Origin of the sequence: Pseudomonas sp. B10, from assembly GCF_900156235.1 — a bacterium.
Taxonomy (GTDB): Bacteria; Pseudomonadota; Gammaproteobacteria; order Pseudomonadales; family Pseudomonadaceae; genus Aquipseudomonas; species Aquipseudomonas siliginis.
This window is the reverse complement of the sequence record NZ_LT707063.1, coordinates 2,317,638-2,373,416: the sequence shown is the minus strand read 5'-3', so window position 1 is coordinate 2,373,416 and position 55,779 is coordinate 2,317,638. Positions and strand designations below refer to the sequence as shown.

At 59.6% G+C, this 55,779-nt stretch carries 58 protein-coding genes and 1 tRNA gene (2 of these 59 running past the window's edge); 37 read left to right on the top strand and 22 right to left on the bottom strand.

The features are described 5' to 3' along the window. From BXA01_RS10565 to lpxC, 4 genes are all read left to right on the top strand, one after another. Positions 1-810 carry the 3' portion of a cell division protein FtsQ/DivIB gene (locus BXA01_RS10565; RefSeq protein WP_039761388.1) on the top strand. Its footprint begins 57 nt before the window's first position, so only the last 810 of its 867 coding nucleotides appear in the window; the start codon falls outside the window, past its left edge; the stop codon is at positions 808-810. A gap of 15 nt (positions 811-825) precedes the next feature. Further along, entirely contained in the window at positions 826-2,085 is a 1,260-nt protein-coding gene (ftsA, locus tag BXA01_RS10560) for a cell division protein FtsA (RefSeq protein WP_016773282.1), read from the top strand. Between the two features lie 103 nt (positions 2,086-2,188). Further along, positions 2,189-3,385 carry a cell division protein FtsZ gene (gene ftsZ / locus BXA01_RS10555; RefSeq protein WP_016773283.1) on the top strand — a complete coding sequence of 399 codons (1,197 nt, stop codon included), beginning with the start codon at positions 2,189-2,191 and terminating at the stop codon, positions 3,383-3,385. Between the two features lie 112 nt (positions 3,386-3,497). Continuing rightward, entirely contained in the window at positions 3,498-4,409 is a 912-nt protein-coding gene (gene lpxC, locus BXA01_RS10550) for a UDP-3-O-acyl-N-acetylglucosamine deacetylase (RefSeq protein ID WP_007916984.1), read from the top strand. A 203-nt stretch (positions 4,410-4,612) separates the two neighbouring features. Here the strand turns inward: lpxC and BXA01_RS10545 are convergent, their stop codons facing one another. The 7 genes from BXA01_RS10545 to BXA01_RS10515 all read right to left on the bottom strand — a co-directional run bounded on the left by BXA01_RS10545 (position 4,613) and on the right by BXA01_RS10515 (position 14,649). Next, positions 4,613-6,121, bottom strand: a complete 1,509-nt coding sequence (locus BXA01_RS10545; RefSeq protein ID WP_076564068.1) for a sensor domain-containing diguanylate cyclase — start codon at positions 6,119-6,121, stop codon at positions 4,613-4,615. Between the two features lie 185 nt (positions 6,122-6,306). Then, positions 6,307-7,623, bottom strand: coding sequence for an OprD family porin (locus BXA01_RS10540; RefSeq protein ID WP_076564067.1), 1,317 nt, complete (start codon positions 7,621-7,623; stop codon positions 6,307-6,309). 194 nt (positions 7,624-7,817) lie between these two features. After that, positions 7,818-8,039 carry a hypothetical protein gene (locus tag BXA01_RS10535; protein WP_016773285.1) on the bottom strand — a complete coding sequence of 74 codons (222 nt, stop codon included), beginning with the start codon at positions 8,037-8,039 and terminating at the stop codon, positions 7,818-7,820. A 300-nt stretch (positions 8,040-8,339) separates the two neighbouring features. Beyond that, the gene (locus tag BXA01_RS10530; RefSeq protein ID WP_076564066.1) at positions 8,340-9,704 is read right to left on the bottom strand and encodes a heavy metal sensor histidine kinase; all 1,365 of its coding nucleotides are present in this window, start codon (positions 9,702-9,704) and stop codon (positions 8,340-8,342) included. Beyond that, on the bottom strand, positions 9,694-10,371 hold the full coding sequence (locus tag BXA01_RS10525; protein WP_016773287.1) for a heavy metal response regulator transcription factor: 678 nt from the start codon (positions 10,369-10,371) through the stop codon (positions 9,694-9,696). The genes BXA01_RS10530 and BXA01_RS10525 overlap by 11 nt, the downstream gene beginning before the upstream one ends. Positions 10,372-10,378: 7 nt before the next feature. Then, positions 10,379-13,492 (bottom strand): multidrug efflux RND transporter permease subunit, encoded by a 3,114-nt coding sequence (locus BXA01_RS10520; protein WP_076564065.1) that lies wholly within the window; start codon positions 13,490-13,492, stop codon positions 10,379-10,381. Then, positions 13,489-14,649: an efflux RND transporter periplasmic adaptor subunit gene (locus BXA01_RS10515; RefSeq protein WP_076564064.1), complete on the bottom strand. Its 1,161-nt coding sequence runs from the start codon at positions 14,647-14,649 to the stop codon at positions 13,489-13,491. The genes BXA01_RS10520 and BXA01_RS10515 overlap by 4 nt, the downstream gene beginning before the upstream one ends. A gap of 409 nt (positions 14,650-15,058) precedes the next feature. On the opposite strand from BXA01_RS10515, the gene BXA01_RS10510 reads away from it, so the two are divergent. Next, positions 15,059-15,298, top strand: a complete 240-nt coding sequence (locus BXA01_RS10510) for a hypothetical protein (protein ID WP_064364310.1) — start codon at positions 15,059-15,061, stop codon at positions 15,296-15,298. A 134-nt stretch (positions 15,299-15,432) separates the two neighbouring features. Here the strand turns inward: BXA01_RS10510 and BXA01_RS10505 are convergent, their stop codons facing one another. The 5 genes from BXA01_RS10505 to norR form a co-directional block, all read right to left on the bottom strand. Further along, positions 15,433-16,182, bottom strand: coding sequence for a YkgJ family cysteine cluster protein (locus BXA01_RS10505; RefSeq protein WP_076564063.1), 750 nt, complete (start codon positions 16,180-16,182; stop codon positions 15,433-15,435). 83 nt (positions 16,183-16,265) lie between these two features. After that, the gene (locus tag BXA01_RS10500) at positions 16,266-16,592 is read right to left on the bottom strand and encodes a hypothetical protein (protein ID WP_076564062.1); all 327 of its coding nucleotides are present in this window, start codon (positions 16,590-16,592) and stop codon (positions 16,266-16,268) included. Positions 16,593-16,737: 145 nt separating this feature from the next. Next, positions 16,738-17,220, bottom strand: coding sequence for a GNAT family N-acetyltransferase (locus BXA01_RS10495; RefSeq protein ID WP_076564061.1), 483 nt, complete (start codon positions 17,218-17,220; stop codon positions 16,738-16,740). 3 nt (positions 17,221-17,223) lie between these two features. Continuing rightward, positions 17,224-18,126, bottom strand: coding sequence for a chemotaxis protein CheV (locus BXA01_RS10490; RefSeq protein ID WP_016773296.1), 903 nt, complete (start codon positions 18,124-18,126; stop codon positions 17,224-17,226). A gap of 229 nt (positions 18,127-18,355) precedes the next feature. Beyond that, positions 18,356-19,915, bottom strand: a complete 1,560-nt coding sequence (gene norR, locus BXA01_RS10485; RefSeq protein ID WP_076564060.1) for a nitric oxide reductase transcriptional regulator NorR — start codon at positions 19,913-19,915, stop codon at positions 18,356-18,358. A gap of 163 nt (positions 19,916-20,078) precedes the next feature. On the opposite strand from norR, the gene hmpA reads away from it, so the two are divergent. From hmpA to BXA01_RS10440, 8 genes are all read left to right on the top strand, one after another. After that, positions 20,079-21,260, top strand: coding sequence for an NO-inducible flavohemoprotein (gene hmpA, locus BXA01_RS10480; protein WP_076564059.1), 1,182 nt, complete (start codon positions 20,079-20,081; stop codon positions 21,258-21,260). Between the two features lie 222 nt (positions 21,261-21,482). Continuing rightward, complete coding sequence (locus tag BXA01_RS10475) at positions 21,483-21,992, top strand: disulfide bond formation protein B (protein ID WP_041479949.1); 510 nt, start codon at positions 21,483-21,485, stop codon at positions 21,990-21,992. A gap of 827 nt (positions 21,993-22,819) precedes the next feature. After that, positions 22,820-23,761 carry a ubiquinol oxidase subunit II gene (gene cyoA, locus BXA01_RS10465; RefSeq protein WP_024014231.1) on the top strand — a complete coding sequence of 314 codons (942 nt, stop codon included), beginning with the start codon at positions 22,820-22,822 and terminating at the stop codon, positions 23,759-23,761. Positions 23,762-23,764: 3 nt separating this feature from the next. After that, positions 23,765-25,795 carry a cytochrome o ubiquinol oxidase subunit I gene (gene cyoB / locus BXA01_RS10460; RefSeq protein ID WP_041479948.1) on the top strand — a complete coding sequence of 677 codons (2,031 nt, stop codon included), beginning with the start codon at positions 23,765-23,767 and terminating at the stop codon, positions 25,793-25,795. 3 nt (positions 25,796-25,798) lie between these two features. Continuing rightward, a complete protein-coding gene (gene cyoC / locus BXA01_RS10455; protein ID WP_024014230.1) occupies positions 25,799-26,422 on the top strand; it encodes a cytochrome o ubiquinol oxidase subunit III in 624 nt (207 codons plus the stop codon). After that, positions 26,422-26,757 (top strand): cytochrome o ubiquinol oxidase subunit IV, encoded by a 336-nt coding sequence (cyoD, locus tag BXA01_RS10450; RefSeq protein WP_011335842.1) that lies wholly within the window; start codon positions 26,422-26,424, stop codon positions 26,755-26,757. Before cyoC ends, cyoD begins: the two co-directional genes overlap by 1 nt. A 10-nt stretch (positions 26,758-26,767) precedes the next feature. Further along, positions 26,768-27,655, top strand: coding sequence for a heme o synthase (gene cyoE / locus BXA01_RS10445; RefSeq protein ID WP_016773305.1), 888 nt, complete (start codon positions 26,768-26,770; stop codon positions 27,653-27,655). 235 nt (positions 27,656-27,890) lie between these two features. Beyond that, on the top strand, positions 27,891-28,382 hold the full coding sequence (locus BXA01_RS10440) for a RidA family protein (RefSeq protein ID WP_076564057.1): 492 nt from the start codon (positions 27,891-27,893) through the stop codon (positions 28,380-28,382). Between the two features lie 73 nt (positions 28,383-28,455). Here BXA01_RS10440 and BXA01_RS10435 read toward each other — a convergent pair whose 3' ends face one another. Together BXA01_RS10435 and BXA01_RS10430 are read right to left on the bottom strand one after the other, a co-directional pair. Next, complete coding sequence (locus tag BXA01_RS10435) at positions 28,456-29,157, bottom strand: hypothetical protein (protein WP_016773307.1); 702 nt, start codon at positions 29,155-29,157, stop codon at positions 28,456-28,458. A 136-nt stretch (positions 29,158-29,293) separates the two neighbouring features. Continuing rightward, entirely contained in the window at positions 29,294-30,220 is a 927-nt protein-coding gene (locus BXA01_RS10430) for a LysR family transcriptional regulator (RefSeq protein WP_076564056.1), read from the bottom strand. A 102-nt stretch (positions 30,221-30,322) separates the two neighbouring features. Here BXA01_RS10430 and BXA01_RS10425 point away from each other — a divergent pair, with 102 nt between their 5' ends. Next, positions 30,323-31,510, top strand: coding sequence for an aspartate aminotransferase family protein (locus BXA01_RS10425; RefSeq protein ID WP_076564055.1), 1,188 nt, complete (start codon positions 30,323-30,325; stop codon positions 31,508-31,510). On the opposite strand, the gene BXA01_RS10420 is transcribed toward BXA01_RS10425, so the two are convergent. The 5 genes from BXA01_RS10420 to BXA01_RS10400 form a co-directional block, all read right to left on the bottom strand. Beyond that, entirely contained in the window at positions 31,504-31,758 is a 255-nt protein-coding gene (locus BXA01_RS10420) for a Txe/YoeB family addiction module toxin (RefSeq protein ID WP_076564054.1), read from the bottom strand. The two genes, BXA01_RS10425 and BXA01_RS10420, sit on opposite strands and share 7 nt — an antisense overlap. Continuing rightward, positions 31,755-32,009, bottom strand: a complete 255-nt coding sequence (locus tag BXA01_RS10415) for a type II toxin-antitoxin system prevent-host-death family antitoxin (protein WP_042608352.1) — start codon at positions 32,007-32,009, stop codon at positions 31,755-31,757. The genes BXA01_RS10420 and BXA01_RS10415 overlap by 4 nt, the downstream gene beginning before the upstream one ends. 231 nt (positions 32,010-32,240) lie before the next feature. Next, entirely contained in the window at positions 32,241-34,160 is a 1,920-nt protein-coding gene (locus BXA01_RS10410) for an alkaline phosphatase D family protein (RefSeq protein ID WP_076564053.1), read from the bottom strand. Positions 34,161-34,231: 71 nt separating this feature from the next. Then, entirely contained in the window at positions 34,232-34,966 is a 735-nt protein-coding gene (locus BXA01_RS10405; RefSeq protein WP_076564052.1) for a hypothetical protein, read from the bottom strand. A gap of 100 nt (positions 34,967-35,066) precedes the next feature. Continuing rightward, positions 35,067-35,432 (bottom strand): hypothetical protein, encoded by a 366-nt coding sequence (locus tag BXA01_RS10400; RefSeq protein WP_041479936.1) that lies wholly within the window; start codon positions 35,430-35,432, stop codon positions 35,067-35,069. A 115-nt stretch (positions 35,433-35,547) separates the two neighbouring features. Between BXA01_RS10400 and BXA01_RS10395 the strand changes: the two genes are divergently transcribed. Beyond that, entirely contained in the window at positions 35,548-36,297 is a 750-nt protein-coding gene (locus BXA01_RS10395; protein WP_076564051.1) for a hypothetical protein, read from the top strand. Positions 36,298-36,332: 35 nt separating this feature from the next. Here BXA01_RS10395 and BXA01_RS10390 read toward each other — a convergent pair whose 3' ends face one another. After that, entirely contained in the window at positions 36,333-36,662 is a 330-nt protein-coding gene (locus BXA01_RS10390; RefSeq protein WP_076564050.1) for a hypothetical protein, read from the bottom strand. Between the two features lie 221 nt (positions 36,663-36,883). Between BXA01_RS10390 and BXA01_RS10385 the strand changes: the two genes are divergently transcribed. Then, a complete protein-coding gene (locus BXA01_RS10385; RefSeq protein ID WP_231991024.1) occupies positions 36,884-37,132 on the top strand; it encodes a DUF6429 family protein in 249 nt (82 codons plus the stop codon). A gap of 93 nt (positions 37,133-37,225) precedes the next feature. Here BXA01_RS10385 and BXA01_RS10380 read toward each other — a convergent pair. Next, positions 37,226-37,310, bottom strand: a tRNA-Leu gene (locus tag BXA01_RS10380). A 108-nt stretch (positions 37,311-37,418) separates the two neighbouring features. On the opposite strand from BXA01_RS10380, the gene queA reads away from it, so the two are divergent. The 6 genes from queA (at position 37,419) to BXA01_RS10350 (ending at position 43,523) form a co-directional block, all read left to right on the top strand. After that, a complete protein-coding gene (gene queA, locus BXA01_RS10375; RefSeq protein ID WP_016773315.1) occupies positions 37,419-38,483 on the top strand; it encodes a tRNA preQ1(34) S-adenosylmethionine ribosyltransferase-isomerase QueA in 1,065 nt (354 codons plus the stop codon). 14 nt (positions 38,484-38,497) lie between these two features. Beyond that, on the top strand, positions 38,498-39,613 hold the full coding sequence (tgt, locus tag BXA01_RS10370; protein ID WP_160768392.1) for a tRNA guanosine(34) transglycosylase Tgt: 1,116 nt from the start codon (positions 38,498-38,500) through the stop codon (positions 39,611-39,613). 43 nt (positions 39,614-39,656) lie between these two features. Then, positions 39,657-39,995, top strand: a complete 339-nt coding sequence (yajC, locus tag BXA01_RS10365; protein WP_016773317.1) for a preprotein translocase subunit YajC — start codon at positions 39,657-39,659, stop codon at positions 39,993-39,995. A gap of 65 nt (positions 39,996-40,060) precedes the next feature. Then, entirely contained in the window at positions 40,061-41,929 is a 1,869-nt protein-coding gene (secD, locus tag BXA01_RS10360; RefSeq protein WP_016773318.1) for a protein translocase subunit SecD, read from the top strand. A 9-nt stretch (positions 41,930-41,938) separates the two neighbouring features. Beyond that, a complete protein-coding gene (gene secF, locus BXA01_RS10355) occupies positions 41,939-42,853 on the top strand; it encodes a protein translocase subunit SecF (protein WP_016773319.1) in 915 nt (304 codons plus the stop codon). Between the two features lie 121 nt (positions 42,854-42,974). Beyond that, the gene (locus BXA01_RS10350) at positions 42,975-43,523 is read left to right on the top strand and encodes a glycine zipper 2TM domain-containing protein (RefSeq protein WP_007916907.1); all 549 of its coding nucleotides are present in this window, start codon (positions 42,975-42,977) and stop codon (positions 43,521-43,523) included. A gap of 242 nt (positions 43,524-43,765) precedes the next feature. On the opposite strand, the gene suhB is transcribed toward BXA01_RS10350, so the two are convergent. Next, complete coding sequence (gene suhB, locus BXA01_RS10345; RefSeq protein ID WP_016773320.1) at positions 43,766-44,584, bottom strand: type III secretion system regulator SuhB; 819 nt, start codon at positions 44,582-44,584, stop codon at positions 43,766-43,768. A gap of 145 nt (positions 44,585-44,729) precedes the next feature. Between suhB and trmJ the strand changes: the two genes are divergently transcribed. The 15 genes from trmJ to ispG all read left to right on the top strand — a co-directional run. Then, a complete protein-coding gene (gene trmJ / locus BXA01_RS10340) occupies positions 44,730-45,500 on the top strand; it encodes a tRNA (cytosine(32)/uridine(32)-2'-O)-methyltransferase TrmJ (protein WP_073473313.1) in 771 nt (256 codons plus the stop codon). A 3-nt stretch (positions 45,501-45,503) separates the two neighbouring features. Next, on the top strand, positions 45,504-46,280 hold the full coding sequence (gene cysE, locus BXA01_RS10335) for a serine O-acetyltransferase (protein WP_024014221.1): 777 nt from the start codon (positions 45,504-45,506) through the stop codon (positions 46,278-46,280). A gap of 240 nt (positions 46,281-46,520) precedes the next feature. Continuing rightward, positions 46,521-47,012 carry a Fe-S cluster assembly transcriptional regulator IscR gene (gene iscR, locus BXA01_RS10330; RefSeq protein ID WP_016773323.1) on the top strand — a complete coding sequence of 164 codons (492 nt, stop codon included), beginning with the start codon at positions 46,521-46,523 and terminating at the stop codon, positions 47,010-47,012. Positions 47,013-47,062: 50 nt separating this feature from the next. Next, entirely contained in the window at positions 47,063-48,277 is a 1,215-nt protein-coding gene (locus BXA01_RS10325) for an IscS subfamily cysteine desulfurase (protein ID WP_016773324.1), read from the top strand. Positions 48,278-48,378: 101 nt separating this feature from the next. Continuing rightward, a complete protein-coding gene (gene iscU, locus BXA01_RS10320; RefSeq protein ID WP_003227907.1) occupies positions 48,379-48,765 on the top strand; it encodes a Fe-S cluster assembly scaffold IscU in 387 nt (128 codons plus the stop codon). Positions 48,766-48,799: 34 nt separating this feature from the next. Next, positions 48,800-49,123, top strand: a complete 324-nt coding sequence (gene iscA, locus BXA01_RS10315; RefSeq protein WP_003227904.1) for an iron-sulfur cluster assembly protein IscA — start codon at positions 48,800-48,802, stop codon at positions 49,121-49,123. Positions 49,124-49,131: 8 nt separating this feature from the next. Then, entirely contained in the window at positions 49,132-49,653 is a 522-nt protein-coding gene (gene hscB / locus BXA01_RS10310; RefSeq protein WP_016773325.1) for a co-chaperone HscB, read from the top strand. Between the two features lie 50 nt (positions 49,654-49,703). Continuing rightward, positions 49,704-51,569, top strand: coding sequence for a Fe-S protein assembly chaperone HscA (hscA, locus tag BXA01_RS10305; protein ID WP_073473310.1), 1,866 nt, complete (start codon positions 49,704-49,706; stop codon positions 51,567-51,569). After that, the gene (gene fdx / locus BXA01_RS10300; protein ID WP_076564048.1) at positions 51,569-51,910 is read left to right on the top strand and encodes an ISC system 2Fe-2S type ferredoxin; all 342 of its coding nucleotides are present in this window, start codon (positions 51,569-51,571) and stop codon (positions 51,908-51,910) included. Before hscA ends, fdx begins: the two co-directional genes overlap by 1 nt. A 14-nt stretch (positions 51,911-51,924) precedes the next feature. Continuing rightward, complete coding sequence (gene iscX, locus BXA01_RS10295; protein ID WP_027619659.1) at positions 51,925-52,125, top strand: Fe-S cluster assembly protein IscX; 201 nt, start codon at positions 51,925-51,927, stop codon at positions 52,123-52,125. 88 nt (positions 52,126-52,213) lie between these two features. After that, positions 52,214-52,639 carry a nucleoside-diphosphate kinase gene (ndk, locus tag BXA01_RS10290; RefSeq protein WP_024014216.1) on the top strand — a complete coding sequence of 142 codons (426 nt, stop codon included), beginning with the start codon at positions 52,214-52,216 and terminating at the stop codon, positions 52,637-52,639. 28 nt (positions 52,640-52,667) lie between these two features. Beyond that, positions 52,668-53,816, top strand: coding sequence for a 23S rRNA (adenine(2503)-C(2))-methyltransferase RlmN (rlmN, locus tag BXA01_RS10285; protein WP_024014215.1), 1,149 nt, complete (start codon positions 52,668-52,670; stop codon positions 53,814-53,816). A gap of 12 nt (positions 53,817-53,828) precedes the next feature. Further along, positions 53,829-54,587 (top strand): type IV pilus biogenesis/stability protein PilW, encoded by a 759-nt coding sequence (gene pilW / locus BXA01_RS10280; protein ID WP_073473307.1) that lies wholly within the window; start codon positions 53,829-53,831, stop codon positions 54,585-54,587. After that, positions 54,587-55,606: a RodZ domain-containing protein gene (locus BXA01_RS10275; protein ID WP_076564047.1), complete on the top strand. Its 1,020-nt coding sequence runs from the start codon at positions 54,587-54,589 to the stop codon at positions 55,604-55,606. Before pilW ends, BXA01_RS10275 begins: the two co-directional genes overlap by 1 nt. Positions 55,607-55,609: 3 nt before the next feature. Then, on the top strand, positions 55,610-55,779 hold the 5' portion of the coding sequence (gene ispG / locus BXA01_RS10270) for a flavodoxin-dependent (E)-4-hydroxy-3-methylbut-2-enyl-diphosphate synthase (protein WP_016773332.1). It continues 940 nt past the right edge of the window; 170 of the gene's 1,110 nt are visible here — the first part of the coding sequence; the start codon lies at positions 55,610-55,612; the stop codon falls past the right edge of the window.

Here is a 55,779-nt window from a genome sequence, read left to right as displayed (position 1 = left end):
CGGGGTGCCAGCCGAATGGTGGCGAAAGAGCCGATGTCCGCGCGCCTGCCGAAAGCCAATTTCAGCTTTCTGAAAAGTCTGTTCTGGCCAGTGCTGCTGGTGGCGCTGGGCTTTGGCACCTACGAAGGTGCGCAGCGTCTGCTGCCGTACGCCGACCGGCCGATCAGCAAGATCGCGGTGCAGGGCGACTTGAGCTACATCAGCCAGCAGGCGGTGCAGCAGCGGATCGCGCCGTTCGTGGCGTCGAGCTTCTTCACCATCGACCTCGCCGGTATGCGTACCGAGCTCGAGCAGATGCCCTGGATCGCCCACGCCGAAGTGCGCCGGGTATGGCCGGATCAGGTAGTGATCCGCCTCGAAGAGCAATTGCCGGTGGCGCGTTGGGGCGACGAGTCGTTGCTCAACAACCAGGGCCAGGCGTTCACGCCCAAGGAACTGGCGAACTACGAACACCTGCCGCAGCTGTTCGGCCCACAACGGGCTCAGCAGCAGGTGATGCAGCAGTATCAGGTGCTGAGCCAGATGCTGCGGCCGCTGGGTTTTTCGATCGCACGCCTGGAATTGCGTGAACGCGGCAGCTGGTTCCTGACCACCGGTGCCGGCAGTTCCGGCCCCGGCATCGAGTTGCTGCTGGGACGCGGCAACCTGGTGGAAAAGATGCGCCGCTTTATCGCCATCTATGACAAGACGCTGAAAGAGCAGATTACGAACATTGCGCGCATCGATCTGCGCTACGCCAACGGCCTCGCTGTTGGCTGGCGGGAACCCGTAGCGCCGACGACAGCCCAACCCGCTGTCGCAAAGAATTAAGAAGAGGCAGGACCCATGGCAAACGTGCAAAGCGGCAAAATGATCGTCGGTCTGGATATCGGCACCTCCAAAGTGGTGGCGCTGGTAGGCGAGGTCGCGGACGACGGCCAGCTGGAAATCGTCGGGATCGGCACGCATCCGTCCCGCGGCCTGAAGAAGGGCGTGGTGGTCAACATCGAATCCACCGTGCAGTCGATCCAGCGCGCGATCGAAGAAGCCCAACTGATGGCCGGCTGCCGCATTCACTCGGCGTTCGTCGGCGTGGCCGGCAATCACATCCGCAGCCTGAACTCCCACGGCATCGTCGCGATCCGTGATCGCGAAGTCAGCTCGGCGGACCTTGAGCGTGTACTCGACGCCGCCCAGGCCGTGGCGATCCCGGCTGACCAGCGCGTGCTGCACACCCTGCCGCAGGATTACGTGATCGATAACCAGGAAGGCGTGCGCGAGCCGCTGGGCATGTCCGGCGTGCGTCTGGAAGCCAAGGTTCACGTGGTCACCTGCGCCGTCAACGCTGCTCAGAACATTGAAAAATGCGTGCGTCGCTGCGGTCTGGAAATCGACGACATCATTCTCGAGCAACTGGCCTCGGCCTACTCGGTGCTGACCGACGACGAGAAAGAACTGGGCGTGTGCCTGGTCGACATCGGCGGCGGCACCACCGACATCGCGATCTTCACCGAAGGCGCGATCCGTCACACCGCGGTGATCCCGATTGCCGGTGATCAAGTGACCAACGACATCGCCATGGCGTTGCGCACTCCGACCCAGTACGCCGAAGAGATCAAGATCCGTTACGCCTGCGCCCTGGCCAAACTGGCCGGTGCCGGTGAAACCATCAAGGTGCCGAGCGTTGGCGACCGTCCACCGCGTGAGCTGTCGCGTCAGGCCCTGGCCGAAGTGGTCGAGCCGCGTTACGACGAACTGTTCACCCTGATCCAGGCCGAGCTGCGTCGCAGCGGCTACGAAGACCTGATCCCGGCGGGCATCGTGCTCACCGGCGGTACGTCGAAAATGGAAGGCGCCACTGAACTGGCCGAAGAAATCTTCCACATGCCGGTGCGCCTCGGTGTGCCGCATGGCGTGAAAGGTCTGGATGACGTGGTGCGCAACCCGATTTATTCCACTGGCGTCGGCTTGTTGATGTACGGCCTGCAAAAGCAGTCCGATGGAGTTTCGTTCTCCGGCATCGGCAGCCGCGACAGCTACAGCAGCGAAGAGCCTCAGGCGCCGCTGCTGGACCGACTGAAAAAGTGGGTTCAGGGCAATTTTTAAAAGCAGCCTGGAGCGACAAGCTTCAAGCGGCAAGCAACTGCAGTAGATACACCGCTACAAACAGTAGTAGGCGAAAAAACTAGAGAATGTAAGGAGAGGGAAAATGTTCGAACTCGTAGACAACATCCCCGCAAGCCCGGTAATCAAAGTTATCGGTGTCGGCGGTGGCGGCGGCAACGCTGTCAATCACATGGTCAAGAGCAACATCGAAGGCGTTGAGTTCATCTGCGCCAACACCGATGCTCAAGCGCTGAAAAACATCGGCGCGCGGACCATCCTGCAACTGGGCACTGGCGTGACCAAGGGCCTGGGTGCCGGCGCCAATCCTGAAGTCGGCCGTCAAGCCGCTCTGGAAGACCGCGAGCGCATCGCTGAAGTGCTGGCCGGCACCAACATGGTGTTCATCACCACCGGCATGGGCGGCGGTACCGGTACCGGTGCAGCGCCGATCATCGCCGAAGTGGCCAAGGAAATGGGCATCCTGACCGTTGCGGTCGTGACCCGTCCGTTCCCGTTCGAAGGCCGCAAGCGTATGCAGATCGCCGACGAAGGCATCCGCATGCTTTCGGAAAGCGTCGACTCGCTGATCACCATTCCAAACGAAAAACTGCTGACCATCCTCGGCAAAGACGCAAGCCTCTTGTCGGCTTTCGCCAAGGCTGACGATGTACTGGCCGGTGCCGTTCGCGGTATCTCCGACATCATCAAGCGTCCGGGCATGATCAACGTCGACTTCGCCGACGTGCGCACCGTGATGAGCGAAATGGGCATGGCGATGATGGGCACTGGCTGCGCCAGCGGTCCAAACCGTGCACGTGAAGCCACCGAAGCGGCAATCCGCAACCCGTTGCTGGAAGACGTCAACCTGCAAGGCGCGCGCGGTATTCTGGTGAACATCACCGCCGGTCCTGACCTGTCTCTGGGTGAGTACTCCGACGTTGGTTCGATCATCGAAGCCTTTGCTTCCGAGCACGCGATGGTCAAGGTCGGTACCGTTATCGATCCGGACATGCGCGACGAGTTGCACGTGACTGTGGTTGCCACCGGTCTGGGCGCGAAAATCGAGAAGCCTGTGAAGGTCATCGACAACACCGTTCACACCTCCATGGCCTCGGCGCAGGTGCAACAACCGGCTCCGGCCCGTCAGGAGCAGCCAGCGGTGAACTACCGTGATCTGGACCGTCCGACCGTCATGCGCAACCAGGCTCAGGCCGGTGCTGCGGCTGCCGCGAAGATGAATCCGCAGGATGACCTGGATTACCTGGACATTCCGGCATTCCTGCGTCGTCAGGCCGATTGATGGAATGTATCAGGGCTATGAAGGTGATTGGTGTTCAGCAAAGGCATGGTCTGCTATCATCGCCAGCCTTTGTTGATACCAGTTCGCAATTTGCGCTGAAGCGGCCCAAGCCATGATTAAACAACGCACACTGAAAAATATTATCCGTGCCACAGGTGTAGGCCTGCACTCCGGTGAGAAGGTCTATCTGACCCTCAAGCCTGCGCCTGTCGACACTGGCATTGTGTTTTGTCGCGCTGACCTCGACCCTGTGGTGCAGATTCCTGCCCGCGCGGAAAACGTCGGTGAAACCACTATGTCGACGACGCTGATCAATGGCGACGTCAAAGTGGACACGGTAGAGCACTTGCTCTCGGCCATGGCTGGCCTGGGCATCGATAACGCCTACGTCGAGCTCTCCGCGTCCGAAGTCCCGATCATGGATGGCAGCGCTGGACCCTTCGTATTCCTGATTCAATCGGCAGGCCTGGAAGAACAGGACGCCGCCAAGAAATTCATCCGCATCCTGCGTGAAGTGACAGTGGAAGACGGCGACAAGCGCGCCACTTTCGTCCCTTTCGAAGGCTTCAAGGTGAGCTTCGAGATCGATTTCGATCACCCGGTATTCCGGGACCGCACCCAGAGTGCAAGCGTGGATTTTTCCAGCACTTCGTTCGTAAAAGAAGTCAGCCGCGCCCGTACCTTTGGTTTCATGAGTGACATCGAGTACCTGCGCAAGCACAACCTCGCACTCGGCGGCAGCGTGGAAAACGCGATCGTGGTCGACGCTGATGGCGTGTTGAACGAAGACGGTCTTCGTTATGAAGACGAATTCGTCAAACACAAGATCCTCGACGCGATTGGCGACCTGTACCTGCTGGGCAACAGCCTGATTGGTGAGTTCAAAGGCTTCAAGTCCGGTCATGCGCTGAACAACCAGCTGCTGCGCAAATTGATTGAGCAGACAGATGCGTGGGAAGTGGTGACGTTCGAAGACGCCAGCACCGCACCAATCTCTTACATGCGCCCGGTTGCGGCGGTGTAAGTAAAAAACCTCTCTAGTTTTTTGAAGGCCATCCTCGGATGGCCTTTTTTTATGCCTGTGATTTTTGCTTTGTCTGCACCGGCCTCATCGCTGGCAAGCCAGCTCCCACAGGTTTACGGGTGAGACAAAAATTTGCAGCGCACCTCAAATCCTTGTGGGAGCTGGCTTGCCAGCGATGGGGCCATTACCACCATTGCAAGACTTCAGGTTGATACCACCACCCGATTGCGGCCCCCTTCCTTGGCCTGATACAACGCCTTGTCCGCTGCAAACAACAACTGCTCCAGTGTCATCTCGCTCGCCGTCGTCCATGTGGCAATGCCAATACTCACGGTCATCGCCCGCTCAGCGCCTTCGACCCAGGGCAAGTTTTCCACAGCCTGGCGAATCTGCTCGGCGATCTGCTGCGCTCCTGCGCTGTTGGTCTCGGCGAGAATCACCGAAAATTCTTCACCGCCATACCGCGCGACCAGATCCGCCGGACGCCGCACGTTCGCGGTGATTACCTTGGCCAGTTCACGCAAGACTTGATCCCCGGCCTGATGGCCATGGCGATCATTGAAGGCCTTGAAGTGGTCGGCATCGATCATCATCACCGACAGCGGCTGGCCCGAGCGTTGCGCGCGGAACCATTCGTGGCGCAGGGTCTGGTCGAGCATGCGTCGGTTGGCAACGCCGGTCAGATCATCGGTGGCAGCCAGTTGCGCCAGTTCGCGTTCGGCGCGATGGCGCAAACGCAGTTCCCGGGCGAGCAGCCAGGTCAGCCACAACAGGCCCAGGCACAACACGCCGGTGGCGCCGCTGATCAGGATCGCCGTGCGCCGCCACGTGCCGAACACCTCCTCGCTGGACAGCGCGACCATCACCGTCAACGGCAGATTGCCGACCCGCGAGTAGGTGTAGAGCCGCCGTTGTTTATCCATGCTCGAGGTGCTGGTGAAACTGCCGCTGCCATCGCGATCGTTGAGAATCCGCACGACGTTGGGCCGGTTGCCGAAACTCTTGCCGACCGAATCGCTTTGCAAATAGGGCTTCTGCGCGAGCAGCACGCCATCGCTGTTGATGATGTTCAGTGTGCTGTCGGTGCCGATGTCGAGGCTTTTGAACAGGTCGTCGAAGTAGTCGAGTTTCAGCGAAGCCACCGCTACGCCGAGGAATTCGCCGGTCTGCGAGGAGATGCGTCGGCTGAAGCTGATGCGCCACTGATCAGCCTCTTCGCAATCGCAGCGGGTCTTGAACGGGCGGCTGATGAACATGCCGATGTCGCGGTTGAATGCGTGGGCGAGGAAATAATCGCGATCGGCGAAATTGCCCGGTTTCGCTTCGATGCGCGAGGAGTCGGCGATCACCTCGCCATGCTTGTCGAGCAGCAGGATGTCGCCCTTGAAGCGCGCGGTGGCAGAGCGATCAAACAGCGCCAGATGACGGATCTGCGGCGAGACGTTCTGCAGGTCGTCACGCTGGGCGGCGGCGATCAGGCCTTGCAGCGTCAGGTCGTACAGCTCGACGGTGCGCAGCACATCGGCGTCGATCAATTGCGCAATGGTAGTGGCGCGGCGCGTGGCGACTTCCTGCGCACTGGCGTACTCGCGGATCAGCAGGAAGGTGACGATGCACACCATCGCAATCACGGTCAGCAGGCTGCCGAGGATCAGCAGGCGCTCGGGGCGACCGGTAAGGCCTGTGATGGAGGGCGTGCGGCTGGCGATCATGATGGGGAGCCGGTTGGAGTGGTTTCATAAGCTTAGTTGGGCTGACGCCGGACGAACCTGTGGGAGCGAGCCTGCTCGCGAAAGCGGTGTGTCATTCAACACAGATGTTGACTGACAATCAGCTTTCGCGAGCAGGCTCGCTCCCACAGGGGAAATCACAGGGTCTGAAAAGCGCAGCGCCGATCTTAGAAGACGTTGACCGGGTAGTCGATGATCACGCGGTATTCATCTGTATCCGAATCAATCGCGCCGTAGCCGTTGCCGCCCCGGTTGGTCGCCCATTGCAGGCGCACCGCGAGATCCTTGGCCTGGCCGCTTTGCACGACGTACTGCAAATCGATATCGCGTTCCCAATGTTTGGCGTTGCGGCCATCGGCGCTGTACCAGCTGGAATAGCCTGCGCTGTTAGGGTCGGCTTTAGTCAGGTCCACCGTGCCGCGTGAATAAGACAGCGCCGAAGTCAGGCCGGGGATGCCGACACCGGTGAAGTCGTAAGCGTACTTGAGCTTCCACGAGCGTTCGTTCGGGCCGTTGAAGTCCGAATACTGCTGCGAGTTGTCTAGATAAACGCTGTCGCCCTGGCTGATGTAGTCGAACGGCGTGTTGCCGTTGACCCGCTGATAGGCGGCAGTGACGCTGTGGCTGCCGATGCCAACGGTGAAATGCGCACTCCAGGTGTTGTTGTCGATGTTGCCGAGCAGCGCATCACCGGTGTCTTGCGTGTGATAGAAGTGCAGGCCCGGGTTGAGGCTGACCAGATCGTTCAGTTGCCAGGTGTAGTCGAGGTCGTAGTAGTACTGGTTCCAGATGTCCTTGAGCTCGGACGCGTAAAGGCTGCTCGTCAGGCCCTCAACGCCGCTCCAGGCCACACCGGCCCAGTTCAGGTGCTGGCTTTCGTCGCCGTCGGCGAGGGTGCCGTATGACGTTCCGATGCGGGTATGACCACTCTGGTTATAGGGTTTGGTGAAACTGGCCTGGCCACCTTCGATCAGCCAGCCGTCGAAGCTGTGGTTGCTCAGGCTGATGCCACGAAAGGTCTGCGGCAGCATCCGCGTGTCGCCGCCGGCAATCACCGGGTTGGTGAGGAACAGGTCACCGGCCTTCAGCTCGGTATCGAAGGCGCGCATCTTCAACGTCCCGCCTGCGGTGGAGAACGAGCCCGGCGCTTTGCCGTTGCCATCGCTGATCGGCAGGATGCTCGAACCGTCGGTCCCGCCTCCGCCATCGAGTTTCAAGCCGAGCATGGCATGGGCATCGACGCCGAAGCCGACCGTGCCTTCGGTGTAGCCAGACTGGAACACGCCGAGAAAACCCTGACCCCACTCGATATTGTCGTCCGCCTTCTGCAAGCGGTTGCGATTCATGTAGTAGTTGCGGGCGTTGAGGTTGAGGCTCGAGCCTGCGATGAAGCCCTGTTGGGCAGACTCATCGGCGTGGACAGCGGGGGCAATCGTTGCGGCAATTGCAATGAACAGCGGGGTGAGGCGGGCAGGGTAAAACACGTGCGGTGGGGCTCCTTGGGTCAGCGGGCCGCTCTGTTTCTTGAGCGGCTTGATGTTTCTTGTTGTTACAGACGCAGCAGACGGCTTTCAGACCACAATGAAAAAAGGCCGCTGAATGGCAGCGGCCTGGAGTGACGACGGTTGAACGGGAAGAGCCAAACAACCGCGTCGAGGGAAACCTTTCGCGGTGAGACTCAGCTGTCTTTCTCGAGCGCTTGAGCCTGGGAAGTAGCAGCCTGCGGGGATTGCGTCGCGTCTTGAGCCTTGGCCATCACTTCGGCCTGATGCTGATCGAATGCCTGCGCGCGAGCGACGTTGTGCGCCACGAACGCTTGCGATTCTTCAGCCATCGCCATCGGCGACAGGATCAGTGAGGACAAAACGAATGCGCTGGCAATACCCATACTGTTGGACATCTTGAAAACCTTCTCGCTTGGCGAGTGCTGTTTGGTGCGGGCAAAGATAAGGTTGCCGGGGGTTGGGAAACAGCGCGATTTTCATAAATGACTGTTACAGCAAAAGCAAAGATCGGCACGGGGAACGACCCCAGTCTTTGCGTAATGGTGGCCTGTGGCGAGGGGATTTATCCCCGTTGGGCTGCGAAGCGGCCCCAAGAATTCCAGCCTCAAAGATTCTTGGACCTTGTGCACAGGATTTGCGACTGCTGCGCAGCCGAGCGGGGATAAATCCCCTCGCCACAGGGCTTGGCTCAGCATTCAGACCGGGAGGTTGATGCCGAAGGTGTTCATGCCACGATCACTGCGCACAAACACATCCCCGCCATGCATCAGCGCAATCGCCTTGACGATCGCCAGCCCCAGGCCGTGGTTGTTGCCGCTGTTGCTACGCGAGGCATCAACCCGATAAAACCGCTCGAACAACCTCGGCAGATGCTCGCTGGCAATCGGCGTCCCGGGATTGGCCACGCCAATGCTCACCTGATGTTCTTCAACTTCGATGCGCACTTCGATCACTTGACCCGGTTCGGTGTGCTGCACCGCGTTGCTCAGCAAATTGATCAGCGCCCGGCGCAGGTGCGCGACCTCGATCTGCACCTGCGCATCGCCGCTGACCTGCACTTCAACCTGCGCGTCTTCAAGAATGAAATCCAGATAGTCCAGCGTCGTCGCGACCTCATCAGCCAGTGACGTCGAGGTCAGTTTGGTCGCTTTGTTGCCCTGATCGGCGCTGGCCAGAAACAGCATGTCGTTGATGATCGAGCGCAGTCTCTCCAGCTCTTCGAGGTTGGATTGCAGCACTTCGAAATAGTGTTCGGCGGAGCGCCCACGGGTCAGTGCGACCTGGGTCTGGCCGATCAGGTTGGTCAGCGGCGAACGCAGTTCATGAGCGACGTCGGCGTTGAACGATTCCAGCCGCGAATAGGCCAGTTCAACCCGTTCCAGAGTTGAGTTGAACGATTCGACAAACTGCTCCAGTTCCGGCGGCAGCGGCGACAGACGCAAGCGCCCGGCGCGCAGCGGTGGTGCCAGACGCTGGGCTTCCTGCGACAGTTTGATCAACGGCTTCAGACCGATTCTTGCGACCCAATAGCCCAATGCAGAGGCCAGCAGCACCCCGACAATCGCCAGACTGATCAGGGCGATGAGCAAGTGATGCTGGGTCTGATGCAATGTCTCGGTGTCTATGCCGATCATGAAGCGCAACGGCGGGCGCTGGTCCTTGGCGGGGAACTGACTGACCAGCACTTTCAGTGGGTAGGATTGATCGGGCAGTTGCAGATCGTGCATGCCCAACGGGCCGTTGATGGCCGCGCGAATCTGCGGCGTAAGGTTGCCGTATTCGTAGCGCGGATCACCGCTGCTGATCCAGAAGCTGATGCGCTTGTCTTCTTCGCCGAGCAGCTTGAGCTTGTTGTTGATCTTCACCCAATGCTCCGGCGTGCCGTAACGGCCGACGGTGGATTCGAGCACGCTGTACCGCGCATCCAGCTCGGCTTCGGGCAACAATCCCAAGCCCTTGTCGACCTGTTGATACAGCGCGCCGCCAATCAACAGAAACACCACCAGTGCCACCAGCGTGAACATGCCGCTCAGGCGCAAGGCAATCGAGTTACTGGACACCACGGCTCTCCAGCACATAACCCATGCCGCGAATGGTGTGCAGCAGCTTTTCGTTGAACGGCCCGTCGAGCTTGGCGCGCAGGCGTTTGATCGCGACTTCGACGACGTTGGCGTCACTGTCGAAATTGATGTCCCAGACCATTTCCGCGATCGCGGTTTTCGAAAGGATTTCGCCCTGGCGACGGGCGAGCACGCTGAGCAGGGAGAACTCTTTCGCCGTCAGGTCCAGGCGCGTGCCGGCGCGGGTGGCCTTGCGGCTGATCAGGTCGATCCACAGGTCGGCGATGGTCACTTGTACCGGTTCGTGGCCGCCACTGCGGCGAGTCAGCGCTTGCAGGCGGGCGACCAGTTCTAGAAAGGAAAACGGTTTGCCGAGGTAATCGTCGGCGCCGTCGCGCAGGCCCTTTATCCGATCTTCGACGCGCTCGCGGGCGGTGAGCATGATCACCGGGGTCTGCTTGCGCGCACGTAATGCGCGCAGTACGCCGAAGCCATCGAGCCCCGGCAGCATGACGTCGAGGACGATCACGGCGTAGTCGCATTCCAGCGCCAGATGCAGGCCTTCGACGCCGTCGCGGGCAAGGTCCACGGTGTAGCCCTGTTCGGTCAGGCCACGGTGCAGATAGTCCGCGGTTTTTTCTTCGTCTTCGATAATCAGGACGCGCATGACCGCCTCAGTCTGTGGTCGCCAGTGCCGTTGCGGGCGTTGGGGCTGGTGGGTGTGAGTGCCGATGAAACAGCCGCTCGAGCCATAAGTATATGACCGGCGTGGTGAACAGCGTCAGCATCTGGCTGACCAGCAAACCACCGACCACGGCAATGCCCAACGGCTGGCGCAATTCGGCGCCGGTGCCGTAACCGAGCATCAGCGGCAACGCACCGAGCAGGGCGGCGAGGGTGGTCATGATGATCGGCCGGAACCGGGTAATGCACGCCTCGAAAATCGCCTCCTGCGGCGGCAGACCGCGCTGGCGCTGCGCTTCAAGCGCGAAGTCGATCATCAGGATGCCGTTCTTCTTGACGATACCGATCAGCAGCACCAGCCCGATCAACGCCATGATCGAAAAGTCCTGGCCGCAGATCCACAGCATGATCACCGCGCCGAGGCCTGCCGCCGGCAGGGTCGAAATGATCGTCAGTGGATGCACGAAGCTTTCATAAAGCACGCCGAGAATGATGTACACCGCCACCAGCGCCGCGAGAATCAGCCACGGCTGGCTGGCCAGCGAACTCTGGAACGCCTGCGCCGCACCCTGGAAATTGCCGCTGATCGCGGTGGGCATGCCGATCTCGGCCTTGGCCTGATTGAGCTGAATCACCGCATCGCCCAATGCCACGCCGGGGGCGAGGTTGAATGACATATTGGCGGCGGGGAACATGCCGTCATGGGCAATCGACAGCGGGCCGATGGTTGGCGCGTCAAATCGGGCCAGCGCCGACAGCGGCACCATTTCCCCACTGAGCGGCGAGCGCAGATAGAAATAGTTGAGGCTTTCGGCCTTGCCGCGCTGTTTGGTGTCCAGCTCGAGAATCACGTTGTACTGGTTGACCTGGGTCTGGAATTCATTGATCTGCCGTTGGCCGAACGCATCGTACAGCGCCTCGTCGACATCGCTGGCGGTCAGGCCGAAACGCGCGGCGGCGCTGCGGTCGATGCTGATATGGGTGATGCTGCCGCCCAGTTGCAGATCGTTGGAAATGTCGCGAAACGCCGGGTTGCTGCGCAGTTTCTCGGTCAGGCGCTGGGTCCAGGTGGCGAGGGTCGCGCCGTCATTGCTCTTGAGTACGTATTGGTACTGCGCACGGCTGGGGCCGGAGCTGAGGTTGATGTCTTGCCCTGCGCGCAAATACAGAACGATGCCGGGGACTTTCATCAGTTGCGGGCGGATGCGATCAATGAACTGGCTGGCGCTGACATCGCGATCGCCACGTTTTTTCAGGGCGATCCAGAAGCGCCCGTTGGCGATGGTCTGGTTGCTGCCGGAAACCCCGACCGAGTGCGAAAACGCCTGCACCGCCGGATCGGCTGCAACGATTTCGGCCATCGCCAAGTGTTTTTTCACCATGTCGCCGTAGGAGATATCCGCAGCGGCTTCGGTGGTGCCGAGGACAAAACCGGTGTCCTGCACCGGGAAGAACCCCTTGGGAATGAAAATGTAACCGGCAACAGCCAGCGCCAACGATAAACCGAACACACCAATCATCAGTTTCTGGTGGTCGAGGGCGCGGCGCAGGCCTTTTTCGTACCAGCCGAGCAAGCGCTCGCTGAAACCCGGTTTGGCGCTGGCGTGATGCACCGGTTTGCGCATGTACAGCGCAGCAAGGGTTGGCGCCAGTGTCAGCGAGACCACCACGGAAATCATGATGGTCGAAGTCGCGGTCAGGGCGAATTCCTTGAAAAGGCGCCCGACCACACCGCCCATGAACAGCAGCGGAATGAACGCCGCCACCAGTGAGAAACTGATCGAAACGACGGTGAAGCCAATCTCGCCGGCCCCCTTGATCGCCGCCTCGCGCATATCATCGCCGGCCTCGAGATGGCGATGGATGTTTTCCACAACCACGATCGCATCGTCCACGACGAAGCCGACCGCGACGACGATCGCCACCAGCGTCAGGTTGTTCAGGCTGAAGCCGAGGACGTACATCAGGGCGAAACTGGCGATCAGCGAGACACCGAGCACCGCCGAGACAATCAGCGTCGCCGACAACTGGCGCAGGAACAGCGCCATCACCGCGACCACCAGCAGGATCGCGATCAGCAAAGTGATTTCCACCTCATGCAGCGAGGCGCGAATGGTCTGCGTGCGGTCGATCAGGGTTTTCACCTGCACCGAGGCCGGCAGCATCGCTTCGAGGCCGGGCAGGGCGGCCTGAATGCGGTCAACGGTCTCGACAATGTTGGCGCCGGGCTGGCGGAAAATCACCAGATTCACACCCGGGCGATCACCGGCCCAGGCCTGCACGTAGGCATCTTCCGCACCGTTGACGACTTTGGCGACATCGCGCAGGTGAACCGGGGCGCCATCCTTGTAGGAAACGATGAGCTCGCTGTAGTCCTCGGGGTGGAACAACTGATCGTTGGTCGACAGCGTCGAGATGCTCGATTCGCCGTACAACGCACCTTTGGCCAAGTTAAGGCTGGTCTGCTGGATCGCCAGCCGAATGTCGGCCAGCGTCAGGCCGATGGCCGCGAGTTTGTCCGCCGAAGCTTGTACGCGAATCGCCGGGCGTTGCTGACCGGTGATGTTGATCTGGCCGACGCCGTCGATCTGACTGATCTGACGCGAGAGCAGGGTTTCCACCAGGTCGCTGAGTTCGGTGCCGGGCATTTGCGTCGAGCTGACGCTGAGAATCAACACCGGGCTGTCGGCCGGGTTGACCTTCTTCCATGTTGGCAGCGTCGGCATGTCTTTGGGCAACTTGCCGGCGGCGGTATTGATCGCCGCCTGCACTTCCTGGGCGGCGGTGTCGATGCTTTTGTCGAGGGTGAACTGCAAGGTCAGCAGGGTTGAGCCCAGCGCGCTGCTCGAGGTCATCTGGGTCATGCCGGGGATGGCGCTGAATTGCACCTCCAGCGGCGTGGCCACTGAGGAAGCCATGGTGTCGGGGCTGGCGCCGGGCAACTGCGCCGACACTTGAATAGTAGGAAATTCCGCTTCCGGCAGTGGCGCAATCGGCAAACGCGGGAAGGCAATTACGCCGACCAGTACCAAAGCGAACGTCAGCAAAATCGTCGCCACCGGGTGATCGATGCACCAGGTCGATATGCCTTTATGCGAGTTCATGGCTTCGGCTCCGCCTGCACCACTTGCGCCGGCTCGCTCATGACTTGCACGATCGCCCCGGGCTTGAGCCGCGACTGGCCGTCGGTCACCAGTACGTCACCGGCGTTGACGCCTTTGATGATGTCCTGACCGCTGCCCTGATAAATCATCTGTACCGGCACTGCCTCGACCTTGTCGTCCTTCACACGGTAAACGAAGTGTTGTTCGAGGCCACGCTGTACGACGGTGGGCGGAACCACCAGCGCATCTTTATCCACAGCCGTCTGGATTTTTACCGTCACCAGCAAACCCGGCCAGAGCTTCTGGCTGGCATTGGCGAACTCGGCCTTGGCGCGGATGGTGCCGGTGTTGGCGTTGATCTGATTGTCGATCAGGGTCAGCTGACCTTCGCCGAGCAGATTGCCGGTTTCGCCATCGGTGTCGGCGCCGATGTAAGCCTTGACCGGTGCGCGTTGCGGATCGCTGATCAGGCTCTGCAGGGTCGGCAGCATCTGCTGCGGCAGGGAGAACTCGACGGCGATCGGGTCGATCTGCGTGACGGTGAACAGGCCCTGGGTGTCGGTCATGCGCAGGAAGTTGCCTTCATCGACCGTACGAATACCGACGCGCCCGGTGACCGGCGAGCGAATCTGCGTGTAGGACAGCTGCACCTGCGCCGCATCGATCGAGGCCTGATTGCCTTGTGCCGTGGCTTTGAGCTGGTTGACCAGCGCTTGCTGCTGGTCGAAGGTCTGCTTCGACACGCCGTCGTCGACGCTGAGCAATTTGTAGCGCTTGAGATTGACCAACGCGACCTGCAACTGCGCCTGGCTCTCGCCCAACTGCGCTCGGGCCTGGTCGAGGCTGGCGCGGATCGAGCGGTCGTCGATGGTGGCGAGCAGGTCGCCTGCTTTGACCAGTTGGCCTTCCTTGACCAGAATTTTCGTCAGAATGCCGTCGATCTGCGGACGCACCACCACGCTGTGCAGCGAAAGCACCGAGCCGATGCCGCTGGTGTAACGCGGCACGTCTTTGGCGCTGACCGTCACCACCCGCACAGGAATGGCGGTCGGGCTGGCCAGTTTGGCCGGCGCCGGTTTCAGCGCGAACCACAGGCCGGCGGCTGCCAGCAGAATCAGGAGAGTGGCCAGCAGGATTTTGTTTTTCTGGATGGACATGCGCGGCGCCGAAGTCTGGAGTTTGGGCAGATTGACCAGTTATAAACCGCTCAGGCGGTCGGCAGGGTGACGGCTGGCTGTCAGGATTGTCAGTTTCGTTTGTATAGATGGGGAGTAGCAGTGTGCGGCGATGGTCTTGTGTTGGATTCGCCCCCCACCCCAGCCCTCTCCCCAAGGAGAGGGAGCCGATTTGTGGGCTTTTCGAACCTGAGTTCGACTCGGTATCTTATGTCGGCGAACCTCGAGTAAACACCTCGGTCTGTCCCCTCTCCCTCGGGAGTGGGTTAGGGTGAAGGGAAACCCGTTCAGCGCACGGTGCAAATCTCCAGATGCCGAGCCAGAGCGCACAGGTATACTGCGCGCCTTTGCGGCTCACTGATCGGGCCGACTTTATGTTCCCGGAGCTTTTATGACTTCCCCGACCCAACCGCCGGTTGACGACGCTGTGAGCGACGTCCCGGCTGACGTGGCTGATGCCAGCGAAACCAAGGCCGAGATCCCGGCGTTCAAGTTCCCGTTCAAGCCGGGCGAGCTGGCTTCGGCGAAAGGCTCGAATCAGCCGTGGTACAAGAATGGCGCGAAGAATGGCCACACCAAAACCCCGGGCATGGCGCCACCGGGCACGCGTCGGTCGATGGGCAAGCGCTGACATCGGAAAGTGATGGTGCTTGTGCTGGCCTCTTCGCGAGCAGGCTCGCTCCCACATTGGATTTGTGTAGAACCCAAACCTGTGGGAGCGAGCCTGCTCGCGAAAGCGACATCCGCTACAGCACAAATATCAGATCAAGCCGCGCGCAATGAAATGAACGCATAAGTCTGCGCCGGTTCCGTCACCACCTGCCCACCCGCAGCCAGTACCTGTCCGGCGACATCATCGCCGGACAAATGAAACAGCCATTCGCTGGTTCGCGCCGCCAGCGGTTGCGCGCTCACTTGGTCGATCACTGCCGCAAAGGCATCCATGTTCGGCAAGTACGCGGTGAACCCGTCGCCCTTGAGCGCCGTGGTGCGAATCCCCAACGTTGCGCAGATCGCATCCTTGAGTCTGATGTCATCCCGATCCGCCTGACGCGAACGCTGGATCAGCTCAACCAGTGCCCGATCAACCAACTCGCCTCCCACAATCAACTCCGGCCCCTGCTCCCAGGACTCTGGCGGGCAATCCTTGGCAGCTGGATTGAGCGAGATGTGCGGATTGATTTCCGCCGGGTAAATCCGGCAGACCAGCGGGCGGCGCTCGTAGATCCGGCAGCGCTTGTCTTCGTCAAGATTCCGGCAGGGGCCGACGTTGTAGGCGGCAAAGGTGATCGCCACGTGAGCATCAGTAGTGCCACTGCGGACCACCGCCGAACGGCGCTCGGCATGTTCGCGCTGCTGCGCTGGCAGGCCCAGGCCATTGCCGAGAAACGCCTCGACCAGCACGATCACCTGACCGCCATCCGCCGCCCACATGCGGGCTTCGGCCAGCGTCAGCGGGACATGGTGGTCAGTGCAGCATTTGCCGCAACCTACACAGGAAAACGTCGTATTCATTGAGCGATCTGTCTTCAATCAGGGTGTGAAACGACGGCAGAAAACCATCGCACAGAACCGGATCGAAGCAAGGACTGCGCCACTCAGCGGGATTTTGTGACCGGACGAATCGAATCCCACTCGGTGACGAACGCGGTTTTCGACTGTTTGTTGTACAGGCACAGCTCGCTGCCTTGCTGGCCTTTCATGTGTTTTTGCGGGTATTGGCCTTGCAGCAGGACAGCGGTGTAACCGACGCGGTCATCGAATTGCGCAGGTGTGCCGACCGGTTTGACGTTTTTCAGGCCACTGGCCTTGGTGCAACTGGCGAGCACCGTCTTGTCATAGGCAGCCCAGGCGTCGGGGCTGGAGGCGTGGGCCTGGGAGGCGAGGGCGGTGAGGCTGAGCAGGGCCAGGGTGATGGCTTTCATGGTTGGGGCATCCTTGGTTATGGCCAAGGTTGGAGTCTGTCGGATAGCGGAAGTTGCCAGTGCTGCCCCTTTGCGAGCAGGCTCGCTCCCACAGTCTGAAATGCAATCCATCTGTGGGAGCGAGCCTGCTCGCGAAAGCGGTAGATCAGTCGGGCACTAGCTCGCGCCGAACCACAACCATCCCGACACTCTCATACAACCGCTGCGCCCGCAGGTTGTCCTCCAGAACCCTCAAATCGACAAACCCCTCGCGCCGCTGTTGAAAGACGCTGAAGGCATGCAACAACAACGCGCGTCCAAGCCCCCGGCCCTGCATTCGCGGGTGCACCACCAGATTCTTGATATAGGCACTGGTCCAGCACTGCGCCACGCCCACCACGCCCTCGGCATCGCAGGCCACGAAACACAATGCTGGATCGTATTCAGGGTCGCTGGCGAAGCGCTGACGCCAGTCGTGCAGTGACGGCACTCGACCGCCACCTTCCAGCTGTCCGAGCTGCATCAACTGATGCACCGCCGGCGCCAGTTCCTCGCGGTAGACGGACAGCTCAATCCCGTCTGGCCACTGCGCATCCGGCAGAACCCCACTCAAGTCGCGGCGCAGCAAGAAGCAAAACGTCTCGGCCAAGACTCAGTGCCCGTTGGCCGCGACGTGCTTGGCGGCTTCGATCAGACGTTGGGTCAGTTCCGGCGAGGAAAACTTGGTCAACACCGCGTTGGCACCGGCCAGTCGGGCCTTTTCACTGTTCATCGCGCTGTCGAGGGAGGTGTGCAGCAGCACGTACAGGTGAGCAAAGTCCGGGGTCTCGCGCAGAGTGCGGGTGAAGGCGTAGCCGTCCATTTCCGACATTTCGATGTCGGAGACGATCAGGTTGATCTGCTGCGCGGTGCCTTGCAGGTCGAGCAGGCAGTCGATGGCTTCCTTGGCACTGCGCGCGGTGTGGCATTGCAGGCCGAGGTTGCGCAGGGTGTGCACCGATTGCTGCAGGGCCACCTGGCTGTCGTCGACGACCAGAATGCGCGCGTTGCCGAGCACTTCGGCGTCTTCCATGGTCAGGTCGGTCGGCGCCATTTCGATCTGCGCCGGGGCGATGCTGTGGATGACTTTTTCGATGTCCAGCACCTGTACCAGCGTACCGTCCACCGAGGTCACGCCGGTGATGTAGGCGCGCGAGCCGCCGGAGCCGAACGGTGGTGGCTTGATGTCGGTGGTCAGGCAATGGACGATCTTGCTTACTGCCTGCACATGCAGACCCTGCTTGGAACGGCTGACATCGGTGACGATCAGGCAGCCACCGTTGGGATCTTCCAGAGGCCGCTCGCCGATCGCGCGGCTGAGGTCGATCACCGACAGCGATGCACCGCGCAGGGAGGCGATGCCTTTGACGTGCGGGTGCGACTCTGGCAGCTTGGTCAGCGGCGGGCAGGGAATGATTTCACTGACTTTCAGCAGGTTGATCGCCATCAGCTTGCCGCTGCGCAAGGTAAACAGCAGAAGCGAAAGTGAATCTGCGCGGGCTTTGGTGGAGGACATAAGAACCTTCTGTGGGGCGAGAGTGGGAATCGCCAGAAACCTTTGATGCCGTGTTATCGGCGTCAGAAGGTGGGGCTTTAGCTCAGTTGTCGGCTGGACAAAAAACATCTGTGGCGAGGGGATTTATCCCCGTTGGGTCGCGTAGCGGCCGCAAAAGACGGGCCCGCTGCGCAGTCCAACGGGGATAAATCCCCTCACCACAGGTCATCAAGCAAGCTACATGGCGCGGTTATTTCATGCCCAAACGCTTGGCCATCCGCCCAAGATTCGCCCGATCCACCCCCAACTCCCGGGCCGCACTTGCCCAGTTATCCTGGTGACGCTCCAGCGCTGCACCGATCAACCGCCGCTGAAACTCATCGGTGGCGTTGCGCAAATCCCCGGTGATCATCGGCATCACATTGGCCAAGTCGGCACTGGCAGGCGCAACCACGTTATCCACAACCTCTCGGGGCAAATCCAGATCCGCCGCGCTCAGACTCAGAATCTTCGGCCGCACTTTGCAGTTACCCAGCGCCTTCAGCGCACTGCGCCCGATCAAATGCTCCAGCTCTCGGACATTGCCCGGCCAGGTATAGGCGAGCAGCGCTTCCTGAGCATCACTGTTCAAACGCAGGCTGTTGAGGCCCATGCGCGAGCGGTTCTGCTCGAGAAAGAAACCACTGAGCAACAACACATCACGCCCACGATCGCGTAGCGCCGGCACTCGCAGCGGATACACGCTCAAACGGTGATAGAAGTCGGCGCGGTAGCGACCGCTGCGCACTTCCTCGGCCAGATCGCGATTGGTCGCGGCAATCAGACGCACATCGACCTGATGCTCCTTGTCCGAACCCAGGCGCTGCAACTGACCGCTCTGCAGCACGCGCAGCAACTTGGCCTGGACTGTGAGCGACAACTCGCCGACTTCATCGAGAAACAGCGTGCCGCCATTGGCCAGTTCGAACTTGCCACGCCGGTCGCTGGTGGCGCCGGTGAAGGCGCCGCGCACGTGGCCGAACAGTTCGCTTTCCACCAGCGTGTCGGGGAGGGCGGCGCAGTTGAGGCTGATGATCGGTTTGTCGGCGCGCGCGGAGGCAGCGTGGATGGCTTGGGCGACCAGTTCTTTGCCAACGCCGGTTTCGCCGGTGATCAGAACGGTCAGATCACTGCCGCCGACCAGATTGATTTCTTCCACCAAGCGTTTGTGCGCTTTGCTCTGGCCGATCATTTCGCGGTGCTGCTGACCGCTGGCCTGACGGTAGACCTCGGCGCGCTGATGCTCGTCTTCGGCGCGGGTGGCCAGACGTTCGATGCGTTCGGCCGCATTGACCGTGGCCGAGGCGAGGCTGGCGAAGGCTTGCAGGGCGTCGAGTTCGATCGGCTCGAAACGCTCGGGGTCCAGTGCGTCGAGGGTGATCAGGCCCCAGAGTTTTTCATCGACGAATAAAGGACAGCCGAGGCAGTCGTGAACTTCAAGATGATCGTCGAGGCCATCAACCAAACCGTCGTAAGGATCGGGCAAGTCGCTGTCGGCGGCGAAGCGCGTCGGCCCGGCGCCGGCCAGCAGGATTTCAAAACGCGGATGCTCGCTGACCTTGAAGCGCCGGCCGAGGGTGTCGGTACTCAAGCCATCCACCGCCAGCGGCACCAATGATTCGCCATCCAGACGCAACAACGCGGCGGCATCGCAGGGCAACAAGGCGCGCATGGCCTCGAGCAAACGCCGGTAGCGCTCACCTTCGGGCAGTTCGCGGGAGAGGTCGGCGACCAGAGGCAGCAGGGCGGTAAGCAAGGATTTGGCGGTCATGGGCATGTAGTCAAATAGACAAGGTGTAGTCGCGATGACTATACGTTCATTTGTGTCGAAATGACTACTCATGTCTCAAGCCGTTGAATTTAATGGATTAATTTGTTGGCACGAAAGCTGATATCCCTAAGCCAATCTTTCAAGAAAGCGCAGGAGTCACCTTATGCTTAGCGTCCAGGATCGTGCCATCATCAAATCCACTGTGCCTCTGCTGGAAAGCGGCGGCGAGGCGTTGATCACGCATTTCTACCGCATGATGCTCTCCGAATACCCGGAGGTGCGCCCGCTGTTCAACCAGGCGCATCAGGCCAGTGGCGATCAGCCGCGTGCGTTGGCCAACGGCGTGCTGATGTACGCCAGGCACATCGATCAGCTCGACCAGTTGGGCGATCTGGTGACCAAAATCATCAACAAGCACGTGGCCCTGCAGATTCTGCCGGAACACTATCCGATCGTCGGCACCTGCCTGCTGCGCGCCATTTCCGAAGTGCTCGGCGAAGAGATCGCCACACCTGAAGTAATGAGTGCCTGGGGGGCTGCGTACGGGCAATTGGCCGATATCCTCATCGGCGCCGAAACCGCGATCTATGACCAGAAGGAACAAGCTGTCGGCGGCTGGCGCGGTGCGCGGGAATTCATCGTCGCAGCGAAGGTGCAGGAGAGCGCGGAAATCACCTCGTTCTATTTCGAACCGGCGGACAAAGGGCCGATTCTTGCGGCCGAACCGGGTCAGTACATCGGCATGAAGCTGGTGCTCGACGGCGAAGAAATCCGTCGTAACTATTCGCTGTCGGCACTGGCCAATAACGGCCAGTACCGCATCAGCGTCAAGCGTGAACCGAATGGCCGCGCGTCCAACTATCTGCATGATCAACTGCACGTCGGCTCAAGCATTCAGCTGTTCCCGCCGTCGGGCGAATTCACCCTGGCGGCCAGCGACAAACCACTGGTGCTGATCAGCGGCGGCGTCGGCATCACCCCGACGCTGGCTATGCTGGAAGCAGCGCTGGCCACCGAACGTCCGGTGCACTTTATCCACTGCGCGCGCAATGGCAGCGTCCACGCATTCCGTGACTGGGTCGATGCGCTGGCGGCGCGTCATCCGCAGCTCAAACGCTTCTATTGCTACGCCGAAGAAGATGGGGTCAGCCCGGCGGCGGACAAGGTCGGCCTGCTCAGCGAAGAACTGCTCGGCGAGTGGCTGCCGGCGCAGCGCGATGTCGATGCGTACTTCCTCGGGCCTAAAGGGTTCATGGGCGCGATCAAACGGCACCTGAAAGCGTTGGGCGTGCCGGAGAAACAGAGCCGTTACGAGTTCTTCGGCCCGGCTGCTGCTCTGGAGTGATCTGAAACCGAGTTGTCTCGTTCGCGAGCAGGCTCGCTCCCACCGGATTTGCGTTCGACGCAGATCCATTGTGGGAGCGAGCCTGCTCGCGAATCTTCTGCGCGCCGCGAAGCCATGTTGGTTAATCATTCCTTAACCGCTCTATCGTTTATTGCCCCGGTGTAGACTTGCGACAATTTCAGCCGCCGGCCGGCTGGACCATGGACTTACAAAGGAAAGGCAATGAGCGAGGAAACGATGCGGTTGGGGCGTGAGCGGCGCTATCTGGTGTTGCTGGGGATCATCTGCCTGGCGTTGATCGGCGGCGCACTTTACATGCAGGTCGTGCTCGGCGAAGCACCTTGCCCACTGTGCATTCTGCAGCGCTATGCACTGTTGCTGATTGCAGTGTTCGCCTTCATCGGTGCGGGCATGCGTAGCCGTCGCAGCATCACCGTGTTCGAGACACTGGTAGTGATCTGTGCGATTGCCGGGGCCGGTGTGGCCGGGCATCACGTCTATACGCAGTTCTATCCGGCGGTGAGTTGTGGCGTCGATGTGCTGCAACCGATTGTCGATGATCTGCCGTTGGCGAAAATTTTCCCGCTGGGCTTCCAGGTCGACGGTTTCTGCTCGACGCCGTATCCGCCGATCCTCGGTCTGTCGCTGGCGCAATGGGCGCTGGTGGCGTTCGTGCTGGTGGTGATTCTGGTGCCTCTGCTGACTTCGCGTAATCGAAAAGCGCTGCGCTGAGTCAACTTCTCGGCAGAGCTGCCGATAAACAAAACGCCCCGATTTTCGCTGATGAAAATCGGGGCGTTTTGCATTTCAGAGCGTTTGTGAAAACACCGTGACGAACGGCAATGAAGCGTGCGGCAAATGTGCGACATGTTGTCACACAGGGGCTGTCGCAGGGGCTCGGGATGCGGCGGATTGGCCGCCTGTTACATAAAAACATTGGCCAGTTTTAGTGTTTTCGGGCTTGAGCACGGACGTACCAGAGCAGGCAGTTTTAACAGGCGCCGGCAGATGGACGAAGCCCTTGGAACATCGGGCTTTGCGCCGCTCCAGCGTTTGTAGATCGGGTGCAGAGCTGTCTGATTTGAGGCGGTTACGCTGGCAGATTTTGCCGCTTTTATTGAGAAACGCTTTCGATAACTTGCGCAACTTTTGCAAAAATGGCGATGGATTGTTGCTCTGAGTGATAAAAATTATTTCGGGATAAGACATGGTGTATAGGGCGCTACCTATCTACAATCGCCCGCACTGAATTCCCGACGCTGTTCAGCCTTTATCAAGGAACTGATCAGGAGGTCGGGTGTCGAGCGAGCCGCGAGGCTTTCGAGACACCCTGGTGTCGGTGCCTTTCCAATTTTCCGCACCAAATGGAATTGGTCTGTAACAAGGCCTTTGACCACGAATTCGAATAAGAACTGAACGCTGTCCCAAGGTTTTGTCGAGCGTGAGACGCGCGACGGGCGGCCCTTATTCAATCCAAAGAAAATGCCAACCCTTGGCAGGGTGAAGTGTTGGCGATCAAAACCCAACTGCATTGCGCAAGCTGCTTTAGAGGTCGTGAGATGAGTAAAAACAGGTACCCCAGATTACTAGGCCTAGTGCCGCTGCTCGGCACGTTGTTGCTGGGAGGCTGCAACATGACCTTGCTCAATCCAACGGGCCAGGTCGGCCTGGAACAGCGCAACCTGATCATCACCGCCACGCTGCTGATGCTGTTGGTCGTCGTGCCGGTCATCGTCATGACCTTCCTGTTTGCCTGGAAGTACCGCGCTTCGAACAAGAACGCCGTCTACACGCCGAAGTGGTCGCACTCGACCAAGATCGAAGTGGCCGTATGGACCATCCCGGTGCTGATCATCATCGCCCTGGGTTACATCACTTACATCTCGACTCACGAGCTGGACCCGTATCGTCCGATCGAGTCTGACGTCAAGCCGGTGACCATCGAAGTTGTCGCGCTGGACTGGAAGTGGCTGTTCATCTACCCGGAACAAGGCATTGCCACGGTCAACAAGATCGTGTTCCCGGCGCACACGCCAATCAACTTCAAGATCACCTCCGACGCCGTGATGAACTCGTTCTTCATCCCGGGCCTGGGCGGCCAGATCTACGCGATGGCGGGCATGCAGACCAAGCTGCACCTGATCGCTGACCGCAACGCTGAGATGGACGGTATCTCCGCCAACTATAGCGGTGCCGGTTTCACCGGTATGAAATTCAAGGCTATCTCCACCACTCAGGAAGATTTCGACGCCTGGGTAAGTGAAGTCAAGAAGTCGCCTAAACAGCTTGATCAGGCTGAATACGCGGCCCTGGCCAAACCGAGCCAGAACAACCCAGTCGAACTCTACTCGTCGGTCACGCCGAACCAGTTCCAGATCATCGTCGACAAGTACGAAGGTATGAAGCCGGGCAAGCCGCTGAAGCACGAGAAGAAAGAGAAAGAAGTGGCGGCCACGGATATTGACGCGGGTTCGCATTCAGCTGCCGGGGCAGAGGAGTAAACGATGTTTGGTAAATTAAGTTGGGAAGCAGTCCCATTCCACGAGCCGATCGTGATGGTGACCATCGCCATGATCGCCCTCGGTGGTCTGGCGCTGTTCGCTGCGATCACTTACTTCAAGAAGTGGACGTACCTGTGGACCGAGTGGCTGACTTCGGTCGACCACAAGAAAATCGGCGTGATGTACATCATCGTCGCCATGGTCATGCTGCTGCGCGGTTTTGCCGACGCGATCATGATGCGTACCCAGTTGGCCATGGCCACCGAGGGTTCGCCTGGCTACCTGCCACCTGAACACTATGACCAGATCTTCACCGCTCACGGTGTGATCATGATCATCTTCATGGCGATGCCATTCTTCACCGGCCTGATGAACCTTGCAGTGCCGCTGCAGATCGGCGCGCGTGACGTTGCGTTCCCGTTCCTGAACTCCCTGAGCTTCTGGCTGCTGGTATCCGGCGTAGTACTGATCAACCTGTCCCTGGGCGTCGGCGAATTCGCCAAGACCGGTTGGGTTGCGTATCCGCCGCTGTCGGGTCTGCAATACAGTCCTGGCGTGGGTATGGACTACTACATCTGGGCGCTACAGCTATCCGGATTGGGTACGACGTTAACCGGGGTCAACTTCCTCGCGACCGTACTGAAAATGCGTACCCCTGGCATGAAACTGATGGACATGCCGATCTTCACCTGGACCTGCACCTGGGCAAACGTTCTGATCGTGGCTTCGTTCCCGATCCTGACCGCTACCCTGGCACTGCTGACCCTTGACCGTTACATGGATTTCCACATTTTCACCAATGAACTTGGTGGCAATCCGATGATGTACGTCAACCTGTTCTGGGCCTGGGGCCACCCTGAGGTTTACATCCTGATCCTGCCGGCATTCGGCATCTTCTCTGAAGTGATCTCGGCGTTCACCGGCAAGAAACTGTTCGGCCACCACTCGATGATCTACGCTTCGGGCGCGATCTCGGTACTGGGCTTCATGGTTTGGCTGCACCACTTCTTCACCATGGGTTCGGGTGCGAGCGTCAACGCCTTCTTCGGTCTGGCGACGATGCTGATTTCCATCCCGACGGGTGTGAAGCTGTTCAACTGGCTGTTCACCATCTACCAGGGCCGTCTGCGCTTCACCAGCCAGGTAATGTGGACACTGGGCTTCATGGTGACCTTCGCCATCGGCGGCATGACCGGCGTACTGCTGGCCATCCCGGGTGCTGACTTCGTGCTGCACAACAGCCTGTTCGTGATCGCGCACTTCCACAACGTGATCATCGGCGGTGCGGTATTCGGTTACATCGCTGGCTTCGCGTTCTACTTCCCGAAAGCGTTCGGCTTCAAGCTGCACGAAGGCTGGGGTAAAGCAGCGTTCTGGTTCTGGATCTCGGGCTTCTTCGTCGCGTTCATGCCGCTCTACGCACTGGGCTTCATGGGCATGACCCGTCGTCTGAACGCCACCACCAACCCTGAGTGGGTACCGTACCTGTACGTTGCCATGTTCGGTGCGGTGATGATTGCTGTCGGTATCGCCTGCCAACTGATCCAGCTGTACGTCAGTGTGCGTGACCGCAACAAGCCAGAGAACGTTTGCGATCACGGTGACCCGTGGAATGCACACACCCTGGAATGGTCGACCTCGTCGCCACCACCGTTCTACAACTTCGCTGTGCTGCCTAAGGCTGACTGCATCGACCCGTTCACCGAAGCCAAGGAAAACGGTACTGCGTACCAGCGTCCGGCCAAGTACGAGCCGATCCACATGCCGAACAACACCGCCACTGGCGTGGTGATGGGCGCGCTGTTGACCGTCTTCGGTTTCGCGATGATCTGGCACATCTGGTGGCTGGCGATCGCGAGCCTGGTGGGCACCGTCGTGTACTTCGTGATCCACGCTGCACGTGACGACCAGGGCTATATGGTTCCGGTTGAAACGATCGAGCGTATCGAAGCCGAGCAGCACAAGCGTCTGGTCGCGGCAGGGAAAATCCCGGCCAATGCCACCCGTGTTGAAACCTCGTTGGAACAGGCTTAAACCATGTCGAACTTAGTGACCAATGTTGGACACGCCCATGGTGACCATGGGCACGATGACCATCACCACGACTCGGGCGAGATGACCGTATACGGTTTCTGGCTCTACCTGATGACCGACTGCATTCTGTTTGCGTCGATCTTCGCGGTGTACGCAGTACTGGTAAACAACGTTGCCGGTGGCCCGTCGGGCCACGAGATCTTCGAACTGCCTTACGTGCTGGGCGAAACCGCTCTGCTGCTGTTCAGTTCGATCACCTACGGCTTCGCCATGCTGGCGTTGTACAAGGGCAAGAAGCAGGCGGTCCTGGGCTGGTTGTTCATGACCTTCCTGCTCGGCGCGGGCTTCATCGCCATGGAGATCAACGAGTTCCACCTGCTGATCTCCGAGGGCTTCGGTCCTAGCCGTTCGGGCTTCCTGTCGGCGTTCTTCACCCTGGTCGGTACCCACGGTCTGCACGTTTCGGCCGGTCTGATCTGGATGGGCATCATGATGTATCAGGTCAACAAGCATGGCCTGACGTCGACCAACAAGACCCGTCTGAGCTGCCTGAGCCTGTTCTGGCACTTCCTGGACGTGGTCTGGATCTGCGTCTTCACCGTTGTTTACCTGATGGGGACTCTGTAATGGCTAATGCACACTCCCATGACAGCCACGATGCTGGCCACGGCAGCGTCAAGTCGTACGCCATCGGCTTCATCCTGTCGGTAATCCTGACCGTCATTCCGTTCGGTCTGGTGATGTACCCGACCCTGCCGAAGTCGACGACGCTGGCAATCGTTCTGCTGTTCGCAGTGATCCAGGTGATCGTTCACCTGTATTACTTCCTGCACCTGGACCGTTCCATTGCACAGCGTAACAACGTGATCGCATTCGTCTTTACGGCGATTGTGATCGTGCTGCTGGTTGGCCTGTCGCTGTGGATCATGTTCAGCATCCACACGTACATGATGGCGAAGTGAGGTAGACCCGATGTCGCTCAAGCACTTTATCCAAATCACCAAACCGGGGATCATTTTCGGTAACGTGCTTTCTGTGGCAGGCGGGTTCTTCCTGGCCTCGAAAGGGCATGTCGATCTGGCGGTGTTTCTGGCCGCCATGATCGGTACTTCCCTGGTCGTGGCCTCCGGTTGCGTGTTCAACAACTGCATCGACCGCGACATCGACCTGAAGATGGAACGCACCAAGAACCGTGTGCTGGTCCAGGGCCTCATCTCCCTGAAACTGGCCCTGGTTTACGCGACCATTCTGGGTGTTCTCGGCGTTGCCTTGTTGTACAAGGTGGCCAACCCGTTGGCTGCCTTGTTCGCAGTAATCGGCTTCATCATCTACGTCGGCTTCTACAGCCTGTACCTCAAGCGCAAGTCGGTTCACGGCACGCTGGTGGGCAGTCTGTCGGGGGCCATGCCGCCAGTGATCGGTTACGTTGCCGTGACCAACAGCTTCGACATGGCCGCACTGACCCTGCTGGTGATGTTCAGCCTGTGGCAGATGCCGCATTCCTACGCCATCGCGATTTTCCGTTTCAATGATTACCTGGCCGCATCGATTCCGGTGCTGCCTGTGAAACGCGGCATTCAAGTGGCGAAGAAGCACATCCTGCTCTACATCCTGGCGTTCCTCGTGGCGACCTTGATGCTGACCTTCAGCGGCTACGCCGGCATGAGCTACCTCGCCGTCGCCGCCGCCATGGGCATGTACTGGCTGTACATGGCCTGGACCGGCTACAAGGCAGTCGATGACACCGTCTGGGCACGCAAGCTGTTCGTGTTCTCGATCTTCACCATCACTGCGTTGAGCGTCATGATGTCCCTGGACTTCAAGGTGCCGACAGAGCTGTTGCTGACGTACGCGCCGTAAGGTTTGCAAGCTTCAGGAAAAACCCCGCACGTTGAGAGATGTGCGGGGTTTTTTGTTGGCTGAAATATGCCGTTCGGGGTGCTGCCATTCGCGAGCAGGCTCGCCCCCACAGTTTGCGGTTGCGGCCATTCGGTAAAAGACCTAGATTCGGATCCAACCCCGACAGTAGTAGCTCCAAGCCATCCTTCGGTGCTCGACTGTCTCAACCCGTGCATTGATCAAAAGGCTGGGCGCAATGACCGAACGGATGACCTGCGATGAGCGCTTTATCGCCCTGGCCGAAGAACTCAACTACGACATCTATGGCGAGAACAGCGCCGGTGGCAATTACGCGCCGCTGATCCGTCATCACGACGAGCTCTACATCAGCGGTATGGTGCCGCGGGTCAATGGCAAGATCCTCTATCCCGGTCGCGTGGGGCTGGAACTGAACCTCAAGGATGCGCAAGCCGCAGCGAGCATCAGCGCCATGCGTTGCCTGGCGCTGATCGTCGATGCGGTGGGTTCGCTGGACAAGATTCGTGCGTTGTTGCGGGTCACGGTGTATGTGAAATCGACCGCCGACTTCGTCGACCTGAGCGAAGTGGCCAACGGCGCTTCGGATGTGTTCAGCCATGTGCTGGGCGATGCCGGACGGCATACACGTACGACCATCGGCGTCTATCAGTTGCCGAAGAATGCGGCGATTGAAGTGGACATGATTGCGGCGTTGCATCCTTCGGCTTGAGGTTATCCCCGCCTCAAACAAAAAGCCCCGCCTGATAACTCAGCGCGGGGCTTTTTCACAAGTGCTTTGCAGATTACTGCGCCGCGATGCTGTAACCATCAAACGCGGTCTGCTGCTGCAGGGCGGTGATGATGTTCTTGCGGTTTACAGCCTGTTCCGTACCGGCGTTGTCGACGAAGGTTTCGCTCTCCAGTTCGGCTTCATCGCCTTCACCGACGAAGGTGAAACCGAGGAATTCCAGCGCCTCACGATCAACGTTCAGACGCGAACGCGGCGTGCGCATTGGCAGGGTCACGCTGGCGCCGTCCTTGCTGATGGTGAAGATTTCCACTTCTTTCTTCTTCGCAGCTTTGCTCTTGCCGCCGCTCGGATTGCTGATCGCCTGATGGGTCTGATTCAGCACTTTCAGCGCCAGACCATAAACGATTTCCTGAAACGCCGGATCGTCCTTGAAGCTGGACAGAATGCGCCCGATCGAGAACTTGCTGCTCAGGTCTTCCAGCGCGGCGATGTCCGCTGCCTCGGCGTCTTTCAGGCGCTTGAGTTCGCCCATCAGCTCGTAAGCCTTGTCGTCATCAAAGCTGTCATGCGCCTGACGGATCGCCGCACGCAATTCGCGGATCTGGTCGCTCTCGCGGGTCGACTGGAACGCGTCCAGGACCATCTCGCTGATGATTTTGGCTTGTGGCAGGTGTTGTGAAAGATTGATGGAGTTTTCGTATTCCGCTTTGGACGACTGGGTGACTACGGATTCAGCGGTGTTGAAATCGGACATTGAAATTTCACTACTTTTTTTAACTTGAGTTGAGGCGAGAAAGCACGAGGTCTTTTTCAGGCCGACTAATTTAGGGGAGCGGGGCGGCGTTGTCACGGAGCAACGGTCTGGTGGTCGGGATTTTTCCCGGCGTGCGTTATTTTCCGAGCATGGCGTCAGCGGGTTTCCCCCACGTACGCATCGCAAACTCGACAAACCGTCTCAGCTTCGGCAGTCGATAGCGATCCTGCGCATACAACAGATGCATCGGCCTGCTCGGCGGTTGGTAGTCCGTCATTACCCTGACCAGTTTGCCGTCGCGCAGATCCTGCTCCACCAGCGCGTCGGGCAGCATCATGATGCCCATGCCGTTGCGCGCCGCTTGGTGCAGACCGGCGGAGCTGTTGATCAGCATCGGCCCGCTGACGTCGACGAGGACTTCACCTTCCGGGCCACTGAGACGCCAGCGTTTTTCCACCGATTGCCAGTCATCCCCAGCCGGATAGGCGAAGGACAGGCAATCGTGTTGCTGCAAATCCTGTGGCGTGTGCGGCATGCCGCGCCGCGCGATGTAATCAGGGGAGGCGCAGACCGTCAGGGTGTAGTCGATCAAGGGCCGGGCGATCAGGTTGGATTGGTCGAAATTGCCCAGGCGGAATGCGACATCGAGGCCGTTCTCCAGCAGATCCGGACGGCTGTTGGTCAGCACCACGTCGAGCTTCACTTGCGGATAGAGCAAGGAGTATTCGCTGAGAGCCGGGGTCAGTCGTTCAACGCCGAATGTCAGCGGCGCGGTGATACGCAGCATGCCGCGCGGCTCGTCCGACGCTTGTTCGGCAAGGCGTTCGGAGTCGGCCACCAGGCCGAGCACTTCCAGGCAGCGCTGATAATAGACGCTGCCGAATTCGGTCAGGCGCTGGCGGCGCGTGGTGCGTTGCAGCAGTTGCACGCCGAGCCGTTGCTCCAGCGCGCGCAGATGATTGCCCACCATCGTCGTCGACATTTCGCACTTCGCAGCGGCGGCCGTCATGCTCCCGGTTTCCACCACTTTGACGTACACGCCCATCGACTGAAACAAATCCATTATCAAGCTCGGCTTTTAAATGATTAAAGTTTTTCCGAGTTTATCCAGCTCAGGTGGCTAACCATACTGCAAAAACACCGACCTGCAATGGAGTTTCACGTCATGACCGCCGCCCTGATGAACACCTACCAACCACTGGCCCTGAGTTTCACCAAGGGCCTGGGCACGCGCCTGTGGGATCAGGCGGGGCGCGAATATCTGGACGCTGTTGCCGGTGTGGCAGTGACCAATGTCGGCCACTCGCATCCGCGCATTGTCTCGGCGATCAGCGAGCAGGCGGGATTGCTGCTGCACACCTCCAACCTGTACAGCATCGATTGGCAACAACAACTGGCCAAGCGGCTGACTGTGTTGTCGGGGATGGAGCGCGCGTTTTTCAACAACTCCGGCGCCGAAGCGAACGAGACGGCACTGAAACTGGCGCGTCTGTACGGCTGGCGCAAAGGCATCGAGCAGCCGCTGGTGGTGGTCATGGCCAACGCGTTTCATGGCCGCACCCTCGGCACGCTGTCTGCCAGCGATGGCCCGGCGGTGCGCCTGGGCTTCAACGAACTGCCGGGGGACTTCGTCAAAGTGCCGTTCGGCGATCTCGCGGCGCTGGAGCAAATACAGCGCAAACACGGCGCGCGCATCGTGGCGATTCTGGTCGAACCGATCCAGGGCGAAAGCGGCGTACGAGTCGCACCGCCGGGTTATCTCAAGGCCCTGCGCGACCTGTGCAATCGCCACGCGTGGCTGCTGATGCTCGATGAAATCCAGACCGGCATCGGCCGCACCGGGCAGTGGTTCGCCTTTCAGCACGAAGGCATCGTGCCCGATGTCATGACCCTGGCCAAAGGCTTGGGCAATGGCGTGCCGATCGGCGCCTGCCTGGCCCGTGGCCGCGCGGCCGACCTGTTCACCCCGGGCAGCCACGGCAGCACTTTCGGCGGTAATCCACTGGCGTGCCGGGTCGGCTGCACGGTGCTGGACATCATCGAAGAGCAAGGCCTGCTGGAGAATGCGCGGGTGCAGGGCGCACGGTTACTGGAACGCCTGCGCGCCGAGCTGGCAGACAACCCGAACGTGCTCGCAATCCGGGGGCAGGGACTGATGATCGGTGTCGAGCTGAAACAACCGGTGCGCGACCTGACGCTGATCGCTGCGCGGGATCACGGCTTGTTGATCAACGTGACTCGTGGCAAGACCATCAGGTTGCTCCCTCCGCTGACGATTGATGAGCGCGAGGTGGGGATGATTGTCAGAGGGGTTGGGCGCGCTCTGATGACTGATTCAGCTCAGGTTCAATAGTGATACCGGCAACTGATGACGCAGATTTCGCCGTCCTCAACCCTGTACACCAGACGATGTTCGGCCGTTATTCGGCGTGACCAGAGGCCGCTCATATTATGTTTGAGCGCCTCTGGTTTACCGACACCCTCAAACGGTTCGCGCTTGATTGCTTTGATCAGAAGATTGATACGCTTGAGCCCAGCCTTGTCGTTTTGCTGAAACCACAAATAGTCTTCCCAGCATGTGGGCGTGAACTCGATTTTCATTCTTCGATCAATTGCCTGACTTTGGCTTTGCCGGCGCGCAACTCACCGATGGATTTCATCAGCCTTTCGGCGTTGGCAGGGGAGCGAAGTAAGTAAGCTGTTTCTTCCAACGCGTTGTATTCGGCCAAAGACATCATCACTACGGGTTCACCTTTCTGCCGAGTGACCAATAGCGGCGCACGATCTTCATTGACACGGTCCATCGTCTCGGCCAAATGCGCACGGGCGGTGGTGTAGTTGATGGTTTGCATATTGAAGTCCTCGCTGGATGCAGAGAACGTACAGAAATGAGTACAGGATGACAAGTCGACACCTACCAGTGGTTGTGTCGCAGCAGGGCTGACTGCGACTTCAATCAGTATCGCTCAGTAATATTCGAGACGTTTCTGAGAAGGTTGTAATCCTCTTCCCTCCTGTTCAGTGTCGCGAAGCCCTTATCTCGTCATCCCATGAACTAGCCGATGTAGGAAATGGTTACTGCTTCAATCCAGCCCGTCCCCCGACTCCGGCGCCAGCATCCTCGTCTTCTCCGCCCCATTCGAGTTGTGCTGAACAATCTCGCTCGGCTGCCCCTGTTCATTGAAAAACACCTGTCCGATCCCCGCCGAATTCCACAGCCGTTCCCCGGCCTCGGCATGTTCCGGCGTGTACGGGACGATGCGCATCAGGCGGCGTTTGGTGAACCAGTTCAACGGTGAGCGTGGTGAGTAGAGCCAGCGGTTGAGGCGGTCGAACCATTCCAGCAGCGTTGGCGGGAATTCGTTCTTGATGCCGCTGCTGGTGATCTGCCAGATCCGTGGGCCGGCCTTGCGGTGGCGGATCAGGACTTCGTAGACGAAGGAATAATGCACATCGCCGGACAGCACCACGTAGTTTCCGGGTGTGCGCGAGTGTCGGAAAATGTTCAGGATCACCTGCGCCGCGCCGCGATGGGCCATCCAGTTTTCCGCGTCGACCAGCAGTGGATAACCGCACCAGCTGAACACCTTCTGCACGGTTTCAATCAGCTTCACGCCAAAGATCGGCGCCGGCGACACGATGATCGCCGAAGGGTGATCGAGCAGTTCCTGTTGCAGTTCGCTCAAGGCTTCCCAGTCGAGCAGGCCCGATGGTTGCTTGAGCGCCATCTCGCTGCGCCAGCGCCGGGTGCGCGTGTCGATCACTACCAGTGCCGGAGTGCTCGGCAGTACGAAATGCCACTGCTGAAAACGCAGCAACTGATCAATCAGATCGTCCTGCACCGGCATGTCCAGATAGCCGTCGTCACCGCTGGCGCTCAGTTGCGCGGTCTGTTCCAGCACGTCCTTGAAGGCATCCGGATTGTTGCCCCAGCCCTGACACAACAGATAGGCAATCAGAGCGTTGCCGATAATGCGCTTGGAAAACGGATGGCCGTAGGCGGTTTCCTCCCACTGCGCAGAAAGATTCCAGTCATCGGTGATGTCGTGATCATCGAAAATCATCAGGCTCGGCAGATGCGCCAGCGCCCGCGCGACATTGCCCAGGCCCGCCTTGAAGGCATCGATGCGCGTCTGCTCAAGGTGGTAGCGCTTGCGGCGTTCCGGCGTCAGCGTCGGCGCGCTCGGATTGATCAGCGACCACGGCGTCGGCGACCACACCAGCATGTACATGGCCATGACTTCGGCGAATGTCACCAGGTGATTGTCGGCGCTGCTGCTGGTGAAAATCGGCTTACGCGCGCCACCGAAAAATCGCTCGCGCAACGTCTCGTTGCTCTCCAGCGCCGGTAACAAATCCGCACGGTGGTAGTAGCTGGCCGGGTGCTCATAGAGCTTGGCGCTGTCGCTGACCACGGCACCATCAAGGTGCTCATCGAACAGACCCAGACGCTCGATCAAGGCATGAATCGCCCGCAGCATCGGCCCGGCGACGTCGTCGGCATAGACCTGATCACCACTCATCATCAGCAGCGCCGGGCGCCGTTGCGGATCGGTTTCGTCGGCCAGCAATTGATCGACGCAGAGCAAGCCATCGGTTGCCGGATGATGCGGCTTGCGGCAGGAGCCGTGGAGCAATTGGTCGATCCGCGAACGCACGACGAGGTTCGCACAGGTAGCGCCGGGGTAAAGCAGATGAGGCGCCCACTCAGCCATACCGATGGCGTCATCGATCAGCAGGTCGTAAGCGATAAACGTGTCGCAGGGCAGGGCGCTTTCAAGCTGAACGTCTATCAGATGCACGAACGCATGACGGCCTACGGCAATGACCGTGCATTTCTCCGAGTCGAGCGGAATATCTCCTACACCTTGCAGGTGCAAGGTCAGCGACAGTTCACGCGAGCCCACCAGCCACAGCACCACGCGCGTCGGCTCCAGCCGCCGCAGCAACGGACCGGCCAGTACAGGAGGCAGCGAGATCAGGTCATCAGGTGTTGAAAACATCGAGGGCAAAGCTCAAGGCGCACAGGCCGGCGATGATAGCGCAGCCGGCGCCCTGATCCCTTAAATCAGCCTTAAGAGTCGGCTTTTTGCAGTTTCAGCGCCAGCAAACGCCATTCCCCAGCCGTCGCATCAACCCGTGGCAATTCCTGCACGGAGCAATCGAAACGGTAGGTGACATCGTCGCCATTCATGTTGCGCGCAGTGACGCTGTTGCTGAAGCTGTAGACCTGATCCTTGTAGCGATGACTGACCAGCGCTTTGCTGTCAGCAAAACGCGCCGAAGCGGGATAACGCAGGGTGCTGGTGACAAACGGGCTGCACATGACATACGCGATCATCGACTTGTCGGCCTGTGCGTCGCCGCGCAACTTCTTGTTCAGCGCGGCCAGGGCCATGCGACCCTCGTAGTCGCTTTGATCCAGCACCGTCTGTACCGCCATTGATTTCGGCGCTCGGCTGACGTTATTCGGCAACAGTGCGGAGTCCGGCGGGGAAGGCTTGTCATCCGCTTCGATGGCAGCAAAAACAGGCGCATCTTTCAGCTCGGTGACGGGCGTGACTGCCTCGGCTTCAGGCAACACAGAGGTCGACTCGACGACTGGCGTGTTTTGCGCCTGCGCCTCGTGATCGAACGACGAAGGAAACAGCGAAAAGGTGATCGACAACATCACCAGCCCGACAATGAACCCACCCGCCGCGCCAACGATGTTGCCGTAGAAAATATTCCAGCTGCCGCGGTTCTTCACCACCCAGCGCCACATGAAACCCCAGACAGCGACGAACGCCAGAAAACGCAAAAACTCCATTTGATCCTTTCCTTACCTTTCAACAATCCAAGCGCGACGCGAGACGATCAGCAAGCCCCGACGATGCGCGGCAAGATAGCAAAATAGACGCGCCGTCCGGCTACGGTTGCGGAAAATAATTCGCCGCCAGAAAAATCAACGTGACCATGCCGGCGGCAACGCCACAGACCCCCGCGAGCAGTTGACGTGCAACCGGATGCGCCGGCTGACGACGCTTGGCGATCCACAACCACACACCCGCCAGGACGCCCGCGCTGGTCATGAACACCACCAGGCTGTTGTGCAGTCCCGGCGCTGCCATGGTGGTGCCGAACAGCCCGTCATAAAGCAGTGTGAAGACAATGCCCGCCACCACAGCGCTGCCCGCTCCGGCGAGGTTCGCCAACAACAGATTCCAGTGCCCGCGCTGACGCACCACCCAGAACCACATTGCAGCCATGACTACCAAACACAACACAGCATCCATCGGATTTCTTTCCTTGCCACGAGACAGAGGCGACAACTTGGTCGCCTGTTGAGAGTGGACGGAACGATAGCAAAATAGTAGCGTCGCGCCATGCCTTCTCTGTAATGGACTACCCATGTTTTCCACAACCCGTATGCTGCAACTGCTCGGCGCTCTCACCCTTGCCGTCTCCATTACCCCAGCCTTCTGCTTCGCGAAAGAACACCCGCAAGCCAGCTGGGATTACTACCTCGCCAATTGCCAGCGCATGCAGGAGACAATCGCCGACGTCCAGAGCGGTCGCGTCTCCGCTGCCTATGCACTAACGTCCGGCCTGCAAGACAGCCTCGCCTCCATGAACGAGCGCCGCCTTAACCTGCTACCGCAGCACCTCGACTCCAGCGAGTACGCCCACTGCGAAAACGTCGCGGCCCATGCCGAGGCAACCCTGGCCCAAGGCAAAGCCGAGTTCGCCGCGCAAATGCAAAGGGGTGTGGAGGAGGGCCGTATTGCGCACCAGAACTCCCCCGCCTACCAACGCGCCCGTTCCCTCGGCTACAGCGACGTCGGCGACATCTCTTTCCTGAAACTGCACGAAGACACCGACGGCGAAGCCCGCCTGAAAACCATGCTGATCACCGTCGACGAAATCTGCGGCCAATACTTCCGCGCCACGCAATACGTGAAGCCGTATGTGATCTACACAGTGCGACCGTCGGATGGCGGCTGTGGCGAAGTGAAGCGTGTTGCGATAGTTGGCGGAGGGCAACCAGAGAAGGGCGACTACATTGATCCCAACGGCGAATTTCAGTACATGGGCTGGAAAAAGCTGGTGGGCGCTGACGGCTTCCCAACAGATATTCGAGTACTGAAAGCGCGTCGCTGATCGGACGAGGTAGCGGCATGGCTGTAGCGCGCCACTCAAAGAATGTCGCGCAGATATCCCTTCAGCGCGAGCAGCGGCTGACCCAGCTGCTCCACCGACCGCGCCTGAGCCAACTCCGCCGACAACTTGCGCAACTCCCGCCCCAACGGCTTCTCGACCCCACCCAAGGCATCCAGCGCAAGGTTCAGGCATTCGTTCATCTTGAACTGAATGGCCTCGACATCGCCGCGTTTCACCAGTAGCTCGAAAACATCTTTCTGGTAATCGCCCATGACCATGTCATCGCGCAGGATCGGGCTCAGGCCTTCTTCTTCGTAGGCGAGTTTGAGGGAGAAGAGGGCGACGGTTTCCAGTGCGGTTTCCATGGGGATGTCTGTCAGTGAAGTAGAAGGTTCGAAACCAATGCGCAAAACGCCAGAGGAGGTTTGCCGTGCGGGCGTGATTATACGGGCGGGGATCGCAGTCGAGGCAACCAGCAATCGGGCATCTAAAACCTACAAGCTCGCGCAGCATTGACATCCACTTTGATACGACGCTTTGATTACAAACACTGAACATCAGCGGAGTGACCATCATGGAATACGACATGAAACTGATCGACGACGCCGTCCTTGCTCTCCTGGCAGCCTATAGCTCCGACGCCGGCAATGCGTGGAAGGGCTATGACTTCGAGATCATGAACCGCTTGCACGAACAGGGTTTGATCAGTAATCCGGTGAACCGGAACAAATCGATATGGTTGACGGAGGAAGGGTTGGAGCGGGGGCGGGAGATTGCTGGGCGGATGTTTGGAGTGAAGAAGTCGGGTGGGCAGACATCCGGTTCCGAGACCTGATTTGATCTTGGACTGGAAGGCCCGCGAGGCACCAATCACTTTCCTCCAGACGAAAAAAAAGGCCTTGCTTTCGCAAGACCTTTTTCTCTGTGTTGGTGCCCCGAGGGAGACTCGAACTCCCACTCCTTTCGAAAACGGATTTTGAATCCGCCGCGTCTACCAATTCCGCCATCAGGGCTCAATGGCGGCGAAGTATAGAGAGGTGATTACCGTTGGTCAATCACGTTTCATGGTCAATTTTTGATATTTCCGCTAGACTTTCCGGCCCTGCTAGACGAACCCCATCATGCGCGTTGCTGACTTTACTTTCGAGCTTCCTGATTCGCTGATCGCCCGCCATCCGTTGGCCGAGCGTCGCGGTAGTCGCCTGCTGACCCTTGATGGGCCGAGCGGCGCCCTGGCACACCGTCAATTCACTGATTTGCTTGAGCATTTGCGCCCGGGCGATTTGATGGTGTTCAACAATACCCGGGTGATTCCGGCGCGGCTGTTCGGGCAGAAAGCGTCCGGCGGCAAGCTGGAAATTCTCATCGAGCGCGTGCTCGATGCGCACCGCGTGCTGGCCCATGTGCGCTCCAGCAAGTCGCCGAAACCGGGTTCGAAGATCCTTATCGACGGCGGTGGCGAAGCCGAGATGCTCGCGCGTCATGATGCGCTGTTCGAGCTGGGTTTTGCCGAGGAAGTCTTGCCGCTGCTCGATCGCGTCGGGCACATGCCGTTGCCTCCTTATATAGACCGCCCGGATGAAGGCTCGGATCGCGAGCGTTATCAGACCGTGTACGCCCAGCGTCTGGGTGCGGTCGCTGCGCCGACGGCGGGGCTGCATTTCGATGAGCCGCTGATGCAGGCGATTGCCGCCAAGGGCGTCGAGACTGCGTTCGTGACGTTGCACGTCGGCGCGGGGACGTTCCAGCCGGTGCGCGTCGAGAAGATCGAAGATCACCACATGCACAGCGAGTGGCTGGAAGTCGGCCAGGATGTGGTCGATGCAGTCGCTGCGTGCCGTGCGCGGGGCGGTCGGGTGATTGCGGTCGGCACCACCAGCGTGCGTTCGCTGGAGAGCGCGGCGCGCGATGGTGTGCTCAAGCCGTTCAGTGGCGACACCGACATCTTTATCTATCCGGGCCGGCCGTTTCATGTGGTCGATGCCCTGGTGACCAATTTCCATTTGCCGGAATCCACGCTGTTGATGCTGGTTTCGGCGTTTGCCGGTTATCCCGAAACCATGGCCGCCTACAAGGCCGCCGTGGAAAACGGCTACCGCTTTTTCAGTTACGGGGATGCGATGTTCATCACCCGCAATCCCGCTCCAACTGCCCCTGAACAGACAGGCCCAGAGGAAACAGAATGAGTCGCGAATGTCGAATGTCCTTTGAGCTGCTGGCCACCGATGGCAAGGCTCGTCGTGGTCGCCTGACCTTTCCCCGTGGCACCGTCGAGACCCCGGCGTTCATGCCGGTCGGCACCTATGGCACGGTCAAGGGCATGCTGCCGCGCGACATCGTCGCCACGGGCGCGGAAATCATTCTGGGCAACACCTTTCATCTGTGGTTGCGTCCCGGCACTCAAGTGATCAAGGAGCACGGCGACCTGCACGATTTCATGCAGTGGAAAGGCCCGATCCTCACCGACTCCGGCGGCTTCCAGGTGTTCAGCCTCGGCGCGATGCGCAAGATCAAGGAGGAGGGCGTGACCTTCGCTTCTCCGGTCGACGGCGCCAAAGTGTTTATGGGCCCGGAAGAGTCGATGCAGGTGCAGCGCGATCTCGGTTCCGACATTGTGATGATCTTCGACGAATGCACGCCGTATCCGGCTGACGAAGACGTCGCGCGGGTATCGATGGAGCTGTCGCTGCGCTGGGCGCAGCGTTCGAAGAATGCCCACGGTGACAACACCGCAGCGCTGTTCGGCATCGTTCAGGGCGGCATGCATGAAAACCTGCGCATGCGCTCGCTCGAAGGCCTCGACAAGATCGGCTTCGACGGCCTCGCCATCGGCGGTCTGTCGGTGGGCGAACCGAAGCACGAAATGATCAAGGTGCTGGATTATCTGCCGGGCCAAATGCCCGCTGACAAACCTCGTTACCTTATGGGCGTTGGCAAACCGGAAGATCTGGTTGAGGGTGTGCGCCGCGGGGTGGACATGTTCGATTGCGTGATGCCAACCCGTAATGCCCGCAATGGGCATCTGTTCATCGATACCGGTGTGCTGAAGATCCGTAACGCGTTCCATCGCCATGATGAATCGCCGCTGGATCCGACCTGCGATTGCTACACCTGCCAGAACTTCTCGCGCGCTTATCTGCATCACCTGGACAAGTGCGGCGAAATGCTCGGCAGCATGCTCAATACCATCCATAACTTGCGCCATTATCAGGTGCTGATGGCTGGTTTGCGCGAGGCTATTCAACAGGGTACATTGGCCGCCTTTGTCGATGCCTTCTACGCCAAACGCGGACTTCCCGTTCCGCCTTTGGACTGAGTTTTCTGACCCCAAGATTCAACATTTGCAACTGGAGTGCTAAATGAGCTTTTTTATCTCTAACGCCATGGCTGACGCAGCTGCACCGGCTGCTGCAAGTCCAATGGGCGGCGGCTTCGAGTGGATTTTCCTGGTCGGCTTCCTGGTCATCTTCTACCTGATGATCTGGCGTCCACAGGCCAAGCGCGCCAAAGAGCAGAAGAACCTGCTGAGCAGCCTGCAGAAGGGCGACGAAGTCGTGACCACTGGCGGCATCGCCGGCAAGATCACCAAGGTTGCCGATGACTTCGTGGTTCTGGAAGTTTCCGACACCGTGGAAATGAAGTTCCAGAAAGGCGCCATCGCCGCCACGCTGCCAAAAGGCACGCTGAAAGCGATCTAAGAGCAACAACTTCTACTCAATCGACGGGGCGCGCAAGGCGCCCCGCGTTCATAACGGGCGGCGTGATGCTGAACAAATACCCTCTGTGGAAATACATTCTGATCCTGGCGGTGCTGGCGATCGGTCTGATTTATTCCGCTCCCAATCTTTATCCTGATGACCCGGCGATTCAGATCAGCGGCGCCAGCACGGCTCTGCAGGTCAATGACGCCGATCTGGCTCGCGTCAGCACAGCGCTGAAAGAGTCCGGCATCAACGTCAAGGCGGCCACGCTGACGGCTGGCGGCAAGGGCGGTCTGATCCGTCTGAGCAAGGCTGAAGACCAGCTGCCGGCCAAGGACGTAGTACGCAAGGCATTGGGTGATGACTACGTCGTCGCGCTGAACCTGGCACAGACCACTCCGCAATGGCTGCGCAACCTCGGTGCGCACCCGATGAAGCTGGGTCTGGACTTGTCCGGTGGTGTGCACTTCCTGCTCGAAGTGGACATGGACAAAGCCCTCGATGCACGCCTGAAAGTCTACGAAGGCGACGTCAAGAGCCTGCTGCGCAAAGAGAAGCTGCGCTATCGCAGCCTGCCGCAACTGGGCGGTGCCATTCAGTTGGGCTTCAGCGATGAAGATTCCCGCGAACAGGCCCGTGCGCTGATCCGCAAGAATTTCAACGATTTCGACATTGTTCCGGCCGATCTCAACGGTCAACCGGTGCTGCGTCTGGCGATGACCCCGGCCAAGCTGGCGGAAATCCGTGAATACTCCATCAAGCAGAACCTGACAACGGTACGTAACCGCGTCAACGAGCTGGGTGTTGCCGAACCGATCGTGCAGCGTCAGGGCGCCAACCGCATCGTGGTTGAGCTGCCGGGCGTGCAGGACACTGCCGAAGCCAAGCGTATTCTCGGCAAGACGGCCAACCTTGAGTTCCGTCTGGCCGCCGAGCCGGGCGCTTCGAAAGCCACTTCCGAATCGTTCGAATTCCGCGAAGGCAACCGTCCGCCAGCGCAGATCGAGCGTGGCCTGATCATCACCGGTGACCAGGTCACCGACGCCAAGGCCGGTTTCGGCGAACACGGCACGCCTGAAGTGAACATCCGTCTGGATGGTCACGGTGGCGAGCTGATGAGCCGCGCGACCCGTTCCAACGTCGGTCGCAGCATGGCGGTGATCTTCATCGAACAGCGTCCGGTCACCACTTACACCAAGCAAGTGGTCGATGGCGTCGAGAAAGACGTTGCGGTGCAGACGTTCAAGGAAGAGAAGAAGATCATCAGCCTGGCGACCATTCAGTCGCCGCTGGGTGCGCAATTCCGCATCACTGGCCTGAACGGTCAGGGCGAGTCGTCCGAACTGGCGCTGCTGCTGCGTGCCGGTGGTCTGGCAGCACCGATGTACTTCGCTGAAGAGCGCACAATCGGTCCGAGCCTGGGTGCTGACAACATCACCAAAGGTATCGACGCTTCCCTGTGGGGCATGCTGTTCGTGTCGCTGTTCATCATCGCCATCTACCGCTTCTTCGGCGTCATCGCCACCGTCGCGCTGGCGGTGAACATGGTGCTGCTGCTGGCATTGATGTCGTTGCTGGGTGCCACTCTGACCCTGCCGGGTATCGCCGGTATCGTCTTGACCATGGGTATGGCGGTCGACGCCAACGTACTGATCTTCTCGCGGATTCGTGAAGAGATCGCCGCCGGCATGACTGTGCAGCGGGCAATCAACGAAGGCTTCGGCCGGGCATTTACTGCGATTCTCGATGCCAACCTGACCACCTTGCTGGTCGGCGGCATTCTCTTCGCCATGGGCACCGGCCCGGTGAAGGGGTTCGCAGTGACGATGTCCCTCGGGATCTTTACCTCGATGTTCACGGCCATCATGGTGACCCGCGCAATGGTCAACCTGATCTTTGGCGGACGTGACTTCAAGAAGTTGTGGATTTAAGGGGCTGCCATGTTACGTACAATCAACTTCATGGGCGTTCGCAACTTCGCGTTCGGCGTCACATTGCTGCTTACCGTCATTGCCTTGTTCAGTGTTGCCACCAAGGGCATGAACTGGGGCCTGGACTTCACCGGCGGTACGCTCATCGAGCTGACCTACGAGCGTCCGGCCGACGTCACCAAGGTGCGCGAGCAACTGGCGACTTCCGGTTATCACGAAGCCGTGGTGCAGAACTTCGGTGCGACCACCGACCTGCTCGTGCGCATGCCGGGTGAAGACCCGCAGTTGGGCCATCAAGTAGCGGAAGCGCTTCAAAAGGTCGGCGGTGACAACCCGGCGACGGTCAAGCGTGTCGAGTTCGTCGGCCCGCAGGTCGGTGAAGAACTGCGCGACCAGGGCGGCCTCGGCATGCTGCTGGCGCTCGGCGGCATCCTGATCTACTTGGCGTTCCGCTTTCAGTGGAAGTTTGCGGTCGGCGCCATTGTGTCGCTGATCCACGACGTGATCGTGACCGTGGGTATCCTCTCGTACTTCCAGATCACCTTCGATCTGACAGTACTGGCGGCAGTGCTGGCGATCATCGGTTACTCGCTGAACGACACCATCGTGGTCTTCGACCGGGTACGTGAAAACTTCCGTGTGCTGCGCAAGGCGACGCTGATCGAGAACATCAACATCTCGACCACCCAGACCCTGCTGCGCACCATGGCGACCTCGATCTCCACTCTCTTGGCGATCGCGGCGCTGCTGTTCTTTGGCGGCGACAACCTGTTCGGTTTCTCCATCGCACTGTTCATCGGTGTACTGGCGGGTACTTATTCGTCGATCTACATCGCCAACGTGGTGCTGATCTGGCTGAACCTGACCACCGAGGATCTGATTCCTCCGGCCAACACCGATAAGGAAGTCGACGACCGTCCATAACGGCCAGCGATGTCCCGACTGTCAGCCAACAAAAGGCGCGAGTTGAACTCGCGCCTTTTTTTGTGCTCCAAGGCTGGGAGAAGCGCGGGCGCGTCCCGCATGTGATGGTCAGGAGGTTCATGTGAACAAGTCGTTGCTGGTTGGTGCGGTATTGGGTGCTGTCGGTGTCACAGCCGGGGGTGCTGTTGCCACCTACAGCCTGGTTAAAAGCGGCCCTGAGTATGCGCAAGTATTAGCCGTTGAGCCGGTCAAGACACAGATCAAGACTCCACGTGAAGTATGCAAGGATGTAACGGTGACCCGTCAGGCGCCGGTAAAAGATCAACACCAGATCGCCGGTACCGTGGTCGGCGCGCTGGCCGGTGGTTTGCTGGGTAACCAGATTGGCGGCGGTACCGGCAAGAAGATTGCCACGGTGGCCGGTGCGGTCGGTGGCGGTTATGCGGGCAACAAGGTGCAGGAGGGCATGCAGGAGCGTGACACCTACACCACCACGCAAACTCGCTGCAACACGGTCAATGACATCAGCGACAAGGTCGTCGGTTACGACGTGCGTTACTCGCTTGATGGCAAGGAAGGCAAAGTGCGGATGGATCGCGATCCGGGTAACCAGATTCCGGTCGACAAGGAAGGCAAGCTGATCCTGTCGCAGAATGAGCCGGCTCAGTAAGGATTTACGGTTGTGAAAAGAAGCACCCTGCGGGGTGCTTTTTTTATACCCGCGATTCAGGGCAGCGCGCGATTCTCACCTGTGGGAGCGAGCCTGCTCGCGAATACGGTCCAGCAGTTGATAGTTCCTTTGCTGGCACGCCCATTCGCGAGCAGTCTCGCTCCCACAGGGAATTGTGCTGTTTGGAATTGCAGGCATAAAAAAAGCACCCCGGAGGGTGCTTTTTTGGTTTCGCGTAAAGCTTAGCGCTTCAGCGAGGCCGGCAGGTGCGGCTGGATCGCCGTCAGCACTGCCTTGAAGCATTTGGTGTTGCCGGCAACGATGTGGCCTTTTTCCAGGAAGTCGTGACCACCGGTGAAGTCGCTCACCAGGCCGCCGGCTTCTTGAATCAGCAGGGCGCCTGCAGCCATGTCCCACTCGGACAGGCCCGACTCCCAGAACGCATCGAAACGACCGGCAGCCACGTAAGCCAGGTCCAGGCTCGCCGAACCGGCGCGGCGGATGCCGGCAGTCTGCCCAACCAGGGCGCGGAACATGCCCAGGTAGTTGTCGAGGTTGTCCATCTGATCGTCACGGAACGGGAAGCCAGTGCCGAGCAGGGCGCCGTCGAGGCTGGTGCGACCGCTTACGCGCAGACGACGACCGTTCAGTTGAGCGCCGCGACCACGGCTGGCGGTGAATTCTTCCTGGCGAACCGGGTCCAGAACCACTGCGTGTTCCAGGCGACCACGATATTTGCAGGCAATGCTCACTGCAAAGTGCGGAATGCCACGGAGGAAGTTGGTGGTGCCGTCCAGCGGATCGATGATCCACAGGTACTCTTCGCCTTCGATGCCGGTGCCAGCGTGCAGGCCGGTTTCTTCACCCTGAATCGAGTGATTCGGGTAAGCCTTGCGCAGGGCATCGATGATTTTCTGTTCAGCGGCGCGATCGACCTCGGATACGTAATCCTTGGCGTCTTTTTCGTCGACCTTGATGGTATCCAGGCGCTCGATGGAGCGGAAGATCAGTTCACTGGCGCTGCGGGCGGCGCGCAGCGCGATATTCAGCATGGGCTGCATGGATGTGTCACCTAAGGTTGTTAAAGAAAGCCGCGCATTCTATCAGAACTTTTCTTCAGGTGAAGGACGCTGTTCGCTTTCATAGCTTAACGGTAGGCTGTTCTGTAAGATTTGCCCCCCTTTCCTGTGTCCGAGAGCGCCTCCCTTGCTGCAGAACATTCGTGTCGTCCTGGTCAACACCAGCCACCCCGGCAACATCGGCGGGGCCGCGCGCGCCATGAAAAACATGGGTCTGTCGCGACTGGTGCTGGTCGAACCGCGGGTCTTCCCGCACCACGAGGCCGATGCCCGCGCCTCCGGTGCCGGTGACATCCTTGAAAACGCGCAAGTCGTCGCCACGTTGGAAGATGCTCTGGTCGGCTGCAATCTGGTGCTCGGCACCAGCGCCCGCGACCGGCGTATTCCCTGGCCGCTGCTGGACCCGCGCGAATGCGGCAACAAGGTGGTCGAGGAAGCCGGGCAGGGTGCCGAGATTGCGTTGGTGTTCGGCCGTGAAGACTCCGGCCTGACCAACGAAGAGCTGCAGCGATGTCATTTTCACGTGCACATCCCTTCCGACCCGACGTTCAGTTCGCTGAATCTCGGGGCGGCGGTGCAGGTGTTGAGTTATGAAGTGCGCATGGCCTGGCTGGCCGCACAGGGTCAGCCAAGCAAGGTCGAGAAAGAAGAAGTGGCCTCGGTGAAAAGTGCCGAGCTGGCGACCATGGATGAGCTGGAGCGATTCTATGAGCACCTAGAGCAGACGCTGGTTGCCATCGAATTCCTCGACCCGGAAAAGCCACGGCACTTGATGGCGCGCCTGCGCCGGTTGTACGGACGCAGCTCGGTCAGCCGGGCGGAAATGAACATTTTGCGTGGCATCCTCACGGAAACCCAGAAAGCGGCCCGTGGCGAGCTTCTAAAGCGGAAGGATTGAATGATGTTTGAGCGTTTGCGTGAAGATATCCAAAGCGTATTCCATCGAGACCCGGCGGCGCGTAACGCTTTTGAAGTCCTGACCTGCTACCCCGGCATGCATGCGATCTGGATTCATCGTCTGGCCGGCATGCTCTGGCGCAACGAGTTGAAGTGGCTGGCGCGACTGGTGTCGAACTTCGGTCGCTGGCTGACCGGGATCGAGATTCACCCGGGCGCCAAGGTCGGTCGGCGGTTCTTCATCGACCATGGCATGGGCATCGTCATTGGTGAAACCGCCGAGATCGGCGACGACGTCACTATCTATCAGGGTGTGACCCTCGGCGGCACCAGCTGGAACAAAGGCAAGCGCCACCCGACACTGGGTGACGGCGTGGTGGTTGGTGCTGGCGCCAAGGTGCTTGGCCCGTTCACGGTGGGTGCCGGCGCCAAAGTCGGCTCCAATGCTGTGGTCACCAAGGAAGTGCCGCCGGGCGCAACGGTGGTGGGGATTCCGGGGCGGATCATCGTCAAGACCGATGAAGAGCAGGACGCCAAGCGCAAAGCCATGGCGGAAAAGATCGGTTTCGACGCCTACGGTGTCAGCGAAGACATGCCCGACCCGGTGGCGCGCGCCATTGGCCAGTTGCTCGATCATCTGCAAGCGGTGGACGGGCGTCTGGAAGGCATGTGCGGCGCACTGAAGGATCTGGGCAGCAATTACTGTGCGAAAGATCTGCCTGAGCTGCGCGAAGAAGACTTCGCTTGCGTCAAGGGCAAGGACGAATCGAAAGCCGGCTGAACCGCGGCGCTGCTTTTCGCGAGCAGGCTCGCTCCCACAAGAGCAATGCATTCCAATGTGGGAGCGAGCCCGCTCGCGAAGAACGATCACGCGGTTGCGCTGGCTGTCCGCGCCCCGTCTTTGCTATAGTGCGCGCGCTCTTTTGCGGGTAAACCCGACTAAAGCACTAGGTCTTATAGTTGACTTAAATGCTCGGGAATTGCATACTCCCGCCCATTCCGAACTCCGTGGTAACTGTCCATGCGACTGACTACAAAAGGCCGATACGCCGTGACCGCCATGCTTGACCTGGCGTTGCACGCGCAGCACGGGCCGGTGTCTCTGGCCGATATCTCCGAGCGCCAAGGCATCTCCCTGTCCTACCTCGAACAGCTGTTCGCCAAGCTGCGCCGCAGCAACCTGGTTTCCAGCGTTCGCGGTCCGGGTGGTGGCTACCAGTTGTCCCGCGACATGCAGGGCATCCAGGTCGCCCAGGTGATTGATGCGGTGAACGAATCGGTCGATGCCACCAAGTGCCAGGGCCAGGGCGATTGCCATTCCGGTGATACCTGCCTGACCCATCATCTGTGGTGCGACTTGAGCCTGCAGATTCACGAATTTCTGAGCGGTATCAGCTTGGCCGACCTTGTGACTCGCCGTGAGGTACAAGAAGTGGCCCAGCGTCAGGACCAGCGCCGTTGCAGCAGCAAGGCGCCACGCCTGGACAAGATTGAAGCGTCCGCCGTCGAATGACAGCCGAAGAGCTACCCGCGGCACGCCAGCCCTGATTTAGGAGATAGTCCATGAAATTGCCGATTTACCTTGATTACTCTGCAACCACCCCGGTTGATCCGCGCGTTGCGCAGAAAATGAGTGAATGCCTGCTGGTCGACGGAAACTTCGGTAACCCGGCGTCCCGTTCCCACGTGTTCGGCTGGAAGGCTGAAGAGTCCGTCGAAAACGCTCGTCGTCAGGTGGCCGATCTGGTCAATGCCGACCCGCGTGAAATCGTCTGGACCTCCGGCGCCACCGAATCCGACAACCTGGCGATCAAGGGCGCGGCACATTTCTACGCCTCCAAAGGCAAGCACCTGATCACCAGCAAGATCGAGCACAAGGCTGTCCTCGACACCATGCGCCAGCTGGAGCGTGAAGGCTTCGAAGTGACTTACCTCGAGCCGACCGAAGACGGTCTGATCACCCCGGCAATGATCGATGCTGCACTGCGCGAAGACACCATTCTGGTGTCGGTGATGCACGTCAACAACGAAATCGGCACCATCAACGACATCGCTGCAATCGGCGAGATGCTGCGCGCCAAAGGCGTGCTGTTCCATGTCGACGCGGCTCAGTCCACCGGCAAGGTCGAAATCGATCTGCAGAAGCTGAAAGTCGACATGATGTCGTTCTCCGCCCACAAGACTTATGGCCCTAAAGGCATCGGCGCGCTGTACGTCAGCCGCAAGCCGCGTGTGCGCATCGAAGCGACCATGCACGGCGGCGGTCACGAGCGCGGCATGCGTTCCGGCACCCTGGCGACCCACCAGATCGTCGGCATGGGCGAAGCGTTCCGCGTAGCCAAGGAAGACATGGCTGCCGAAAACGTGCGCATCAAAGCCTTGAGCGATCGCTTCTACAAGCAGGTCGAGCACCTGGAAGAGCTGTACGTCAACGGCAGCCTGACCGCCCGCGTTCCGCACAACCTGAACCTGAGCTTCAACTACGTTGAAGGCGAGTCGCTGATCATGGCGCTCAAGGATCTGGCGGTATCGTCCGGTTCGGCCTGCACCTCGGCGTCGCTGGAGCCTTCGTACGTACTGCGTGCCCTGGGCCGCAACGACGAACTGGCACACAGCTCGATCCGCTTTACCTTCGGCCGTTTCACCACCGAAGAAGAAATCGACTACGCCGCGCAGAAAGTCTGCGAGGCCGTTACCAAGCTGCGCGCTCTGTCGCCGCTGTGGGACATGTACAAAGACGGCGTCGATATCTCGAAAATCGAGTGGGCGGCACACTAACTATAGAAGCCGCCGGATACAGATCCTGTAGCGACGCGGCGGTTAACGCAGCGCAGTTGCAGGGTCTCAAGAGCGGCCCTGATGAGTGAGGATTGAGAATCATGGCTTACAGCGAAAAGGTCATCGACCACTACGAAAACCCGCGCAACGTCGGCAAGATGAACGCGGAAGATCCTGATGTCGGCACCGGCATGGTCGGCGCTCCGGCGTGCGGCGACGTGATGCGTCTGCAGATCAAGGTCAACGATCAGGGCGTTATCGAAGACGCCAAGTTCAAGACCTACGGTTGCGGTTCGGCAATCGCCTCCAGCTCCCTCGCCACCGAGTGGATGAAGGGCAAGACCCTGGACGAAGCCGAAACCATCAAGAACACTCAGCTGGCCGAAGAACTGGCCCTGCCGCCAGTGAAAATCCACTGCTCCGTGCTCGCTGAAGACGCTATCAAAGCGGCTGTTCGCGACTACAAGCAGAAGAAAGGCTTGATCTGAATTTCAAGATTCGGCGACGAGTAAGGAGTCAACGATGGCTATCAGCATGACAGAAGCGGCTGCTCGACACGTGCGGCGCTCCCTCGACGGGCGCGGCAAAGGTGAAGGGATTCGTCTGGGTGTTCGCACCACAGGCTGTTCCGGCCTTGCCTACGTGCTGGAGTTTGTCGACGAGGTAGTGGCGGAAGATCAGGTGTTCGAGAGTCACGGCGAAAAGGTGATCATCGACCCGAAAAGCCTGGCCTACCTGGACGGCACCGAGCTCGATTTCGTCAAGGAAGGGTTGAACGAAGGCTTCAAGTTCAACAACCCCAACGTGCGCGGTGAATGTGGCTGCGGCGAAAGCTTCAACATCTGAGGCTGGTCGTGGGTATTCCTTGTCATTTCGCTTTATTCGAGCTGCAACCGAGCTTCCGCCTGGATCTCGAGCAGTTGGCCACGCGCTACCGTGAGTTGGCGCGCGGCGTCCATCCTGACCGTTTTGCCGATGCATCCGAACGCGAGCAGCGCTCGGCGCTCGAGCAATCGGCGCGGCTCAACGACGCCTACCAGACGCTCAAGAGCCCGGCCCAGCGCGCACGCTACCTGCTGAAAATCAGCGGGCATGAAGTGCCGATGGAAGTCACCGTCCACGATCCCGAGTTTCTTCTGCAGCAGATGCAATGGCGCGAAGAGCTCGAAGATCTGCAGGACAGTGCCGACCTCGACGGTGTCGCGGTATTCAAGCGTCGTTTGAAGGCAGCTCAGGAACAGCTCAACGAAAGCTTCGCAGCCTGTTGGGATGATGCAGCGCAACGCGAGCAGGCCGAACGCCTGATGCGGCGCATGCAGTTCCTCGACAAGCTCACCTACGAAGTGCGCCAGCTGGAAGAGCGCCTCGACGATTAACCCAGTGCTGCCCTGATTGCACGCTGACAGACAGACAAGACCTGATCACCATGGCTCTACTGCAGATCGCCGAACCCGGCCAAAGTCCTCAACCGCACCAGCGCCGTCTGGCTGTGGGCATCGACTTGGGTACTACCAATTCGCTGGTCGCTGCGCTGCGCAGTGGTCTTTCCGAACCGCTGGCCGACGCCAACGGGCAGGTCATCCTGCCGTCCGCCGTGCGTTATCACGCCGACCGCGTCGAAGTCGGTGAGTCCGCCAAGCTGGCAGCAGCCTCCGATCCCCTGAACACCGTGCTCTCGGTCAAGCGCTTGATGGGTCGTGGTCTGTCCGACGTAAAGCAATTGGGCGAGCAACTGCCGTACCGCTTTGTCGGCGGCGAATCGCACATGCCGTTCATCGACACCGTGCAAGGCCCGAAAAGCCCGGTTGAAGTCTCCGCCGATATCCTCAAGGTCCTGCGTCAGCGCGCTGAAGCGACCTTGGGTGGCGAACTGGTTGGCGCGGTAATCACCGTTCCTGCCTACTTCGACGATGCGCAGCGTCAGGCCACCAAAGATGCGGCCAAACTCGCCGGTCTGAACGTGTTGCGTCTGCTCAACGAACCGACCGCTGCCGCTGTAGCGTACGGTCTGGATCAACACGCTGAAGGCCTGGTTGCAATTTATGACCTTGGTGGCGGTACGTTCGATATTTCCATTCTGCGTCTGACTGGCGGCGTCTTTGAAGTTCTGGCCACTGGCGGCGACAGCGCGCTGGGCGGCGATGACTTCGATCACGCGATTGCCGGCTGGATCATTGAGAGCGCTGGCCTGTCCGCCGATCTCGACCCGGGCGCACAACGCAATCTGCTGCAAACTGCCTGTGCGGCCAAAGAAGCTTTGACCGACGCCGCCAGCGTTGAAGTGGCTTACGGCGACTGGAAAGCCCAGTTGACCCGCGAAGCCTTCGATGCGCTGATCGAGCCAATGGTCGCGCGCAGTCTGAAAGCCTGCCGCCGCGCGGTTCGCGATTCCGGTATCGAACTGGAAGACGTCCACGCCGTGGTCATGGTCGGCGGTTCGACCCGCGTGCCACGTGTTCGTGAAGCCGTTGCCGAAGCCTTCGGTCGTCAGCCATTGACGGAAATCGACCCGGATCAAGTGGTGGCCATCGGGGCCGCGATCCAGGCCGACACCCTGGCTGGCAACAAGCGCGATGGCGGCGAACTGCTGCTGCTCGACGTGATTCCTCTGTCCCTGGGGCTGGAAACCATGGGCGGGCTGATGGAGAAGGTGATTCCGCGCAACACCACCATCCCCGTCGCGCGCGCCCAGGACTTCACCACTTATAAAGACGGCCAGTCGGCCATGGCGATCCACGTGTTGCAGGGCGAGCGCGAGCTGATCAGCGACTGCCGCTCTCTGGCACGTTTCGAATTGCGCGGCATTCCGGCGATGGTGGCCGGTGCGGCGAAAATTCGCGTGACCTTCCAGGTCGATGCCGACGGTCTGCTCAGCGTGTCTGCCCGTGAATTGGGCTCGGGCGTTGAAGCGAGCATTCAGGTCAAACCTTCCTATGGTCTGACCGATGGCGAAATCGCCAAGATGCTCAAAGATTCGTTCCAGCACGCCAATGACGACAAGGTCGCCCGTGTTCTGCGTGAGCAGCAAGTCGATGCCCAACGCCTGCTCGAAGCGGTGCAGGGCGCGCTGGAGGCCGATGGCGAGCGATTGCTCGACGCCGAAGAGCGCATGGTCATCGAACTGCAAATGCAGGAACTGGCCGAACTGATGAAAGGTACCGATGGCTACGCCATCGAGCAGCAGACCAAGCGTCTGTCGCAAGTGACCGATGCTTTTGCTGCCCGCCGCATGGATCTGACGGTGAAAGCCGCTCTGTCGGGGCGCAACCTGAATGAAATCGAGGATATCTGATGCCGCAGGTCATTTTTCTGCCCCACGAGAAGTTCTGCCCTGAAGGCATGGTGGTCGAGGCTGCGCCCGGCACATCGATTCTCGAACTGGCCCACGAACACCATATCGAGATGGAAAGCGCGTGCGGCGGCGTCTGCGCCTGCACCACCTGCCACTGCATCATCCGCGAGGGTTTTAACTCGCTGGAAGAGGCTGACGAGCTGGAAGAGGATTTCCTTGATCGTGCCTGGGGCCTTGAGGCGCAATCGCGTCTGGCTTGCCAGGCCATCGTCGGTGAGGAAGACCTCACCGTCGAGATTCCGAAATATTCGCTTAACCATGCGGCCGAAGCGCCGCACTGACTGGTAAGACTGTCATGAGCTACGGGTGGAATGATGTTCAACGCATTGCAGAAGAATTGGCGGAAGCCAAGCCGGATGTAGATCCGCTTTCTGTCAATTTCGTCGACCTGCAGCGATGGATCATGGAACTGCCTGACTTCGACAACACCTCCGGCCGTGTCGGCGAGAAGGTGTTGGAAGCGGTTCAGGCGCTCTGGATCGAAGAAGTCGACTGATCGTCCTCGCAGGTTAGGCAATACCAAAGAACCCGCGTATAATTCGCGGGTTTAATTTTTCGCAAATTACCGTTTCTGGAGTTACACCATGGCTGTTCAACGTACTTTCTCCATCATCAAGCCTGACGCCGTTGCTAAAAACGTGATCGGCAAGATCACCACTCGCTTCGAAGACGCTGGCCTGCGCGTTGTAGCTTCGAAACTGAAGCAACTGTCCAAAGCCGAAGCCGAAGGCTTCTACGCTGAGCACAGCGAGCGCGGTTTCTTCGGTGACCTGGTTGCTTTCATGACTTCCGGTCCGGTTGTCGTTCAGGTTCTGGAAGGCGAAAACGCTATCGCTCGCAACCGTGAGCTGATGGGCGCTACCAACCCTAAAGAAGCTGCTGCCGGCACCATCCGTGCTGACTTCGCTGAATCGATCGACGCCAACGCCGTTCACGGTTCGGACTCCGAAGCTGCTGCCGCTCGCGAAATCGCTTACTTCTTCGCAGCTACTGAAGTAACCACTCGCTAAGCATTGCTTGCAGAGTGAAGGTGAATCCATGACTACATCGACTGTTAAAACAAACCTGCTGGGTCTGACCCAGCCGGAAATGGAAAAATTCTTCGACTCAATCGGGGAGAAGCGTTTCCGTGCCGGTCAGGTAATGAAATGGATTCACCACTTTGGCGTCGATGATTTCGACGCCATGACGAACGTCAGCAAAGCCTTGCGCGACAAGCTCAAGGCCATTGCTGAAGTGCGTGGTCCGGAAGTGGTCAGCGAGGACATCTCCAGCGACGGCACCCGTAAATGGGTGGTGCGCGTGGCGTCCGGCAGCTGCGTCGAGACCGTGTACATTCCCCAGGGCAAGCGCGGCACCTTGTGCGTTTCGTCCCAGGCAGGCTGTGCCCTGGATTGCAGTTTCTGCTCCACCGGCAAGCAAGGCTTCAACAGCAACCTCACCGCCGCCGAAGTCATCGGTCAGGTGTGGATTGCCAACAAATCTTTCGGCAGCGTCCCGGCCACCGTCGACCGCGCCATCACCAACGTGGTGATGATGGGCATGGGCGAGCCGTTGCTGAACTTCGACAACGTCGTCGCCGCCATGCATCTGATGATGGATGACCTCGGCTACGGGATCTCCAAGCGCCGCGTGACCCTGTCCACCTCGGGTGTGGTGCCGATGATCGATGAGCTGGCCAAGCACATCGACGTGTCCCTGGCGTTGTCCCTGCACGCACCAAATGACGCATTGCGTAACCAATTGGTGCCGATCAACAAGAAATATCCGCTTAAGATGCTGCTCGAGTCGTGTCAGCGCTACATGTCCGCCCTTGGCGAGAAACGTGTGCTGACCATCGAGTACACCTTGCTCAAGGACGTCAACGACAAGCTTGAGCACGCAGTGGAAATGATCGAGCTGCTTAAAGACATCCCGTGCAAGATCAACCTGATCCCATTCAATCCGTTCCCGCACTCCGGGTACGAGCGGCCGAGCAACAATGCCATCCGCCGCTTCCAGGATCAGTTGCATCAGGCCGGTTTCAACGTCACCGTGCGCACCACCCGTGGTGAAGACATCGATGCCGCATGTGGTCAATTGGTAGGGCAGGTGCTGGATCGCACCCGTCGCAGCGAACGTTACATCGCCGTGCGCGAGTTGAGCGCCGACAGCGATCTGGCACAGAACGCCGCGAACACTAACTAAGAGAGGATCTCTATGTCCCTGCGCTTTGCGCTGCTGTTGCTGTTGGCCAGCCTGTGTGCTGGTTGTGTCCTGTCGGGTGACTACAACCCGATGAAGACCAGCAAGGGCCGCGATGAAGCGCGGGCTGCCTACGTGCAGCTGGGGCTGGGCTATCTGCAGCAAGGCATGACCGAGCGCGCCAAGGTGCCATTGAAGAAAGCGCTGGAACTGGACGGTTCCGACCCCGACGCCAATGCGGCCCTCGGTCTGGTGTTCCAGGCTGAAATGGAGCCGGCACTGGCCGACGAGCACTTTCGCAAGGCCTTGTCCTCACGTCCCACCGATGCACGCATCCTCAACAACTACGGCAGTTTTCTTTACGAAGAACAGCGCTACAAGGAAGCCTACGAGCGTTTTGAACAAGCGGCCGCCGATACCCTGTATCCTGAGCGCTCGCGGGTCTTCGAAAACCTCGGCATGACCGCCGCCAAGCTTGGTCAGCGTGATCTGGCGCAGCAACAGCTGGAAAAAGCTCTGCGCCTGAATCGCCAACAACCGCGCGCATTGCTGGAAATGGCTGAGTTGTCCTTCGAAGACAGGCATTATGTGCCCGCGCGTGACTATTACGACCGTTTCAGCCAGCTCACCGAACAAAATGCACGTAGTCTATTGCTCGGCGTTCGGCTGGCAAAAGTGTTTGAAGATCGCGACAAGGCAGCCAGTTACGGTCTGCAATTAAAACGACTCTATCCCGGTACGCCGGAATATCAGCAATACCTGTCGGAGCAATGATGAAAGCGGCGCATCCCGAAGTTGTAGCAGCGAATCGCGTAAATCCCGGTGAGACCCTGCGCCAGGCCCGCGAAAGCAATGGCTGGTCGCTGGCCGAAGTGGCCCTCAAGCTCAACCTCACCGTGACGTCCCTGAGCAATCTTGAAGCCGGCGCTTTCGACAAGCTGCCGGGGCATACCTTCGCTCGCGGTTACATTCGCGCCTATGCCAAATTGCTCGGCATGGACCAGACCGTTCTGGTTCAGCAGTTCGACCAGTCCACCGGCACCGATTCCCAGGGCAGCAACGTTCACGCCCTCGGTCGTATCGAAGAGCCAGTGCGCGTTTCCCACACCATTTTGCGTATTGTCAGCCTGTTGCTGCTGATTGCGGTCATCGGCGGCGGTTTCGTCTGGTGGCAGGATCAGACCTCGCAGCGCACCCGCGATCTGACCAGCCTGGCGCCGGAACACGTCGAAGTCGAAGGCGCGGACGGCACCACGCAGATCCACCCGATCGACGAGCCGGAAGATCAGGCTGTCGCCGAAAATCAGGCCGACAGTTCGACAACGCTGGCCTTGCCGCAGTCGGAAACCAGTGCCGAATCGACCGGCGCCGAATCTGCTGCGCCAGCGACCGAGCCAGCTGCCCCGGCAGTTGCGCCAAGCGCACCGGCACCGACGCCTGCGCCAGTGGGCGCGGCTCCGACCACTCCAGCGCCGAATGTCCCAGCGACACCTGCCCCGACCGCGCCGGTTGCTCAAGCGCCAAGCGCTGAAGCAGCTGCTCCGGTTGCCGGCGAAGGCCAGGTGCAGTTGCAGTTCACCGGCGATTGCTGGGCACAGGTGACCGATGGCCGTGGCAAAGTGATTTTCAGCGGCCTGAAGCATAAGGGCGACAGCGTAAGTGTTTCCGGCAAGCCGCCGCTCGCCGTACGTCTGGGCGTTGCCCGCGCGGCGCAGGTCAGCTACAACGGCCAACCGGTCGATATCGCTCCGTTCACCAGTGGCGAGACTGCTCGCCTGAAGTTGGGTCAATAAGTCATGCACGGCGAATCTCCAATCAAACGTCGCGAATCGCGCAAGATCTGGGTCGGCAACGTACCGGTGGGCGGCGACGCGCCGATCGCTGTGCAGAGCATGACCAACAGCGACACCAATGACGTCGCCGCGACCGTGGCGCAGATCAATCGTCTGGAAGCCGCCGGCGTCGA

What these genes read in the sequence shown, in the direction of transcription:
- ftsA (WP_016773282.1), top strand. Translation starts at nt 826, where the DNA reads ATGGCAAACGTGCAAAGCGGCAAAATGATCGTCGGTCTGGATATCGGC.
- ftsZ (WP_016773283.1), top strand. Translation starts at nt 2,189, where the DNA reads ATGTTCGAACTCGTAGACAACATCCCCGCAAGCCCGGTAATCAAAGTT.
- lpxC (WP_007916984.1), top strand. Translation starts at nt 3,498, where the DNA reads ATGATTAAACAACGCACACTGAAAAATATTATCCGTGCCACAGGTGTA.
- BXA01_RS10545 (WP_076564068.1), bottom strand. Translation starts at nt 6,121, where the DNA reads ATGATCGCCAGCCGCACGCCCTCCATCACAGGCCTTACCGGTCGCCCC.
- BXA01_RS10535 (WP_016773285.1), bottom strand. Translation starts at nt 8,039, where the DNA reads ATGTCCAACAGTATGGGTATTGCCAGCGCATTCGTTTTGTCCTCACTG.
- BXA01_RS10525 (WP_016773287.1), bottom strand. Translation starts at nt 10,371, where the DNA reads ATGCGCGTCCTGATTATCGAAGACGAAGAAAAAACCGCGGACTATCTG.
- BXA01_RS10520 (WP_076564065.1), bottom strand. Translation starts at nt 13,492, where the DNA reads ATGAACTCGCATAAAGGCATATCGACCTGGTGCATCGATCACCCGGTG.
- BXA01_RS10515 (WP_076564064.1), bottom strand. Translation starts at nt 14,649, where the DNA reads ATGTCCATCCAGAAAAACAAAATCCTGCTGGCCACTCTCCTGATTCTG.
- BXA01_RS10510 (WP_064364310.1), top strand. Translation starts at nt 15,059, where the DNA reads ATGACTTCCCCGACCCAACCGCCGGTTGACGACGCTGTGAGCGACGTC.
- BXA01_RS10505 (WP_076564063.1), bottom strand. Translation starts at nt 16,182, where the DNA reads ATGAATACGACGTTTTCCTGTGTAGGTTGCGGCAAATGCTGCACTGAC.
- BXA01_RS10500 (WP_076564062.1), bottom strand. Translation starts at nt 16,592, where the DNA reads ATGAAAGCCATCACCCTGGCCCTGCTCAGCCTCACCGCCCTCGCCTCC.
- BXA01_RS10490 (WP_016773296.1), bottom strand. Translation starts at nt 18,126, where the DNA reads ATGTCCTCCACCAAAGCCCGCGCAGATTCACTTTCGCTTCTGCTGTTT.
- norR (WP_076564060.1), bottom strand. Translation starts at nt 19,915, where the DNA reads ATGACCGCCAAATCCTTGCTTACCGCCCTGCTGCCTCTGGTCGCCGAC.
- hmpA (WP_076564059.1), top strand. Translation starts at nt 20,079, where the DNA reads ATGCTTAGCGTCCAGGATCGTGCCATCATCAAATCCACTGTGCCTCTG.
- BXA01_RS10475 (WP_041479949.1), top strand. Translation starts at nt 21,483, where the DNA reads ATGAGCGAGGAAACGATGCGGTTGGGGCGTGAGCGGCGCTATCTGGTG.
- cyoA (WP_024014231.1), top strand. Translation starts at nt 22,820, where the DNA reads ATGAGTAAAAACAGGTACCCCAGATTACTAGGCCTAGTGCCGCTGCTC.
- cyoB (WP_041479948.1), top strand. Translation starts at nt 23,765, where the DNA reads ATGTTTGGTAAATTAAGTTGGGAAGCAGTCCCATTCCACGAGCCGATC.
- cyoC (WP_024014230.1), top strand. Translation starts at nt 25,799, where the DNA reads ATGTCGAACTTAGTGACCAATGTTGGACACGCCCATGGTGACCATGGG.
- cyoD (WP_011335842.1), top strand. Translation starts at nt 26,422, where the DNA reads ATGGCTAATGCACACTCCCATGACAGCCACGATGCTGGCCACGGCAGC.
- cyoE (WP_016773305.1), top strand. Translation starts at nt 26,768, where the DNA reads ATGTCGCTCAAGCACTTTATCCAAATCACCAAACCGGGGATCATTTTC.
- BXA01_RS10440 (WP_076564057.1), top strand. Translation starts at nt 27,891, where the DNA reads ATGACCGAACGGATGACCTGCGATGAGCGCTTTATCGCCCTGGCCGAA.
- BXA01_RS10435 (WP_016773307.1), bottom strand. Translation starts at nt 29,157, where the DNA reads ATGTCCGATTTCAACACCGCTGAATCCGTAGTCACCCAGTCGTCCAAA.
- BXA01_RS10430 (WP_076564056.1), bottom strand. Translation starts at nt 30,220, where the DNA reads ATGGATTTGTTTCAGTCGATGGGCGTGTACGTCAAAGTGGTGGAAACC.
- BXA01_RS10425 (WP_076564055.1), top strand. Translation starts at nt 30,323, where the DNA reads ATGACCGCCGCCCTGATGAACACCTACCAACCACTGGCCCTGAGTTTC.
- BXA01_RS10420 (WP_076564054.1), bottom strand. Translation starts at nt 31,758, where the DNA reads ATGAAAATCGAGTTCACGCCCACATGCTGGGAAGACTATTTGTGGTTT.
- BXA01_RS10415 (WP_042608352.1), bottom strand. Translation starts at nt 32,009, where the DNA reads ATGCAAACCATCAACTACACCACCGCCCGTGCGCATTTGGCCGAGACG.
- BXA01_RS10410 (WP_076564053.1), bottom strand. Translation starts at nt 34,160, where the DNA reads ATGTTTTCAACACCTGATGACCTGATCTCGCTGCCTCCTGTACTGGCC.
- BXA01_RS10405 (WP_076564052.1), bottom strand. Translation starts at nt 34,966, where the DNA reads ATGGAGTTTTTGCGTTTTCTGGCGTTCGTCGCTGTCTGGGGTTTCATG.
- BXA01_RS10400 (WP_041479936.1), bottom strand. Translation starts at nt 35,432, where the DNA reads ATGGATGCTGTGTTGTGTTTGGTAGTCATGGCTGCAATGTGGTTCTGG.
- BXA01_RS10395 (WP_076564051.1), top strand. Translation starts at nt 35,548, where the DNA reads ATGTTTTCCACAACCCGTATGCTGCAACTGCTCGGCGCTCTCACCCTT.
- BXA01_RS10390 (WP_076564050.1), bottom strand. Translation starts at nt 36,662, where the DNA reads ATGGAAACCGCACTGGAAACCGTCGCCCTCTTCTCCCTCAAACTCGCC.
- BXA01_RS10385 (WP_231991024.1), top strand. Translation starts at nt 36,884, where the DNA reads ATGAAACTGATCGACGACGCCGTCCTTGCTCTCCTGGCAGCCTATAGC.
- queA (WP_016773315.1), top strand. Translation starts at nt 37,419, where the DNA reads ATGCGCGTTGCTGACTTTACTTTCGAGCTTCCTGATTCGCTGATCGCC.
- tgt (WP_160768392.1), top strand. Translation starts at nt 38,498, where the DNA reads ATGTCCTTTGAGCTGCTGGCCACCGATGGCAAGGCTCGTCGTGGTCGC.
- yajC (WP_016773317.1), top strand. Translation starts at nt 39,657, where the DNA reads ATGAGCTTTTTTATCTCTAACGCCATGGCTGACGCAGCTGCACCGGCT.
- secD (WP_016773318.1), top strand. Translation starts at nt 40,061, where the DNA reads ATGCTGAACAAATACCCTCTGTGGAAATACATTCTGATCCTGGCGGTG.
- secF (WP_016773319.1), top strand. Translation starts at nt 41,939, where the DNA reads ATGTTACGTACAATCAACTTCATGGGCGTTCGCAACTTCGCGTTCGGC.
- suhB (WP_016773320.1), bottom strand. Translation starts at nt 44,584, where the DNA reads ATGCAGCCCATGCTGAATATCGCGCTGCGCGCCGCCCGCAGCGCCAGT.
- cysE (WP_024014221.1), top strand. Translation starts at nt 45,504, where the DNA reads ATGTTTGAGCGTTTGCGTGAAGATATCCAAAGCGTATTCCATCGAGAC.
- iscR (WP_016773323.1), top strand. Translation starts at nt 46,521, where the DNA reads ATGCGACTGACTACAAAAGGCCGATACGCCGTGACCGCCATGCTTGAC.
- BXA01_RS10325 (WP_016773324.1), top strand. Translation starts at nt 47,063, where the DNA reads ATGAAATTGCCGATTTACCTTGATTACTCTGCAACCACCCCGGTTGAT.
- iscU (WP_003227907.1), top strand. Translation starts at nt 48,379, where the DNA reads ATGGCTTACAGCGAAAAGGTCATCGACCACTACGAAAACCCGCGCAAC.
- iscA (WP_003227904.1), top strand. Translation starts at nt 48,800, where the DNA reads ATGGCTATCAGCATGACAGAAGCGGCTGCTCGACACGTGCGGCGCTCC.
- hscA (WP_073473310.1), top strand. Translation starts at nt 49,704, where the DNA reads ATGGCTCTACTGCAGATCGCCGAACCCGGCCAAAGTCCTCAACCGCAC.
- fdx (WP_076564048.1), top strand. Translation starts at nt 51,569, where the DNA reads ATGCCGCAGGTCATTTTTCTGCCCCACGAGAAGTTCTGCCCTGAAGGC.
- iscX (WP_027619659.1), top strand. Translation starts at nt 51,925, where the DNA reads ATGAGCTACGGGTGGAATGATGTTCAACGCATTGCAGAAGAATTGGCG.
- ndk (WP_024014216.1), top strand. Translation starts at nt 52,214, where the DNA reads ATGGCTGTTCAACGTACTTTCTCCATCATCAAGCCTGACGCCGTTGCT.
- rlmN (WP_024014215.1), top strand. Translation starts at nt 52,668, where the DNA reads ATGACTACATCGACTGTTAAAACAAACCTGCTGGGTCTGACCCAGCCG.
- pilW (WP_073473307.1), top strand. Translation starts at nt 53,829, where the DNA reads ATGTCCCTGCGCTTTGCGCTGCTGTTGCTGTTGGCCAGCCTGTGTGCT.
- BXA01_RS10275 (WP_076564047.1), top strand. Translation starts at nt 54,587, where the DNA reads ATGAAAGCGGCGCATCCCGAAGTTGTAGCAGCGAATCGCGTAAATCCC.